Genomic DNA, 57,671 nt, shown 5'->3' on the forward strand with positions numbered 1-57,671 from the left:
GCTTTATTCCGATTTGAGCGAAATACGCGCAAACGCCTTCTTGCCCGCCTGACAAACATGGGTCGCGCCCAGCACATATATAAAGGTGCGATCGACAACCTCGCCATCTATACGCACGCCGCCGGAATTCAGAAGATCGCGCGCCACCGCCGAGTTCTTCACCAAACCTGCCTTATTAAGAACAGCAGCAATCGGCATGTCTTCAGTAGCGGTCAGCTCGATTTCCGGCAAATCGTCCGGCAACTCACCCTCTTTCATGCGATTGCCCGCCGCACGATGCGCATTGGCCGCAGCCTCTTCACCGTGAAAGCGCGCAACGATCTCTTCAGCCAGCTTGATCTTGATGTCACGCGGATTGGCCCCCGCCTCGACATCAGCACGGAACGCATTGATCTCGTCCATGGAGCGGAAGCTGAGCAATTCGAAGTAACGCCACATCAGCGCGTCCGGAATGGAAACCAATTTGCTGTACATCACACCTGGCGCTTCCTGGATACCGACGTAGTTGCCCAAGGATTTGGACATCTTCTTAACGCCGTCCAGACCTTCAAGCAGCGGCATTGTCAGAATGCACTGCGGCTCCTGCCCATAACCACGCTGCAGTTCGCGCCCCATCAGCAGGTTGAATTTCTGATCGGTGCCTCCCAACTCCACATCCGCACGCAAAGCGACCGAGTCGTAACCCTGAACCAGCGGATAAAGGAACTCGTGAATGGCAATTGGCTGATTGGTGGTATAGCGCTTGTCGAAGTCGTCGCGCTCGAGCATACGAGCAACGGTGTACTGCGACGTGAGGCGAATGAAATCGGCTGGCCCCATCTGATCCATCCAGGTGGAGTTGAACGCTACTTCGGTCTTCGCCGGATCGAGAATTTTGAACACTTGCGTCTTATAGGTCTCGGCGTTCTCGAGAACCTGCTCGCGGGTCAGTGGCGGTCGTGTTGCACTTTTGCCACTCGGATCACCGATCATCCCGGTGAAGTCACCTATAAGGAAAATTACCTGATGCCCCAGCTCCTGGAACTGCCGCAGCTTATTAATAAGCACGGTATGACCAAGGTGCAAATCCGGCGCGGTCGGATCGAAGCCTGCCTTAATACGCAGCGGCTGGCCACGCTTGAGCTTTTCGATCAGCTCGGACTCGACCAACAGTTCTTCCGCACCACGTTTGATCAGCGCTAGCTGCTCTTCAACCGACTTCATAACAGACCCGCAAGGCTCGAATTCAAAGGGGACCAACCATACAAGATCACGCGTCAAATACAAAGTTTGGCCGGCGCGATGACGCCAATCCACTGGCAGAGTGACCACGGACTTGCTTCAGAGATGATTTGGTTATATTTTATACAGTTATTTCATCTTCATCATGTCATTCATCTTTTCCAATTCATCTTTTTCAAAGTCAAAATTACCTATGACCAAAGAATCGTCTAAAGCGCCGCCGCTTTACCCGAAGACCCACCTGCTTGCAGCAAGTGGCATCGCCGCCCTTCTGAGCCTGGCGCTTCTGGTATTCCCTTCCAGTGATGTAGAGGCCAAAAAGACTACCCTGAGTCTCGAACTGGAAAGCCCTGCTGAACAACTGACACAAGATCAAGACGCCGCCGATGCCGTCCAAGCCACAAACGAGCCAGTAACCTCCCCTTTTGCGCAGATAGAAAACAGCGCCGAAGAGCCGCAGGAAACTGCCCAGGCCGCACCCGCACCGGTCGCCGAAGAAAAGAAGGCGCCCAATCACAGGGAAGTGATCGTTGCCAAAGGCGACACGCTCTCCACCCTGTTCGAGAAAGTCGGCCTTCCCGCGGCGTCTGTGCATGAAGTGTTGGCCAGCGACAAGCAAGCCAAGCAATTCAGCCAGCTCAAGCATGGCCAAAAACTCGAATTCGAGCTAAACCCTGAAGGGCAGCTGACTAACCTGCATAGCAAGGTCAGCGACCTCGAAAGCATCACCCTGACCAAGAAAGACAAGGGTTACGTATTCAATCGCATCACTGCCCAGCCTACGGTGCGTTCCGCCTACGTTCACGGCGTGATCAACAATTCATTGTCGCAATCCGCCGCCCGTGCCGGTCTGTCCCATAGCTTGACCATGGACATGGCCAGCGTGTTCGGCTACGACGTCGACTTCGCCCAGGATATTCGCCAGGGCGACGAGTTCGACGTGATCTACGAACAGAAAGTCGTCAATGGCAAAGCCGTCGGCAACGGCCCGATCCTGTCGGCGCGCTTCACCAACCGCGGCAAGACTTACACCGCCGTGCGCTACACCAACAAACAAGGCAATAGCAGCTATTACACCGCTGATGGCAACAGCATGCGCAAGGCATTTATCCGTACTCCAGTAGACTTCGCGCGCATCAGCTCCAAGTTTTCCATGGGTCGCAAGCATCCGATCCTGAACAAGATCCGCGCCCATAAAGGCGTGGATTACGCAGCCCCACGCGGCACGCCAATCAAGGCGGCAGGTGACGGCAAAGTGCTGCTGGCCGGCCGTCGTGGTGGTTACGGCAACACCGTGATCATTCAGCACGGCAACACCTACCGCACGCTCTATGGCCACATGCAAGGCTTCGCCAAAGGCGTACAGACTGGCGGCACGGTCAAGCAAGGCCAGGTCATCGGCTACATCGGTACTACCGGCCTTTCCACCGGCCCGCACTTGCATTATGAGTTCCAGGTCAACGGCGTTCACGTAGACCCCCTGGGGCAAAAACTGCCGATGGCCGATCCGATCGCCAAAGCCGAGCGCGCGCGATTCCTTGCCCAAAGTCAACCGCTGATGGCGCGCATGGATCAGGAAAAAGCGACCATGCTGGCTTCGAGCAAGCGCTAAACCATGCCCCTCTATATAGGCGTGATGTCCGGGACCAGCCTTGATGGCCTGGATATCGCGCTGGTCGAGCTGACACCGGCGATCAAGCTGATCGCCACGCACTACATTCCCATGCCTGACTCCATGCGCACCGAGCTGCTCGGCTTGTGCGCCAGCGGCCCCGACGAAATTGCCCGCTCAGCGATTGCCCAGCAAAACTGGGTGAAGCTGGCGGCGCAGGGTATTCATACCCTTCTAGATCAACAACACCTTAAACCCGAAGACATTCGCGCGATTGGCAGCCACGGCCAGACCATTCGCCACGAACCAGCACGCGGCTTCACTGTTCAGATCGGCAACCCCGCCCTGCTGACCGAACTGACCGGGATCACGGTGGTCAGCGATTTCCGCAGCCGTGACGTAGCCGCCGGCGGCCAAGGCGCGCCACTGGTTCCCGCCTTTCACGAAGCCTTGTTTGACCAACAAAGTGGTAACCGCGCCGTACTGAACGTCGGCGGATTCAGCAATCTCAGTCTGATCGAGCCTGGGAAACCGGTAGCCGGTTTCGACTGCGGTCCTGGGAATGTGTTGCTGGATGCCTGGATTCATCAGCAACGCGGCGAAAACTTTGACCGCGATGGCCAATGGGCTGCCAGCGGCAAGGTGGAACCTGTTCTGTTGAAAACGCTGCTCGGTGACCCGTTCTTCGTGACCAAAGGCCCGAAAAGCACGGGTCGCGAAGTGTTCAACCTGCCATGGCTGACACAACACCTCGCACAACTGCCCACGTTTGCCGCCGCAGACGTGCAGGCAACGCTGCTGGAACTGACCGCGCTGACCATCATCGACTCACTGCAAAGCGCTCAAACGGATACCCGGGAGCTGCTGGTCTGCGGCGGTGGCGCTCATAACGCCACACTTATGCAACGCCTCGCCAGCCTCCTGCCCAACGCAAAAGTCAGCAGTACCGCCACCCACGGTGTTGACCCGGACTGGGTCGAAGCCATGGCCTTCGCCTGGCTAGCCCATTGCTGCCTGGAGGGCATTGCGGCCAATCGCCCGAGCGTCACCGGCGCCCGTGGCCTGCGCATACTCGGCGCCATTTACCCCGCTTGAATCCCGGACAGCAAAACGCCGCATAACCCTGAGGTCATGCGGCGCTGGGTAATGCTTGACGCCCGATCAGATCGAGAACGACGAGCCGCAGCCACACGTGGTGGTGGCGTTCGGGTTCTTGATGACAAAACGCGAACCTTCCAGACCTTCCTGATAATCCACCTCGGCACCTGCCAGGTACTGGAAGCTCATCGGATCAACGACCAGACTCACGCCTTCGCGCTCGACGATGGTGTCGTCATCGGCCACTTCCTCATCGAAGGTGAAGCCGTACTGAAAACCTGAACAACCACCGCCCGTAACGAATACGCGCAGCTTCAAGCGATCATTCCCCTCTTCATCGACCAGGCTCTTCACCTTGTGCGCGGCACCGTGGGTGAATTGCAAAGCCGTGGGGGTGAAGGATTCGACGCTCATGCTAACTATCTCCCGGCGTTACGCCGCCATAATGCGTGATGACGCGCATTATCCGCTTCTCCTAGAAAATCGGTCAACTATTGTTACGGTATATCAATAAACCCGATTGCCGGCTGGAAATGCAAAAAGGCCCTTCTATGGGCCTTTTTGCTGAGCGGGGCAAACCTTATGGCAGCATGCCGGCGTGGGACAGGCCCAGACGCTCATCCAGCCCACACAGGATATTCAGGTTCTGAACCGCCTGACCCGACGCACCTTTGACCAGGTTATCGATCACCGACAACACCACCACCAGATCACCATCCTGTGGACGATGCACAGCGATACGGCAGACGTTGGCGCCACGCACGCTACGGGTTTCCGGATGACTGCCCGCAGGCATCACGTCGACGAACGGTTCATTGGCGTAGCGCTTTTCAAACAGCGCCTGCAGATCCACCGAGCGATCCACCACGGTCGCGTACAGCGTCGAGTGAATGCCACGAATCATCGGGGTCAAGTGCGGTACGAAGGTCAGACCGACGTCCTTGCCTGCCGCACGACGCAACCCCTGGCGGATTTCCGGCAGGTGACGGTGACCTTTGACGGCGTACGCTTTCATGCTTTCCGACGTTTCGGAGTACAGCGAACCTACGGAAGCGCCACGGCCGGCACCGCTGACGCCGGATTTGCAGTCCGCAATCAGGCGCGTGGTATCGGCCAGACCTGCTTCAAGCAATGGCAGGAAACCCAATTGCGTGGCCGTTGGATAGCAGCCCGGCACAGCAATCAGGCGAGCCTGCTTGATCTGTTCACGATTGACTTCCGGCAAGCCATAAACGGCCTCTTCGAGCAACTGCGGTGCACCGTGCGGCTGACCGTACCACTTGGCCCACTCATCAGCGTCTTGCAGTCGGAAGTCCGCGGACAAGTCGATGACTTTGGTCCCGGCCGCCAGCAGCTCACCGGCCAGCGCATGGGCAACACCGTGAGGCGTGGCGAAAAACACCACATCGCAAGCGCCCAGAGTTTTGACGTCCGGAACGGTGAACGCGAGACCATCGTAGTGACCGCGCAGGTTCGGGTACAGATCAGCCACGGCCAGACCGGCCTCGGATCGGGAGGTGATGACAACCACCTCAGCCTGCGGATGCTGTGCCAACAGACGCAGCAGTTCGACACCGGTGTAACCCGTGCCGCCGACAATACCGACCTTGACCATAAACCTGCCCTCAACGAACCCACTGGAAAGCCGTCGATAATAGGGCCCGTATCGTCCTGCGACAACCGGCAAGGTGACGTGCGGAGCCTCAAGCCTCTACTATCCGGGCTACCGTGAACCTGGGAATAACTAAAAATGCTCTATCTGTGGCTTAAAGCTTTTCATATCGTCAGCATGGTCTGCTGGTTTGCCGGCCTGTTCTACCTGCCGCGCCTGTTCGTCTACCACGCGCAAAGCGAAGACACCGTCAGCAAGGAACGCTTCAGCGTCATGGAGCGCAAGCTGTATCGCGGCATCATGGGCCCGGCGATGATCGCCACCCTGATATTCGGCATCGCACTGATTTACCTCAACCCCAGCATCTTCAGCCAAGGCGGGTGGATTCACGCCAAGCTGACCCTGGTCGTCCTGCTGATTGGCTACCACCACATGTGTGGCGCGCAGGTGAAACGTTTTGCCCGTGGCGAGAACACCCGCAGCCATGTCTTTTATCGCTGGTTCAACGAAGTGCCGGTTCTGATATTGCTGGCTATCGTAATTCTGGTCGTCGTTCGGCCGTTCTAACCTCAATCAGCATCCATTATCGGGGTACCTCCTATGTCGCTGCCCGCTTTGCTCGAACAACGCCTGCGCTTGCCCGTCGTGGCGGCGCCGATGTTCCTGATTTCCAATCCACAACTGGTGCTCGCCTGCTGCCGCAATGGCGTGGTGGGCAGCTTTCCTGCGCTGAATCAGCGTGAAAGCAGCGGGTTCAAGGCCTGGCTGGAAGAAATCGAAGCAGGCCTGGCGACACTGCAGAACCCCGCGCCGTATGCGGTGAATCTGATAGTCCACAACAGCAACCCGCGGCTGCAAGCAGACCTGGAAATCTGCGTCGAGCACAAAGTGCCGATCGTGATCACCAGCCTTGGCGCCGTGAAGGAACTGGTTGATGCGGTTCACAGCTATGGCGGCCTGGTTTTCCATGATGTGACGACACGTCGACATGCCGAGAAAGCCGCCGAAGCCGGCGTCGATGGCTTGATCGCGGTGGCGGCGGGCGCCGGCGGACATGCCGGCACCTGGAGCCCGTTCTCGCTGATTGCCGAAATCCGCCAATTCTTCGACAAGACGTTACTGCTGGCCGGTTGCTTGAACCACGGCCACGAGATTCTCGCGGCCCAATTGCTGGGGGCGGATTTGGCCTACTTTGGTACGCGTTTTATCGGCACCACAGAAAGTCACGCGCCCGACGCTTACAAAGAAATGCTGCTGACGTCCCGAGCGGCGGACATCATCCATACTCCCGCCGTCTCGGGCGTTCCGGCGAGCTTCATGCGACAAAGCCTGGAAGCGGCCGGTTTCGACATGGCGGCTTTGCAGAACAAGGGCGAGGTCAACTTCGGCTCCAAGCTCAAGCCCTTGAGCGATGAGGCCAAGGCCTGGAAAACCGTGTGGTCTGCCGGCCAGGGCGTCGGTGAGATCGATGACTTGCCGAGCGTGGATCAATTGGTCGCGCGATTGGACGCTGAATACCGCAAGGCGCTGGAACTGGCGGAACAGCTGCCGAAGCGCTGGCCACGCTGACAGGAAAACTTGGCCAGTCATCCCCGACTGGCCTTACACTCGGCAACACTTTAACTATTCAAACCTCGCGACAAGGATGCCTCGCAATGAGCGACAACCGTTTCAGGATCGTATTCGACGGCGCTCTGCTGCCGGGTGTCGATATCACCACCGCCAAACTCAATCTGGCGGCGCTGTACAAAAGCGAGGTGACGGCTGTGGAGCGGCTGTTCACCGGGCAAAAAGTTACGCTCAAGCAAGGTCTGTCGCAGGCCGAGGCGCAAACCTACCTCGAGGCGCTGACGAAAACCGGCATCGAAGCCCGTATCGAAGCGGAACCCTCGATTGAATTGAGCCTGGCCGACGCTCACCACGCCCCTGCCAGAAGCGAACCGGTCTTTGCAGACCCCGAATCGCCCTATGCCCCACCCCGCGCGACCGTTGGTGAAAACCTGCCGCCGTTCGCCACGCTCAAACCTTTCGGCGTCGAAGGCCGTATCGGCCGCTTGCGTTACCTGGCTTGGACCATGGTACTGACGCTGGTGATGCTGGGCATCGGCTCGGTCGTCGCCTTGCTCGCGCTCGCCCTGATCAGCAGCGATTCAACCGCAGGCCTGATTGTCGGAGGCATTGTGGCCTTCTTCCTGTGCATCGCTATCGCCGTCGTGAGCATCCAGATCAGCGTTCAGCGCCTGCATGACATCGGCTGGTCGGGCTGGCTCTGGTTACTGAATCTCGTGCCGTTCGTGGGCAGTTTCTTCCCGTTCGTGATCATGTGCGTACCTGGCACCAACGTCGCCAATCGCTACGGCCCGCCTCCGCCGCCGAACAACACCGCCGTCAGGGTCCTGTCTTCGTTGTGGCTCGTGATGATTGTCGTCGTCATTATTGGCGCGATGGCTGGCGGCTACAGCGCGATCCAGCAGGAGTACGAAAACGCTGCCGAAACCAGCTATGACAGCGGCTCGGAGACCACCGACGAGGTGGAAGTCGAGCCGGCTGAAGCCGAGCAAGTGCCTGATTCCACAGAGGATGAAGCCGAAGAAGCCCCCGGCCCTGTAGACTCTGCAAAAGAATGAACAGCGCTCCCCGCCCGTGACACCTGCGTCGCCGGCGCGGAGCTGTTGCGATGGAGAACTGCATGACCCGTTACGCTCTGATCACTGGCGCTTCCAGCGGCATCGGCCTGGCGATGGCTGAAGCGCTGGTGCGCCGCGGCCGCAGCCTGATTCTGGTGGCCCGACAGCGTGATCAGCTGGAAAGTATTGCGATTGAACTAACCCAACGGTTTGGCGTGGAAGTGTTGTTCCGCGCCTGCGACCTCGGCGAGCCGTTGCGGCTGTCCGGGTTTCTGCTGGAGCTGGAAGAAGGCGACCGGCACATCGATTTGCTGGTGAACTGCGCCGGCATCGGCACCTGCGGTCCCTTCCTGGCGCAGGACTGGATGACCGAACAAGACCTGATCGAAGTGAACATCCTGGCCCTGACTCGCCTGTGTCATGCCATCGGTAACAGCATGGCGCTGCAAGGGGGCGGGCAGATTCTGAATGTCGCGTCGGTCGCGGCCTTTCACCCCGGCCCCTGGATGAGCACTTACTACGCCAGCAAGGCGTATGTGCTGCACTTTTCCGAAGGGTTGCGCGTCGAATTGAAGAAATGCGCGGTCAAGGTGTCGGTGCTCTGCCCCGGCCCGACCCGCACGGCGTTTTTCCGCACGGCACAACTGGACACCGGCAAACTGACCAACAGCAAAATGCTGATGAGCCCCGAGGAAGTCGCGCTCTACACCGTGCGGGCGCTGGAAAAAAATCGCGCCATTATCATTCCCGGGCGCCTGAATCGCTGGTTTGCCTTTCTGCCAAGGCTTGGCTCGCGCTGGCTGACCCGGACAATCGTCGGCATGGTCAACAAGGCCTATTGCCCGCGCTGATCGCCCTCAAGGCAAAAGGCTGGGCTCGGGCATGCCCCATGGGTACACTCGGGCCAGCCCAAACAACGGAGAAAACAGCTGTGGATACTCTGTTCACCAAGATCATCAACCGGGAAATCCCGGCGAAGATCATCTACGAGGATGACCAGGTACTGGCCTTCCACGACATCGCCCCACAGGCACCGGTGCATTTTTTGGTGATCCCGAAAAAACCGGTGCGCACCCTGAACGACCTCACCGAGGACGACAAGGCACTGGCCGGGCATATCCTGTTCACCGCCCAGCGTCTGGCACTGGAACTCGGCTGTGAAAAAGGCTTTCGTGTCGTCATGAACTGCAATGAAGAAGGCGGGCAGACCGTTTATCACATTCATATGCACGTTCTTGGTCAGCGCCAGATGCATTGGCCACCGGGCTGATTCGCACGCCCCCCCTGTAGGAGCGAGCCTGCTCGCGATGAACTCAAGAACACCGCCTCCAGCGTTACCGTTCACGACCATCGCCAGCAGGCTGGCTCCGACAGACAAGATGACCCAGCGCAAACCTTCCCCGGCCGATTGGGTTAAACTGGCCGCCGAGATTCTTCCCGGAGGTCAGCATGACTACCCAACGTCACTACTCGCCGATTGACCGTCTTCTGCTGCAAGCCGATGCCGCCATGCGTACCCTGTTGCCTTTCAGTGGCCAGCCGTACCGTCCGTCGCCAGCCATCGTCCAGCCGGAAGTGCAAATGAGCGACGAAGACACCCGGCACGTTGCCGGTCTGATGCGCATCAACCATACCGGCGAGGTCTGCGCCCAGGCGCTGTATCAGGGTCAGGCCCTGACCGCCAAGCTGCCGCAAGTACGCGCGGCCATGGAACATGCCGCCGAAGAAGAAATCGACCATCTGGTCTGGTGCGAACAGCGCATCAAGCAGTTGGGCAGCCATACCAGCATTCTCAATCCGCTGTTTTACGGTATGTCCTTCGGAATTGGCGCTGTGGCCGGGTTGATCAGCGATAAAGTCAGCCTGGGTTTTGTGGCAGCGACCGAGCATCAGGTCTGCAAGCATTTGAATGAGCACCTCGAGCAATTGCCGGCGGAGGACGAAAAGTCCCGGGCGATCCTTGAGCAGATGCGTACTGATGAAGAACACCACGCGGAGAGCGCACTGGATGCGGGCGGCTTTCGTTTTCCGGCGCCGGTGAAGTTCGGGATGAGTCTGATGGCCAAGGTCATGACCAAGAGTACTTATCGGATCTGACCCGTGAAGCGGGCTTGCCCGCTTTCACACCGTGCTGTATTCCAGACATGAAAAAGGCGACTGCCGTGAGGGAGTCGCCTTTTTTTGTGCTCGGAAACCTTAGGTCGGCATGTTGCGCGCGTAGAAGATTTCGAGCATTTCGTGTTTCACACGGTCGGTCACTTGAGCGCGCTGCTCAGGGGACAGGTTGCTGGTCGCGTCGCCGAACAGGTAGTTATCCAGTTCGAAGTTCTTCAACAGCATTTTGGTGTGGAACAGGTTCTCCTGGTACACGTTCACGTCGGTCATCTGGTACGCGTCGCGGGTGTCTTCGGAGAGGTAGTTCTGGATCGAGTTGATCTCGTGGTCGATGAAGTGCTTCTTGCCTTCGACATCACGGGTGAACCCGCGCACGCGGTAATCCACGGTCACGATGTCCGAATCGAACTGGTGAATCAGGAAATTTAGCGCTTTCAGCGGTGAAATGACGCCACAGGTCGACACATCGATATCCACACGGAAGGTCGCAATCCCGTCCACCGGATGGATTTCCGGATAGGTATGCACCGTAATGTGGCTCTTGTCGAGGTGGGCCAGGATGATCTCGGGCAACGGGCCCGGGGATTCTTCGATCTGGCTTTCAGTCGGGGTCACCGGCTCTTCCGAGATCAGAATCGTGACGCTGGCGCCCTGTGGGTCGTAGTCCTGACTGGCAATGTTCAGGATGTTGGCACCAATGATATCGACAACTTCTGTAAGAATCTGCGTCAGGCGTTTCGCGTTGTACTCTTCATTGATGTACTCGACGTAGGCCTGCTGATCTTGCGGGGTTTCCGCGTAGCAGATGTCATAGATGTTGAAGCTCAAGGTCTTTGTCAGGTTATTGAACCCGTGGAGCTTGAGTTTGCTTTTCACCGTTAAAAACTCTCTATGTATTGCGGCCCGGGCCGCGTGATCAAGCATGCCCGTCAGATGCGAACGACGCACCTGCGTAGGACGGTTAACACCTCTTCGCGATGGCGATTTTGGTTGTCTGTTCGGGCGAGCGGCCTGTCGGCTGACGGACCACTACCCTGAAAAAAGTGGCGCATTATGCAGACGTCAGCTAGGGATCGCCAGAGTCTGCACTGCTTTTATGATAGTTGAATGTCGATTCAACCGAGTTCGATGATCTCGTAGTCGTGGGTAATCGCAACACCCGCCGCGCCGAGCATGATCGACGCCGAGCAATATTTCTCGGCAGACAGCTCGATGGCGCGTTTGACCTGGGCTTCTTTCAACCCACGGCCCTTGACCACGAAGTGCATGTGGATCTTGGTGAAGACTTTCGGGTCCTCGGTCGCGCGTTCGGCCTCAAGGAAGGCTTCGCAACTTTCGACGGCCTGGCGGGATTTCTTGAGGATGCTGACCACATCGAAATTGCTGCAACCGCCAACGCCCAGCAGGAGCATTTCCATCGGCCGGACACCCAGGTTACGACCACCGGCATCGGGCGGACCGTCCATCACCACGACATGACCGCTGCCGGATTCACCGAGGAACATGGCTTCGCCAGCCCATTGGATGCGTGCCTTCATCGCCAAGACTCCACTGTATAAAAAAGGGTCGCCAGCTTAGCACAGGGCCCTTGATTGACAGCGCTCGCCTTCCTAGGACATAACCGTTTGCCTTGTAGGTAAAATCTCGGATGTTGCAGGAAGTGTCTGTTAAGCTGACGCCAATTCGATGGCGCATAGCCAGCCTCGCAACAACCTCACCACTTATTAGAAACCACAACACACCGTGCAGTCTTTTCGGGATACAACCATGGTTGCTATTGCCCCTACACCCAAAATCAAGAACCTCGACAAGCTGCTGATGCATTGCCAGCGTCGTCGCTATGCGGCCAAAAGCAATATCATTTGCGCGGGCGACCGCTCGGAAACGCTGTTCTTCATCATCAAGGGTTCGGTCACCATCCTGATCGAGGATGACGATGGTCGCGAAATGATCATCTCCTACCTGAACGCCGGGGACTTTTTTGGAGAGCTGGGCCTGTTTGAACAGGCCGGTCTGGAGCAGGAGCGCAGCGCCTGGGTGCGCGCCAAGATCGAATGTGAAGTTGCGGAAATCAGCTACGCGAAGTTCCGCGAATTGTCCCAGCAAGATCCAGACATTCTTTACGTACTTAGCGGACAAATCGCACAACGCCTGCGCAACACCACCCGCAAGGTCGGCGACCTGGCGTTCTTCGACGTCACCGGCCGTGTGGCCCGTTGCCTGCTGGAACTGTGCAAGCAGCCGGATGCCATGACCCACCCCGATGGCATGCAGATCAAGGTGACCCGTCAGGAAATCGGGCGGATTGTCGGGTGTTCGCGGGAAATGGTCGGTCGGGTGCTCAAGGATCTGGAAGAGCGCAACCTGGTGGACGTCAAAGGCAAGACGATGGTGGTCTTCGGTACGCGCTAAGCATTGAACATGTCTGCCAGCAACTGGCGATAAAGTGCATCGAGCCGCTCCAACGCATCCGGCGCGGCGAACTTCTCATGCAAGGCAATATGGCTCTCGGCACGAACCCGCTGCTCCAGACCGCACGCTTCATTGAAGCGATTGACCGCTGCAACCATCGAGTCGCGGTCGTCATCCAGCAACATGGCACCGTGCACCAGTCCGACAGGCCGTGAGCCACCCTTGCTCTGGCGCCAGCGCTGAGCGGTGCCGACCATCTTGCGGCCGTCAAGGTTGACGTTGAAGCGGCCATCGCAAAATGCACCGTCCACTTCGCCCAAAGACGAAACGCCGCCCAATTCATCCAGCAACTGACAGATCGGATCACAGAGCCGACGATAAGCAGTCTCGATACGATTCTGGTCGCCCTCGCTGCGCGGCGGCGCATAGACCAGCGCGATGTTGAGGGTCGTTGCCGACTGCGGCACCGGTTCACCGCCGGTTTCGCGCAGCAGTACCGGCCAACCTGCCGAAGCCGATACCTTGCAGGCGGCCTCGAAACCAGGGAGGCGGTTCAAGCGTCGAGGCATGACCAGCGCTTGATCGCGGGGTTGCCAGAACAGCAGGCCAAATTCGGAATCGCCAGTGCAGATGGCGGCCAGCAAATCCTGTTCGGCTTGCAGGCCTGCCTCGATGAGCAATGAAGTGGGGGTCATAAGGTATTCCATAGGACATAAAGTCTGTGGTGTTTCTTATGCCGCTTTCGCGAGCAGGAGGCTCGCCCCCACGTTTAGTTCACATTCAAACGTGGGAGCGAGCCTGCTTGCGAAGCCTTTCAGTCAAGGGTCGAGCCGCTGACCGCAACGCCGCGCTCAGGAAAGAACAGACGCTGCAACTCGGTGCCAGGGCTTTCGGCGCGCATGAACGCTTCGCCAACCAGGAACGCATACACATCGCTGATTTCCATCAGCTCGACATCCGCCCGATTGAGAATGCCGCTTTCGGTGATCACCAAACGATCGCGCGGAATCCGCGGCAACAGATCGAGCGTGGTTTCCAGGCTGACATCGAAGGTGTGCAGGTTGCGGTTATTCACGCCCACCAGCGGTGTGTCGAGGGTTTTCAAGGCGCGCTCCAGCTCGTCGCCATCGTGGACTTCCACCAGCACATCAAGGCCGACGCTCTTGGCCACCGCCGCCAGCTCGGCCATTTTCACGTCATCCAGCGCGGAGACGATCAACAGCACGCAGTCCGCGCCCAATGCCCGCGCTTCGACGATCTGGTACGGATCGATCATGAAGTCCTTGCGGATCACCGGCAGGTTGCACGCCGCCCGCGCCTGTTGCAGGTAGGCATCGGCACCCTGGAAGTAATCGATGTCGGTCAGCACCGACAGGCAGGTCGCGCCGCCCTTCTCGTAGCTCTTGGCAATATCGGCGGGAACGAAATGCTCGCGAATAACGCCCTTGCTCGGCGAGGCCTTCTTGATTTCCGCAATGACCGCCGGCTGTTTCAACTTGGCCTGAGCAATCAGGGCCTTGGCAAAACCACGGGGTGCATCGGCCGCCTTGGCCAGACTTTCCAGCTCGGCCAGACTCACACGAGCGCTACGCTCGGCGACTTCCTGGACTTTGCGCGCCAGAATGTTTTCCAGAACCGTCGGTACACTCATCCCTCATTCTCCACTCTGAATACCGCGGTAAATGCACCCAGCTCCTCGAGTTTCTCCCGAGCGAGGCCTGTGTGCAGCGCATCGTGCGCCAGGGCAACGCCCTCTTTCAAACTGGTCGCCAGGTCGGCAGCGTATAGCGCAGCACCGGCATTGAGCACGATCATCTCGGCGGCTTTCTGACCGTTTTCGGTCTTGCGCTTTCCGAGGGCGTCGCGAATCAGCTCAAGGGAGGCCGCCGGGCTTTCCACCGACAGCCCGTGCAGGCTCTGGCTCTTCATGCCCAGATCTTCCGGCTCGACCCAATATTCACTGACCTGGTCATTCTTCAATTCTGCAACGAAAGTCGGTGCCGCCAGGCTGAACTCGTCGAGGCCATCCTTCGAATGCACCACCAGCACATGCTTACTACCCAGACGCTGCAAGACTTCGGCCAACGGCCGGCACAACGCCTGACTGAACACGCCCACCACCTGATGCTTCACGCCGGCCGGATTCGTAAGCGGGCCGAGCATGTTGAACAAGGTGCGCAGGCCCAAATCACGGCGCGGACCGGCGGCGTGCTTCATGGCGCTGTGATGCGTCTGGGCGAACATGAAACCGATACCGACGTTATCGATGCATCGTGCCACCTGCACCGGAGTCAGGTTGAGGTAGATACCCGCCGCCTCCAGCAGATCGGCGCTGCCACTTTTACCCGACACCGCACGGTTACCGTGCTTGGCCACGGTGCATCCGGCCGCCGCCACTACGAAGGAGGAAGCGGTCGAGACGTTGAAAATGTTCGCCCCGTCACCACCGGTGCCGACTACGTCGACCACGCCATCGAGGGTCTTGAGCTCGACCTTGTCCGCCAGCTCGCGCATGACCGACACGGCGCCAACGATCTCGTCGATGCTTTCGCTTTTCATGCGCATGGCCATCATGAACGCGCCGACTTGGGCGTCAGTGCATTGTCCGGTCATGATTTCGCGCATCACATCGCGCATTTCTTCGGTGCTGAGGTCGAGGTGATCGACGATACGGCTCAGGGCTGTCTTGATGTTCATAAAAAGTCCCTAGCGCGTGCCGCCGGTTTGTTTGAGGAAATTGGCAAACAGCTCGTGGCCCTGTTCGGTCAGGATCGACTCCGGGTGGAACTGCACACCTTCGATATTCAGCGTCTTGTGGCGCAAGCCCATGATCTCGTCGACCGATCCGTCTTCAAGCTGGGTCCAGGCGGTCAGCTCCAGGCAGTCGGGCAGAGTTTCGCGCTTGACGATCAAGGAGTGGTAGCGAGTAACTGTCAACGGATGATTCAGGCCTTCGAAAACGCCTTTGTCCTCGTGGAACACCGGGCTGGTCTTGCCATGCATGACCTGGCGGGCACGGACCACATCGCCGCCAAACGCCTGGCCGATGGACTGATGTCCCAGGCACACACCCAGAATCGGCAGCTTGCCGGCGAAATGCTTGATCGCTTCGATTGAAATACCGGCTTCGGTCGGCGTGCAAGGGCCAGGAGAAACCACGATCCGCTCAGGGTTGAGGGCTTCAATTTCGGCGATGGTGAGTTCATCGTTGCGCACAACTTTGACCTGGGAGCCGAGCTCACCAAGGTATTGCACAACGTTGTAAGTAAAAGAGTCGTAGTTATCGATCATCAGCAACATGGCTTGGAACCTCTTGAATTCACTGACTTTAAAGACTGCCTTCGAATGAGCGACCCGCAGCGTCCAGCGCTTTGTCAGGCAAAGCGACATGGCATACGGGCCGGGCTCACCGGTCAGCTTTCCGGGGTTTGTTCAGCCAGGGCTACTGCGCGGAACATGGCGCGACGCTTGTTCAGGGTTTCTTCCCATTCCAGCGCCGGCACCGAGTCGGCCACAATGCCACCCCCGGCTTGCACGTGCAGTTCACCGTTCTTGATCACCGCGGTGCGAATGGCAATCGCGGTGTCCATGTTGCCGTTCCAGGCGAAATAACCGACCGCGCCGCCGTAGACGCCGCGCTTGACCGGTTCCAGTTCGTCGATGATTTCCATCGCGCGAATCTTCGGTGCTCCGGACAAGGTGCCCGCCGGCAGGATCGCCCGCAATGCATCCATCGCCGTCAGCCCCGCCTTCAGTTGCCCGGTGACGTTGGAAACAATGTGCATCACGTTGGAATAACGCTCGATGACCATTTTCTCGGTGAGCTTCACCGAACCGATTTCCGAGACGCGACCGGTGTCGTTACGACCGAGGTCGATCAGCATCAGGTGTTCGGCGATTTCCTTGTCGTCGGACAGCAGGTCTTTTTCCAGCGCCAGGTCCGCTTCTTCGTTCGCGCCGCGAGGACGAGTCCCGGCGATCGGGCGCACGGTGATCAGGTTGTCTTCGACCCGCACCAGCACTTCTGGCGAACTGCCGACGACGTGGAAGTCGCCGAAGTTGAAGAAGTACATGTAAGGCGTCGGGTTGAAGCAACGCAGCGCCCGATACAGATCGATCGGTGCTGCCCTGAAGTCGATCGACATGCGCTGGGACGGCACGACCTGCATGCAATCACCGGCCAGGATGTACTCCTTGATGGTGTCGACGGCTTTTTCGTAGTCGTCCTGGGTAAAACTGGAGCGAAACACCGGATCGGCCGATTGTTGCTTGCTGAAATCCAGGCCACGGCGCGGGGTGATCGGCTGGCGGAGTTTTTCCAGCAGCTCTTCCAGGCGGGCGCGACCCTGCTCGAAGGCGTCTTCCTGCGCCGGGTCGGCCAGGACGATCGCATGCATCTTGCCGGCAAGGTTATCGAACACCACCACGGCGTCGGAGACCATCAGCAGAATGTCCGGCACGCCCAGTGGGTCCGGGTTCGGGCACTTGCCCAGACGCTTCTCCACATAACGCACGCAGTCGTAGCCGAAATAACCCACCAGTCCGCCGTTGAAACGCGGCAGCCCTGGAATGATCGGCACGTTGTAACGCGCCTTGAAGGCTTCGACGAACGCCAGCGGATCTTCCACATCGTGGCTTTCGATCTCGACGCCGTCATGGGTCACGCTGACGTGATGATCATGAACCCGCAGCACAGTGCGGCACGGCAGGCCGATGATCGAGTAGCGACCCCACTTCTCCCCGCCCTGCACGGATTCGAGCAGGTAGGAATTGGGCTCATCGGCCAGTTTCAGGTAGATCGACAGCGGCGTGTCGAAGTCGGCCAGGGTTTCGCAGGCAAGCGGGATGCGGTTATAGCCGGCAGCGGCCAAACGCAGGAATTCTTCGCGGATCATGGTGTAGCCTCGTGGCTTGAGGTGCTAACAGTCAGGTATGCAAACGCGCCGGCAAGACCGGCCAGGAACAAGTCAGGCGCGCCAACGCCAGCGGGCCAGGGCCTTGATGACTTTCATCCAGAGTTTGCGAGTGACCACCACGATGGCGTTTCCAGAAGGGGGTTGAACAGCGTCGGCCAACGTTATCCCAGCAGCCGGATCCAGGCAACCGGGAATTAGCTGGCGCAGGTCGTCGATGACCAGCGCTGGCGACTCTTCGGCAATTGGCCGGCCATGGTTGTAGCCGTAGCTGAGGGCGACGCATTTGACCCCCGCCGCTTTCGCCGCCAGCACATCGCTGCGCGAATCGCCGACAAACAGTGACTGCGACGCCGGGATGTTGGCCATTTTCATCACGAAAAACAGCGCCGCCGGATCGGGTTTCTTCTGCGGCAGGGTGTCGCCACCGATGATCCACTTGAAGTAGCGGCCGATTTTCATCTGATCCAGCAGCGGCGCGACGAAGCGCTCCGGCTTGTTGGTGATCAGGGCCATTTCCACGCCCTGTTTATTCAGCCACTTGAGCGTGTCGCGCACACCGGGGTAAACCACCGTCAGGTCGTGACCGTCCTCATAAAAGCCGTTGAACAGTTCCAGGGCGTGCTCGGCTTCGACCTCGTCGACCCCTTCGGCGTCGATGTGGTTGGCCAGGGCCCGGCGCACCAGCATGTGCACGCCGTTGCCCACCCAGTCCCGCACCGATTCGATGCCGACCGGTTTGCGCCCGAGTTTGAGCAGCATGTTATCCACCGCCGCCGCGAGGTCGGGGACCGAATCGACCAGCGTGCCATCCAGATCGAACATCACCAGACGCGGAAGACGGCCGGGGAACAGTTGCTCAAAACCGCTCATGGACGGGCCAGGGCCAATTCGGCGCGCATCTTCTCGATCACTTCCTGATAGTTCGGTGCATTGAAGATCGCCGAGCCGGCCACGAAGGTGTCGGCGCCAGCGGCGGCGATTTCACGAATGTTGTTCACGTTCACGCCGCCGTCGATTTCCAGGCGGATGTCGCGGCCCGACGCATCGATCAACGCGCGCGCTTCACGCAGCTTGTCGAGGGTGCCGGGGATGAACTTCTGCCCGCCGAAGCCTGGGTTGACGCTCATCAGCAGGATCATGTCGACCTTGTCCATCACGTACTTGAGCACGTCCAGCGGGGTCGCCGGGTTGAACACCAGGCCCGACTTGCAGCCGCCCTCGCGGATCAATTGCAGGGAACGGTCGACGTGTTGCGTCGCTTCCGGGTGGAAGGTGATGTAGGTCGCGCCGGCTTCGATGAAGTCACCGACGATGCGGTCCACCGGGCTGACCATCAAATGTGCGTCGATCGGCGCGGTGACGCCGTACTTGCGCAGCGCGGCGCAGACCATCGGGCCGATGGTCAGGTTCGGCACGTAGTGGTTGTCCATGACATCGAAGTGCACGAAGTCGGCGCCAGCGGCCAGAACGTTGTCCACTTCCTCGCCCAGGCGGGCGAAGTCGGCGGAGAGAATCGACGGAGCAATTACGAAGGGCTGCATGACGCACCTTTTCTGAGCAGAATCACGATGGCGCGCATTGTATACCTCATGCTTTGACGCGCGCGACGTGGCCGCGATGATCAGTAGGCCGCGCGGTAGATCTTCTCGATATCGATCGCGCTCAATTTGCGCGGATTGTTGCGCATCAGACGCTCGATGCCGGCGGCTTCCACGGCCATGGCGGGGATGGCGTCCTCGGGGACGCCGAAACTGCGCAGGCCTGACGGGATTTCCACCGCCGCGCACAGTTCAGTCATCGCCTCGACGGCTTTATCGGCTGCTTCGTTGGCGCTCAGATGAGCGGTTTTCACCCCCATGGCTTCGGCAATATCCTGCATGCGCTCGACACAGGCCATTTTGTTCCAGGTCATCACATATGGCAGCAGCAAGGCGTTACTGACGCCATGGGCAATGTTGAAGCGACCGCCCAGCGGATACGCCAACGCATGCACCGCGCCGACGCCGGCGTTACCGAACGCCATGCCGGCCATCAGGCTGGCGGTGGCCATGTCTTCGCGGGCCTGCAGATTGGACGGGTTGGCATAGGCCTTGGGCAGGGCCTTGGCAATCAGCTTGATCGCGCCGATGGCCAGGGCGTCGGTAATCGCCGAGGCGTTGACCGACAGATAGGACTCGATGGCGTGCACCAGCGCGTCGACGCCACTGGCCGCGGTGACGCTGCGCGGACAGGTCAGGGTCATTTGCGGACTGACCAGCGCCACGTCCGGCAATAGATAGTCGCTGACGATGCCCTTCTTAAGCTGCGCCACCTTGTCGGAGAGGATGGCGACGTTGGTCACTTCCGAGCCGGTGCCGGCGGTGGTCGGGATGGCGATCAGCGGTGGCCCCTTGCGCGGTACCTGGTCGACACCGAAGAGGTCTTCCAGCTCGCCGTGATAGCCGGCATACGCGGCAACGCTTTTGGCGATGTCGATTGCACTGCCGCCGCCCAGCCCGATCAGCCCGTCGTGCCCGCCTTCGCGGTAAACGCGCATGCAGTCTTCGACGATGGCGATTTCCGGGTCCGGCAGCACGCGGTCAAAAATCTCGTAAGTGCGACCACCGAGCTGCGCCAGTGCCAGCTCGACCGTACCGGACTTGACCAGCGCGGCGTCGGTGACAATCAACGGGTTATCGATGTCCAGGCGTGTGAGCTCGGCGGCCAGTTGCTCTATGGCCCCTGCGCCGGTGATCAGTTTGTGAGCGATTTTGAAAGAGGAAAGACTCATCGTGCGCAGCCTCTTATAGGTAGGGGAGCTGGGCACAATAGTAGCTGGGGATTGAGGGTTGTCTGCTATTCAGGTCGTGAATGACCGGAGATCCCGAAAACGCCCGAAACACTGTAGGAGCGAGCATGCTCGCGATGGGCTTGTAAACGCCGCTGGGTGTCAGGCTTCCAGCGTTATCGTTGACGACCATCGCGAGCAGGCTCGCTCCTACAGGTGATCGTGCGTGGCTTCAGACCTGGGCGGTACGCAGTTTTTCGCTGCGCCCGCGCAGCCATTCGAGGGTCAGCAGCAGGATCACCGAGAAGGCGATCAGCAGCGTCGCCGCGGCGGCAATGGTCGGGCTGAGGTTTTCGCGAATGCCGCTGAACATCTGCCGGGGCAAGGTTGCCTGCTCCGGACCGGCGAGAAACAGCGTCACTACCACTTCATCGAACGAGGTGGCAAAGGCGAACAGCGCCCCCGAAATCACGCCCGGCGCGATCAGCGGCAAGGTGACCCGACGGAACGCCGTCAGCGGCGAAGCCCCAAGGCTGGCGGCTGCGCGCACCAGATTGTGGTTGAACCCCTGCAGCGTCGCCGACACGGTAATGATCACGAACGGCACACCCAACACGGCGTGCACCACGATCAACGAGAAGAAGCTGTTGCCCAGGCCCAGCGGCGCGAAGAACAGGTAACTCGCCACCCCGATGATCACCACCGGCACCACCATCGGCGAAATGACCAATGCCATCACCAGTGATTTTCCGGGGAAGTCACCGCGCGTCAGGCCAATCGCCGCCAGCGTGCCGAAGATCATTGCCAGCACCGTCGCCGCCGGGGCGACGATGATGCTGTTCTTCAAGGCGCGCATCCATTCCGCCGAGGCGAAGAAGTCCTGGTACCAATGCAGCGAGAAGCCTTGCAGCGGATACACCAGGAAGCTGCCGGAGTTGAACGACAACGGAATGATCACCAGCACCGGCAGAATCAGGAACAGCAGAATCAGGCCGCAGAGAATCCGCAAACTGTAGAACCACACCCGCTCGACGGGCGACATATAAGGACTCAGCATTTCGATTCTCCCTTAGCTCAGGCGCAGGCGACTGGCGCCCACCAGCCAGCTGTAAATCAGATAAAGCACCACGGTCGCCAACAGCAGCAGCCCGCCGAGTGCGGTCGCCATGCCCCAGTTGATGCTGGTGTTGGTGTAGAAGGCGACGAAGTAACTGACCATCTGATCGTTCGGGCTGCCCAGCAGCGCCGGGGTGATGTAGTAGCCGATGGCGAGGATGAACACGAGCAGGCAACCGGCGCCGACACCGGCGTAGGTCTGCGGGAAATACACCCGCCAGAAACTGGCGAACGGGTGGCAGCCAAGGGAAATCGCGGCACGCATGTATGTCGGCGAGATGCCTTTCATCACGCTGTAGATCGGCAGGATCATGAACGGCAGCAGGATGTGCACCATCGAGATGTAGACCCCGGTGCGGTTGAACACCAGTTCCAGCGGTTTATCGATGATGCCCATGGCCATCAGGCCGCTGTTGATCAAGCCGCCCGATTGCAGCAACACGATCCAGGCGGCCACCCGGACCAGGATCGAGGTCCAGAACGGCAGCAGCACCAGGATCATCAGCAGGTTACTTTGGCGCGATGGCAGGTTCGCCAGCAGGTAGGCCAGCGGATAGGCCAACACCAGGCAGATGGCGGTGATGATCAGGCCCATCCAGAAGGTGCGGGCGAAAATATCGAGGTAGATCGCCTGGTCGGGCGTGGCCGGAGCCAGTTCGCCGAGGTCGTCGATGCGATGATCGACCGCCGCCAGCAAGTAATAAGGCGTGATGCTGCTGGCGTTGCGGCGCACGGCTTGCCAATAGGCCGGATCACCCCAGCGTTCGTCGAGGCCTTCCAGCGCTTCTTTATAAGAGGCCGGTTCGGTGGCGAAGGGCAAGGCGCGGGCGGTTTTGGTCAGCAGGCTGCGGTAGCCGGCCAGTTCCATGTTCAAGCGCTTGGACAGGTCGCCCAGGGTCTGATTCTTGCGGGCCTCGGCGAGGTCTTCGCTGGCCGCTTTGTACACCGGTTCAGCGGGCAGACCGCGGCCGTCCCAACTGGCGATGGCCGACACGGTGCGGGGCATGCCGCCGACCACCTCCGGGTTGCCGACGCTTTTGTAGAGCAGCGCCACGATCGGCACCAGGAACACCAGCAACAGAAACAGCACCAGCGGCGCGATCAAGGCCTGGGCCTTCCAGCGATTGATCCGCTCAGCGTGCTTGAGCCGCTGCTTCAAGGTGGGGTCAGTGCCCGCGTTCAGGGGAACGGCGATAGCCATGGCGTACTCCGGAAATCTTTGATCGTTGCAGAGAGGGGAATGCCCAAATGTAGGGGCGGGCTTGCTCGCGAAAGCGGTATGTCAGTCAACATCAATGCTGGATGAATAGACGCCTTCGCGAGCAAGCCCGCTCCCACAGGGGGAGCAAGCCCACCCACTTACGAGGTCGTGGTTACTTCGCAGCCCAGGAATTGAAGCGCTGTTCCAGTTGCTCGCCGTTATCAGCCCAGAAGCTGACGTCGATCTGCACCTGGTTGGCGATGTTTTCCGGGGTGGTCGGCATGTCTTTCAGGACATCCTTGGCCAGCAAAGGCACAGCCTTCACGTTGGCCGGACCGTAGGCGATGTTTTCCGAATAGGTCTTCTGCTGCTGCGGCTGTACCGAGAACGCGATGAATTTCTTCGCCGCGTCAGCACGCGCCTTGTCCAGGCCTTTTGGAATTGCCCACGCGTCGAAGTCGTAGATACCGCCGTTCCACACGACCTTCAGGTTGCTTTCTTTCTGCACCGCAGCGATCCGGCCGTTGTAGGCCGAGCTCATGACCACGTCTCCGGAAGCGAGATATTGCGGCGGTTGTGCGCCGGCTTCCCACCACTGAATGCTTGGCTTGAGTTCATCGAGCTTCTTGAATGCGCGGTCCTGACCGTCTTTACCGGCCAGCACTTTATAGACGTCTTTCGGCGCAACGCCGTCGGCCATCAGTGCGAACTCCAGGGTGTACTTGGCGCCTTTACGCAGGCCACGCTTGCCCGGGAATTTCTTGGTGTCCCAGAAATCCGCCCAGCTGGTCGGCGCGGTTTTCAGTTTGTCGGCGTTGTAGGCCAGCACGGTCGACCACACGAAGAAGCCTACGCCGCAAGGCTGAATGGCGCCTTTGACGTAGTCTTCGCCTTTGCCGAACAGCGCCGGGTCAAGTTGCTCGAACATGTCTTCGTCGCAACCACGGGACAGTTCCGGCGATTCAACTTCCACCAGGTCCCACGACACGCTTTTGGTGTCGACCATGGCCTTGACCTTGGCCATCTCACCGTTGTATTCGCCCGCTACGATCTTGCCATTACCCGCCGTTTCCCACGGCGCGTAGAAGGCTTTGACCTGCGCGGCCTTGTTCGCCCCGCCAAAGGACACCACGGTCAGGTCCGGGCCCGCCGCCATCGCGTGTGCCGCACCGATCATGCCCATGACCAGGGCTGTGAATTTCAGGGATCTCAACATTTATTGTTCTCTCCACGTGCAGGGTTGGTTGAAGCAGGGGGCGATTAATGCGCCTCTAGAAGTGGGTCGAGCGCGCGAACGTGTTCGACCTGCCAGCCAAGCGGTACCACGTCGCCGACGGCGAGCGCAGGATCGAGCTCGGCAATCGGTTGCTTCACGAAGAAGTCGGTCTTGCCACAGACTTCCAGGCGAACCCGGACGTGGTCGCCCAGATAGATGAATTCCGCCACCCTCCCTGAGAAGCGGTTGACGCAGGACTCGCTCGAACCGTTGAGGCTCACGCGTTCCGGACGAATCGACAGCGTGACGGGTTCGCCGGTCTTGCCGACGTTGACCGCCAGGGCTTCAACCTTTTCGCCACGACTCAGCTCGACCACGCAGCGGTCGCCGGTGTGGCTGTGCAAACGGCCATTGAGACGATTGTTCTCGCCGATGAAGTTGGCGACGAAGGTGTTTTTCGGTTCTTCGTAGAGGCTGCGCGGTGGGGCGATCTGCTGGATTTCGCCCTGATGAAACACCGCCACGCGGTCGGACATGGTCAGGGCTTCGCCCTGGTCGTGGGTCACGTAGACCACGGTCACGCCAAGGCGCTGGTGCAGGTGTTTGATTTCCATCTGCATGTGTTCGCGCAGTTGCTTGTCGAGTGCGCCCAGCGGTTCGTCCATCAGCACCAGTTGCGGTTCGAACACCAACGCGCGGGCCAACGCCACACGCTGCTGCTGGCCCCCGGACAGTTGCGCCGGGTAGCGTTGGGCGAAGGTATCGAGCTGGACCATGCTCAGGACTTTTTTGACCCTGTCGCTGACATCGCTTTTGTTCAGACCGCGTACGGTCAACGGGAACGCCAGGTTTTCGGCCACCGTCATGTGCGGGAACAGCGCGTAGTTCTGGAACACCATGCCGATGTCGCGCTTGTGCGGCGGCACGTTATTGATCGAGCGTCCGGCCAGGAGAATTTCACCCGCGGTCGGGGTTTCGAAACCGGCGAGCATCATCAGGCTGGTGGTCTTGCCCGAGCCGGATGGCCCGAGCAAGGTCAGGAACTCGCCTTTGCGAATGTCCAGGTTGAGGTCTTTGACGATCAGGTTCTCGCCGTCGTAGCTTTTCTGCACTCCACGAAAGCTGACCAGAATGTCACTGGCCCCTGCGCTTGAATCGACCTGGCTCATACCCACACCTTTGTTGTTGATGACTGCTGTGGACTAAGCCTAGTGGACGCTGGGGAGCACGCAAATCGGGGCGCAGGAGAGAATCGCCTCAGACGGATGGAAGGTTGCGGGTAGGGATTGCCCTACAAGGGTGGCGGGGATGGGTATGTCTGCAGGGGATAGCGGCGCGCAGTGCTGCTACGCGCCGCTGGAAGTGGCAAAAACCGTGGCGGGGGCATGTCGCGCATTGATATGCAATCGAAACCCTGTGGGAGCGAGCCTCTCGCGATAACGGCTGCACATTCGACATTCCTGCGACTGACCCACCGCAATCGCGAGCAGGCTCGCTCCCACAGTGAATTGCAGTGAACCAGCCCTTTCGATGCGTCAGAGGAGCTTGTGCTCCATCGCGTACTTCACCAGTTCGGCCAGGGACGTGATGTTGAGCTTCTGCATCAGCCGCGCCTTGTGGGTGCTGATGGTTTTGTTGCTAAGCGCCAACTGCTGGGCGATGTCGTTGACGTTGGCGCCCTGAGCCAGGCGCTCGAACACCGAAAACTCGCGTTCCGAAAGCAGCGAATGCAGCGGTCGAGCATCGGTCAGCCCGACTTCGAAGACCATGCGGTCAGCCAGCTCCGGGTCGATGTAGCGCCCGCCCGCTGCGACTTTGCGGATGGCCGTCAGCAGCAGCGCCGGGTCACTGTCCTTGGTCGCGTACCCCGCTGCACCGACCTTCAACGCGCGGGCGGCCATTTGCGCTTCGTCGTGCATCGACAACACCAGGATGGCCGGCGGATTGTTCAACGCGCGGATCCGCGGAATCGCTTCGAGGCCGTTGACCCCGGGCATGGAGATATCCAGCAACACCACTTCGCAGGGGACGTGGCGCAACGTCTCGAGCAACTGCTCGCCATTGCTCGCCTCTCCCACCACCAGCAGGTCCTTGGCCAGGCCGATCAATTGCTTGATGCCTTCACGAACGATGGTGTGGTCTTCGGCTACCAGTACACGGATCACAGACTTCTCCAGATTCAAGATCATTCGCGGGCAAGCCCGCTCCCGCAGCTGATACGAGCGCCCCGTGGGAGCGGGCTTGCCCGCGAAGGCGTCAGTTCAAGCAACAACATTCATCAGCCCCCCTCCAACGGCACCCGCACACTCAACGTCGTGCCCTCCCCCGGCTCGCTGTCCAGTGCCAATTGCCCGCCCATGATCAACACCCGCTCACGCATCCCTACAATCCCAAAAGACGTCGGCCGGCCGGCATTGGCGACGAATCCTACGCCATCATCGCTGACCGTCAGACACAACTCGTCGCCTTCAAGGGCCAATGTCAGTTCGACAGTATGCGCCTGGGCATGCCGCATGACATTGGTCAGCGCCTCCTGAAGAATGCGGAACAGGCCGATCGCCTTGGCATCACTGAGCACCGGCAGGTTGTCCGGCACCTGCACCAGACACGGAATCTGCGTGCGCGCCTCGAAACGCCGGGCCTGCCATTCAATGGCTGAGGCGATCCCGGCATCGAGAATCGGTGGCCGCAGCGCCGTGGCCACATCACGCACCAACTGAAACAGCTGAGCAATCAAACGCTTCATGCTGTTCAAGCGTTCGTTCAGACCGGGGTCGAGCTGGGCGTAGGCCAGTTCGCACATGGACGTTTCGAGCTTCAACACGGTCAACATCTGACCCAACTCGTCGTGAACTTCCCGGGCGATACGGGCCTTTTCCTCTTCCCGAACGCTCTCCAAGTGCGCTGACAACTCACGCAATTGCTCGCGGGAGCTGGCCAGTTCCAGTTCGATGCGCTTGCTTTCACTGATGTCCCAGACAATGCCGTCCCACACATAGGCGCCGTCCTCGAGTCGGCGGGTGATGGCCTTGATCTCGGCCCAGCGCTGCTCGCCCTGACGGGTGAGAATCCGTCCCTGCCAGGACCAGTCGCTGTCGGTGTCCAGCGCATGATCCTGGGTCAGGTGGTAGCTGGCCTTGTCCTCCGGATGCACCAGGCTGCGCAGGCCTTTGTCGCGATGGGCAAGCGTCGAAGGCGAATAACCCACCAGGCTCTCGCTGCCCTCACTGATGTAGGCAAAGTCGATCTGTCCCGTCACCGGCGCCCGCTCCAGGCGAAAGACCAATCCCGGCACGTTGGCGGCAATCCCCTGCAGGCGCGCCTCGCTTTCCTGCAAGGCCGCCGATGCGCGACGGCGCTCGGTGACGTCGTTGAGGTAGACCACCAGGTATTCGCCGTCACGGAAACGCAGAAAGCTCAGCGACACATCCGCCGGCAAAACACTGCCATCGGCCCGCAGGCAATTGGCTTCAAAGCTGAGCGGCCCTTCTTCACTGGCTCGGGCACGCTTCCACAGGGTCAGCCAACGGTCCATGTGCAGGCCGGGTTCGAAATCGATCAGCGGCCGGTCGATGATGCCGCCGGCGGGATAGCCGAGCATGGTCTCGGCGGCGCGGTTGGCGTAGCGCACGTGGCTGTCCCAGTTGACCCAGAGAATGCCGACGGTGCTCTGGTCGATGGAAAACTGGGTGAGACGCAGCGCTTCTTCACTGGCGGCGCGCAGGGCAATGTCTTCCCGCGCTGCCAACAGACGATGTTCCAGATTGTGTTGCTGCCGACGTTGCCAGAACACGATCGCCATGCTGCTCGCCATCAGTATCGCCAACAGCAGGCTGAGGTTCTGCCAGAAACCTGGGGATTCCGTCAGTCGCGGGTACTTGGGTTGCAGCCATTGATTGTGCAGTTGCTCCAGATCCTTGGCCGGGATCGCTCGCAACGCGCTTTCGACAATGCCGGCGAGTTCCGGCCAGTCCCGACGTGTGGCCACCCGCAACAGTTGCGGCAGACCAATGTCGCCGACCACCACCAGTCCAGCGAACTCCGGCTCGACAGGCAGGCGGCCTAGCTGCGCTTCGTCGACCACCGCGTAACTGGCCTGCTGACTCAACAGCAGTTGCAACGCCTGGCGCTCGACCGGCACGCCCTGAAGGTTCAAATGCGGGTAATTGCTGCGCAGGTAATCGGCAGTGGCGCTGGGCATGCGCACGGCAACGCGGGTCTGGCTATCGAGCTTTTCCAGTTCCACGACGCTGGCGGTTTTCTGGTCACTGACCACCAGTTGCGGCACCCGCATGTACGGATCGGAAAACTGCCACAGGCGAAGGCCGCCGGGGGTTTGCGTCAGGCCCGGCGCGAGGTCGATTTCACCTTCGCGGGCGGCGGCCTCCAGTTGCGCGAGGTCGGGAAAGTTGCGCCAGCTCAGCTCGACCTTGAGCGCCTTGGCCAGCCACTTCATCAGCTCGACATTGACCCCGGACAACCGCTGCAAGCGGCGATCGTATTGCGCGTAGGGCACTTGCAACACCAGCCCCACGCGCAGTTCATTGTGCTGCGCCAGCCACTGTTGCTGGCTTGCGGACAATTGCGCCACATGTGCCGGTGGCGCAGACGCCGCCCAGCCCATCAAGGGAAACCACAAACAGCCGATAACCCACAGGCAGCGAAAACGCTTCATCGAAGTCTCACACACTGACAAATACTGACCAACCCATTAGGCTGCCGGAATAACTTCTGGCCTGGAATATCCGATGCCCCCTGTCAACCGCCTGGCACTGCCAGCATTGTGCCTGCCGCTGATCCTGTCTTGCGCCTTTTCCGTCGAGGCCGCTGAACCGGCATCCGCTGCTGCGGAAAAATCCGTAAGCGAAAAACCGGCCGAACGTCAGCCGCTGCTTGAGCGTAGTCAGGAAGAAGCGACAGCACTTGAGCGAAAAATCCCCGCTCAGGAACAGCAACAACTGCAAGCGGGCAGCGATACATTCCTGGCCTTGTGGAAACCGGCCAACACAGCCGAGCCCAAAGGTGCGGTGATTATCATCCCGGGCGCCGGTGAAACCGTTGACTGGCCGCAAGCAATTGGTCCGTTGCGACGCAAACTGCCGGACGCCAAGTGGAGCAGCCTGAGTATCACCTTGCCCGACCTGCAAAGCGATGTCATCGCCCCCCGCGTCACCGAAGTGCCGCCGACGCTCAAATCCCCCGAGGTCGGCAGCAAGGATTCGACCACTGCCGCGCCCATCGAACAGGCAGCGGGTGGCGAAGCCGATGTCGCCGACAAGGCGGTCGTGGAAACCGGCGACGAACAGGCCAAAGCCGATGCCGAGCGAATTTTCGCACGCATCGATGCCGCCATTGCCTACGCCGAACAGCAAAGCGCACGCAGCATTGTGCTACTCGGTCATGGCACCGGCGCCTACTGGGCCGCGCGCTACCTGAGCGAGAAGCAGCCCTCGCAAGTGGAGAAGTTCGCAATGGTGGCGGCCCAGACGCCTGTCGCCGTGAAACCTGAACTGGTCGAACTGACGCCGACCCTCAAATTGCCGACGGCCGACATCTTCTATATGGACAAGCCGCTGGACCGCAACGCGGCGCTGGAACGCTTGCAGGCCAGCAAGCGCTTGAAGGCGTCGGCATTCAGTCAGGTGTCGCTCAAGGCAGTGCCGGGTGATACCAAGGCTGAGCAGGAGCAGTTGGTGCGCCGGGTGCGGGGCTGGTTGAATCCTCAAGCCGTGGCGGACTGATAGACCGCCACGACTTTTTCCCTGCTAACGAAAATCCCGTCGCTGACGAATAAGCGTGTACGCGCTTTGCAATTCGCGGGTCTTGTCCGTCGCCTCACGAACCTGCAAAGCCGTGGCGCCGCTGCCGGCAATCTTGTCCGGGTGATGGCGACTGAGCAGGCGCCGATAGGCGCGTTTGATCTGCGCCGGCTCGGTGGTGGCGGTCACCCCCAACAGCATCAACGCTTCCTGATAATGGACCGCCGCGCTGACCATCGATCGCTTCGGTGGTTCGTAGTCTGCCGCCAACGCCTGCACCTGATACGACGTCCAGCCGAGCCATCTGCCCCATTGGGCAATCAGCGTGCGCTCGGCCTTGCTGGCACGACCATCGGCCCAGATCATTCGCCAGCAGGCGCGCAACACGCCTTCCGCCGCATGCGGTTGAACACTGAGGCGCCGCAGATAACCCTGTAGTTGGTCACGGCCCTCCTTGCCGCGGTTGAATGCCGCGATCGCGCGCAGTCTCGCCGGCTCGTCCATGCCCAGCGCCTGCATTTCCTGGCGCGCCTGGTTGATGTGGCCATCAGCCACTCTGCCGTTGCTCTTGGCCAATCGGCCCAGCAACACGAATAACAGCTCATCATTGCGCAGCACCGCGCGACCGCCGAGCGCTTCTCGCAAATGCCCCCACGTCTGCAGCCGCAAGCGCCGATCCAGCGCCTGCCCTAGCAAGGCGCCGAGCATGGCCCCCGGAATGCTGGCGATGGCAAAGCCCGCCCCGGCTCCAATCAGAGTCCCTGGCCACAGCATGTCAGCGACTCGCTTCAAGCAAAGTGTCGACTTCAGCCAGACGCTCGTAAGTGCCAACATCCACCCAACGACCGTGCAGCCGCTCACCCGTCACCTGCCCGTCAGCCATGGCTTTGCGCAACAGCGGCGCAAGCTTGAAAGCCCCGGCCGAGCAACCGTCGAAGAGCTGGGGATGCAGCACCGCGATGCCGCTGTAAGTCAGGGTTGGCTGATCAGATTGACCATCGCGCACTTGACCGTCTACCAGCGTGAAATCACCCGTCGGGTGGTGCCGCGGGTTCTCCGCCAGCACCAGATGCGCCAGACCGCTGACAGGCTGGTGCAGCACGCTGAAGTCGTAATCGGTCCAGATATCGCCGTTGACCACTACGAATGCCTCATCACCCAGCAACGACAACGCGCGGAAAATCCCGCCACCGGTTTCCAGAGGCTCACCTTCCGGCGAATACTGAATGCTCACGCCAAATCGCGAACCGTCGCCCAGGTAATCTTCGATCTGCTGACCCAGCCACGCATGGTTGATCACGATCTCGGTGAATCCGGCGGCGGCCAGCGCACGCAGGTGATACTCGATCAACGGCACACCGCCAGCGCGAACCAGCGGTTTGGGGGTCGTCAGGGTCAGGGGGCGCATGCGCTCGCCCTTGCCCGCCGCCAGAATCATTGCCTTCATGCATTCGCTCCGGCACGCAGACTAAGGAGCAACACGTCCAGCTCGGCCAGTTCAGGACGGCGAGAGATTACCGCTTCTATATAAGCAAAGAAACGCGGCACATCGGCCAAATAGCGCGGTTTGCCGTCGCGATGGCAGATGCGCGCGAAAATCCCGATGACTTTCAGGTGACGCTGCACGCCCATCAGGTCACTGGCACGCAGGAAATCGTCGAAGTCGGACTGGACCGGAATGCCCAGGGCGCCGGCCTGCTGCCAGTAATCTTCCAGCCAGCCGTGCACGCGTTCCTCGGGCCAGCTCAGGAAAGCGTCCTTGAACAGGCATGTGACGTCGTAGGTCACCGGGCCGTAGACCGCGTCCTGGAAATCCAGCACACCGGGATTCGGTTCGCTGAGCATCAGGTTGCGCGGCATGTAGTCGCGATGCACCAGCACTTTCGGCTGCGCCAGGGCACTGTCTATGAGCAGTTCCGTCACGTTTTGCCAGAGCGTTCGTTGCGCCGCATCGAATTCGATACCCAACTCGTGCTTCACGTACCACTCAGGGAACAGTTCCAGCTCGCGGCGCAGCAGTGCCACGTCATAACTCGGCAGCGGCGCGACCATCGGCAACTGCTGGAAAGCGAGCAGCGCTTGCAGGGCATCCTTGAACAATTCGTCGGCATTTTCGCTGTCAATGACGTCCAGGTAGGTCTGGTTGCCGAGGTCGTTGAGCAAAAGAAATCCTCGTTCGAGGTCCTCGGCATAAATTTTCGGCACATTTATTCCGGATTTCTCCAGCAAAAAAGCGATATCCACGAAGGGTTTGCAGTTTTCCTGGGGCGGTGGCGCGTCCATGACGATGAAACTTCTGCCTGCGCCTTCCCAGCGGAAATAACGTCGAAAACTCGCGTCACTACTGGCCGCGGTCAACGTGGCCGGGGGTACGGCGCCCCAACCTTGCGCTGCAAAGAGGACTGCCAACTGCTCATCGAGCCAAACTTTCAGGTGTTGCAAACGTACATCTTGGTCAGGCATTGCAAGGGTCTCCGACGGCGCTAGCCGTCAAGCGGGTCATGCTTTATTATCCAGCATCTTTTTCAGACCATCGAGAGGCGTGCGGCCCACACCGCGGGCAGATGGCACGCAGGAAGCCCGGACTAATAAGATGGCATTGAAATCCCCCGCGTTTCGTAAAAAATTTCCGTTGTTGGTCACTGGCAGTCTGCTGGCCCTGCAACCTCTAGCCACTTCGTTCGTGGTCGCCGCGGAACAGTATGACTGCTCAGTCTCTGCTTCGGGTGCCTGGGACTGTGCGCCCAAGACGCCGGCGGCTGCATTGCCACCGCGTCCCGTCCATGACGGCAGCGCAGTCACCGCGAATGGCGAGGCCCCGGCGCAATCCGGTTCCAGCGAAGACGCTGGCGCCAAGCCTGCGCTGGTTACCGAAGCCAAAGGCCGCGGCCTCAAGTCTCGTAGCGAAGACTACAGTCACCTCGACTGGGTTCCACGCGACAAGCTCACGGCAGCGCAATTGGCTGAAGCCGGTCCTTACTGCTCTGGTTCCTATATCGAACCGATTCGTCCTGGCATGAATGACAAGACGAATAAAAGTGACGCTCCGACCTTCGTTGGCGCCAAGGCCTCCCGCTACAAGCAGGAGGAGCAGATTGCCACGCTGGCGGGTGACGTGGTCCTGCGTCAGGGCAGCATGCAGGCCGAGGCAGACGAGGCGAACCTTTATCAGGCCGAGAGCCGTGGCGAACTGGACGGCAACGTGCGGATTCGCGATAACGGCGCGCTGATCGTCGGCGACCACGCCGAAGTGCAGCTCGACACCGGTGAAGCCAAGGTCGACAACGCCGAATACGTCATGCACAAATCGCGTATCCGCGGTAATGCGCTGTACGCCAAACGTGCCGAGAACGCGATCATCCGCCTCAAGGACGGTACGTACACCACGTGCGAGCCGAACAGCAACGCCTGGCAACTCAAGGGCAACAACATCACCTTGAACCCAGCCACCGGTTTCGGTACCGCGACCAACGTGACACTGCGGGTCAAGGACATTCCGGTCCTGTACACGCCATACATCTACTTCCCGATCGACGACCGTCGCCAGTCCGGCTTCCTGCCGCCGACCATCGGCAGCGGCAGCGATACAGGCTTCCTGCTGGTCACCCCGTACTACTTCAACCTGGCGCCGAATTACGATGCCACGTTGTACCCGCGCTACATGAGCAAGCGCGGCCTGTTGATGGAAGGCGAGTTCCGCTACCTGACCAAGTCCAGCGAAGGTCAGTTCGGTGCCGCGTACCTCAACGACGAAAATACCGATCGCAGTCAGCAGACCGACTACCAAAAAACCCGCTACATGTATAACTGGCAGCACAAGGGTGGTCTCGACTCGCGCATTCTGACCCAGGTCGATTACACCAAGATCAGCGATCCGTATTACTTCCAGGATCTCGAGAGCGATCAGATTGGTATAAAAAGCGGCGATTACGTCAATCAGCAGGGTTCCGTCACCTACCGTGGCGACAGCTATACCGCTCGATTGAATGCCCAGGCTTACCAGCTCGCGACCGTGTCCAACATCACGCCGTACAATCGTTTGCCGCAGATCACCTTCAATGGTCAGCTGCCAACGCATCCTAATGGTCTGAATTTCGACTATGAAACGGAAATTGTGCGCTTTGATCGTGACCTGGAAAAAGGTCAGTTCTCCGATGAAGACGGCAACCTGTCACCTCGCCTAGACACCAACGTATTCGGTCTTGCGCGTGCCAACGGTGACCGTCTGAATGTCAAACCGGGGGTCAGCCTGCCGCTGGACTGGACCTATGGTTTCATCAAGCCATCGCTGAAATATCAATACACCCAGTATCAACTGGATCTCGACGGCGAAGGTAAAGCTGATATCGCTACTCAAGGTGCCGAAGGCGACCGCCTCAACGGTACATTCAGCAGCAACCAGAGCCGCGGCGTTCCGATCGCCAGCATCGACAGCGGGTTGTATTTCGACCGCAACACCACCTGGTTCGGTAAAAACTATCGCCAGACCCTGGAGCCTCGCCTGTTCTATCTCTATGTACCCGAGAAAGATCAAAGCGACATCCCGGTGTTCGACACCGGCGAATACACCTTCAACTACGCGTCGCTGTTCCGCGAAAATCGCTTTTCAGGTTCCGACCGCGTTGGCGACGAGAACAAGCTGTCGCTGGGCGTGACCAACCGCTGGATCGAAGAAAACGGTTTCGAGCGTCAACGCATCAGCGTCGGTCAAGCCTTGTACTTCAAGGACCGCAAAGTCCAACTGCCGGGCATTGATGCTAGAACCCGTAAAGACTCCCAGTCCGACGTTTCGCCGTACGCGCTGGAATACGAATACCGCTGGAACCGTGACTGGCGCACGACTGCCGATTACAACTGGGACCCGGACAGCCGCAGCCCTCGCTCGGGCAGCGCGATGTTCCACTACCAGCCTGAAGACAACCCGAACAAGGTCATCAACGCCGGCTATCGCTATCGTAATGACCAGGTCCGTTACGACCAGAACACCGGTCAATGGTCGGTGGGCGGCGGTGACTACGGCACCCCGGGCCAGCCTGGCTATGTGAAGGACTACTACAAGATCCAACAGCACGACTTCTCGGTGATCTGGCCGATCGTGCCGCAATGGAACGCCATCAGCCGCTGGCAGTACGACTACAACCGCAACCGTACCCTGGAAGCCTTCGGTGGTTTCGAGTACGACAGCTGCTGCTGGAAACTGCGCCTGATCAACCGTTACTGGGTTTCCTACGACGAATTCAGTCAGGAAGCGCCACAAAACGAAAAAGGCGACCACGGCGTCTTCCTACAAATCGTTCTGAAAGGTCTCGGCGGCCTCACCGGCGCCAAAGTAGAGAGCTTCCTCGACAAAGGCATCCAAGGTTATCGTGAACGTGAAGACCAAGCTTTCTGATTGTCTGCGCCCGCTCGTGCTGGGCGCGCTGTTCCTGGGTACTGCGGCGAATGCCGCGGTACAGTCCATCGATAAAGTGGTGGCCATTGTCGATAACGATGTGGTCATGCAGAGCCAACTGGACCAGCGTGTTCGTGAAGTTCAGCAAACGATCGCCAAGCGTGGCTCTGCCGCGCCACCGGCCAGCGTGCTGGATCAGCAGGTGCTTGAGCGCCTGATCGTCGAAAACCTGCAATTGCAGATCGGCGAACGCTCCGGCATCCGCATCACCGATGAAGAACTGAACCAGGCGGTCGGCACCATTGCCCAGCGCAATAACATGTCGGTCGAGCAATTCCGCGCCGCGCTGGCTCACGATGGCCTGTCTTACGACGACGCCCGTGAACAGATCCGTCGCGAAATGATCATCAGCCGTGTGCGTCAACGCCGTGTGGCCGAGCGCATCCAGGTGTCCGAGCAGGAAGTGAAAAACTTCCTCGCCTCCGACCTGGGCAAAATGCAGCTGTCCGAAGAATTCCGTCTGGCCAATATCCTGATTCCTACGCCGGAAAGCGCCAACTCCGACGCGATTCAGAGTGCAGCGAAACAGGCAGACGAGGTTTACCAGCAGCTCAAGCAAGGCGCTGACTTCGGTCAACTGGCCATCGCCAAATCCGCCAGCGAAACCGCACTGGAAGGCGGCGACATGGGCTGGCGTAAAGCCGCTCAATTGCCACCTCCGTTCGATCGCATGCTGAGCACCATGACGGTAGGCGACATTACCCAACCGATGCGCACTCCGGGCGGCTTCATCATTCTGAAGATCCTCGAGAAGCGCGGCGGTGACACCCAGACACGTGACGAAGTGCACGTGCGTCATATCCTGGTCAAACCTAGCCCGATCCGTGACGAAGCCAAAACCAAGGCCCTGGCCGAGTCGCTCTATAGCCGGATCGAAGCAGGCGAAGATTTCGGCGAACTGGCGAAAAGCTTCTCGGAAGACCCGGGTTCCGCCCTCAACGGTGGCGACCTGAACTGGATCGACCCGAATGCACTGGTGCCTGAATTCCGCGAAGTGATGGCCAAGACCCCGCAAGGTCAGCTGTCCAAGCCATTCCAGACCCAGTACGGCTGGCACGTTCTGGAAGTCCTTGGCCGTCGCGCCACGGACAGCACCAACCAAGCCCGTGAGCAGCAAGCGATGACCGTACTGCGTAACCGCAAATACGACGAAGAGCTGCAAACCTGGTTGCGTCAGATCCGTGACGAAGCGTACGTAGAGATCAAACTCCCTGGTGCAGACCAGGCAGCGCAGTGAAACCCAAACGTTTCGCGCTGACACCCGGTGAACCGGCCGGCATAGGTCCTGACCTGTGCCTGCTGCTCGCCTCGCAAGCCCAGCCACATCCCCTGATTGCCATTACCAGCCGCGACCTGCTCTCTCAGCGGGCCGCGCAACTGGGCGTGGTTGTCGATTTGCTGCCGGTCACGCCGGGCAACTGGCCGGATGAACCTGCGCCGGCCGACAGCCTGTATGTCTGGGATACGCCACTGAGCGCACCAGTGACGCCCGGTCAACTCGACAAAGCCAATGCGGCTTTCGTTTTGGAAACCCTGACCCGCGCCGGCCAGGGCTGCCTGGACGGGCATTTCGCCGGAATGATCACAGCCCCTGTGCACAAGGGCGTGATCAACGAGTCGGGCATCGCCTTTTCCGGTCACACGGAGTTCCTCGCTGACCTGACGCATACCGCTCAGGTAGTGATGATGCTGGCGACGCGCGGTTTGCGCGTGGCGCTGGTCACCACTCACCTGCCCCTTCGCGAGATTGCCGATGCCATCACGCCGGAGCGGCTGGAACGCGTCACGCGGATTCTGCACAGCGACTTGCAACAAAAATTCGGCATCGCCCAGCCACGCATCCTGGTTTGCGGACTCAATCCGCATGCTGGTGAAGGCGGTCACCTGGGCCATGAAGAAATCGACATCATAGAACCCGCATTGGAGCGCCTGCGCGGTGAAGGCATGGACCTTCGTGGCCCCTTGCCCGCCGACACTCTGTTTACCCCCAAATATCTGGAGCACTGCGACGCGGTGCTGGCGATGTACCACGACCAGGGCCTGCCGGTGCTGAAATACAAAGGCTTCGGCGCGGCAGTCAACGTGACCCTCGGCTTGCCGATCATCCGCACCTCGGTCGACCACGGCACCGCCCTGGATCTGGCCGGCAGCGGCAAAATCGATACCGGCAGCCTGCAAGTCGCCCTGGAAACCGCCTACCAGATGGCCGAGACCCGTTTATGACCGAGCATTACCAACACAAAGCGCGCAAACGCTTTGGCCAGAATTTCTTGCATGATGCCGGCGTTATCGACCGCATCCTGCGCTCCATCCATGCCAAACCCGAAGACCGCCTGCTGGAAATCGGCCCGGGCCAGGGCGCGCTGACCCAAGGCCTGCTGAACAGCGGTGCCCAGCTCGACGTGGTGGAACTGGACAAAGACCTGATCCCGATCCTCAATCAGCAGTTCGCCGGCAAGAGCAACTTCAACCTGCATCAGGGCGACGCGCTGAAGTTTGACTTCAACAGCCTGAACGCGGCGCCGAACAGCCTGCGAGTGGTCGGCAACCTGCCGTACAACATCTCTACGCCGCTGATTTTTCACCTGCTGAACAACGCCAGCATCATTCGTGACATGCACTTCATGCTGCAAAAGGAAGTGGTCGAACGTCTGGCGGCAGGCCCTGGCGGTGGCGACTGGGGTCGTCTGTCGATCATGGTTCAGTACCACTGCCGCGTAGAACATCTGTTCAACGTTGGCCCGGGAGCGTTCAACCCGCCGCCGAAAGTCGATTCAGCCATCGTTCGCCTGGTGCCGCACGCCGTGCTGCCGCACCCGGCCAAGGATCATCGCTTGCTGGAGCGCGTTGTGCGCGAAGCCTTCAACCAGCGCCGCAAGACCCTGCGCAACACCCTCAAGTTACTGCTGAGCAACGACGAAATCACGGCCGCCGGTGTCGACGGCAGCCTGCGCCCGGAGCAGCTCGATCTGGCCGCCTTCGTACGTCTGGCCGACAAACTCAGCGAACAAGTCCTACAGAATCCCGCCGCCGACTGACAGGCAACAAGCGTTATCGGGTAGGACACCAGCCGCCATGTCTGGTTTACTACCCGGTACTTGGCCTAGACTGAGTTCCATCAGCTACGCCCCGCGTCCCGCTTCGTTTTTAAGGCCTCTTGCATGTCCGATCCTCGCTATCAGGTCGACGTCAGCGTCGTCACCCGCTATCTGGCAGAACAATCGCAACCCGAGCAAAACCGCTTCGCTTTCGCCTACACCATCACCGTGCACAACAATGGCGAACTACCGGCCAAGTTGCTGTCACGGCACTGGGTCATCACCGATGGCGACGGGCATGTCGAAGAAGTGCGCGGCGCCGGCGTCGTGGGTCTCCAGCCGCTGATCCAGGCCGGCGACAACCACACCTACAGCAGCGGCACAGTGATGACGACCAAGGTCGGCACCATGCAAGGCACGTATCAAATGATTGCCGACGACGGTAAACATTTTGACGCCATCATCGCCCCGTTCCGCCTGGCAGTGCCCGGAGCCCTGCACTGATGGCGACGTATGCCGTCGGCGACCTGCAAGGTTGCCTGGAACCGCTGAAATGCCTGCTCAAGCAAGTCGCCTTCGACCCTGCCCGGGACACATTGTGGCTGGTGGGAGATCTGGTCAACCGCGGCCCGCAGTCACTGGAAACCTTGCGTTTCCTCTATGGCTTGCGCGACTCACTGGTGTGCGTGCTCGGCAACCACGACCTGCACTTGTTGGCCGCCGGGCACAACATTGAACGCTTGAAGAAAACCGATACCCTGAGCGAGATCCTCGCAGCGCCGGATCGCGCGGAACTGCTGGAATGGGTGCGCCAGCAAAAGCTCATGCACTACGACGAACAGCGCAACATCGCTCTGGTCCATGCCGGCATACCGCCCCAATGGTCACTGCGCAAGGCGATGAAGTGCGCCGCTGAAGTCGAAGAAGCCCTGCGCGACGACAACCGTTTCGCTCCCTATCTCGACGGCATGTACGGCAACGCACCCTTGAAATGGGACAGTGACCTCAAAGGCGTGACCCGCTTGCGAGTGATCACCAACTACTTCACCCGCATGCGTTTCTGCACCCGCGAAGGCAAGCTGGACCTCAAGGGCAAGGAAGGCGCCGACACGGCGCCGCCGGGCTATGCGCCTTGGTTCAGCTATAAAGAGCGCAAAACCAAGGGCGTGAAGGTCATCTTCGGTCATTGGGCAGCGCTGGAGGGTCAATGTAACGAGCCGGGGATTTTCGCCCTCGACACCGGTTGCGTATGGGGCGGATCGATGACCCTGATGAACGTCGACACCCTTGAACGCCTTCAATGCAAATGCGACGAGCATGGCCACACCCTGCCGCCAGTCGCCCTCTCCCATTCCGAACAAACGTCAGCCAGCGCCCGGCGCTAGACTGCGCTTTCAGCCGAGCCAAAGGAGCCCGCCATGAGCGAATTCAAACGCATCCCCCCAGAACAGGCGCAAACCCTGCGCGAACACGGCGCCGTGGTGGTCGATGTCCGAGACCCGGCAACCTTCGCCGCCCTGCACATCAGCGGCTCGAAGCATCTGGATAACCATTCACTGCACGCGTTCATCCAGGGCGCTGACCTGGATGCACCGACGGTGGTGGTCTGCTATCACGGCAATTCCAGTCAGGGTGCAGCAGCCTACCTGGTCAGCCAGGGCTTCTCCGACGTGTACAGCATGGATGGCGGTTTTGAGTTGTGGCGTACGACTTATCCTTCGGAAACCGCGCAAGGCACCTCCGAATAATTTTTTTGCAACGCGCAAGCCCCGGCTCCCGCGGGCTAGCGCGGTGGCAGACGAACGGTCGGCCACAACTAATTACGTATCTCGCCTTTACCTCCCGAATAAGCAACTATCCTTAAGCGCAGGCCATCCAAAACAGGGGAGAGCCGGTACACCGGCGCGCGGATCATCGGGAGTAGCTTTCGAAGCCGTCGGCTTCGAAAGAGTTCTGGGGGGTAAACAGCGACTGCCTGTTCGGTTGCTGCCAGCATCGACTGAATGATCCGGCGTCGGCTCCACGTATCGAGCGAGGTGACGTCATGAGTATCTTTAGCCACTTCCAACAACGCTTCGAGTCCACACGCCAGGAAGAACTCTCGCTACAAGAGTACCTGGAGCTGTGCAAAAAGGACCGCAGTGCCTACGTTTCCGCCGCCGAGCGTCTCTTGCTGGCCATCGGAGAACCGGAGCTGCTCGACACCTCGACCAATTCGAGGCTTTCGCGAATCTTTTCCAACAAGGTGATCCGCCGCTATCCGGCCTTTGAAGACTTCCACGGGATGGAAGAATGCATCGACCAGATCGTGTCGTATTTCCGCCATGCCGCTCAGGGCCTGGAAGAGAAGAAACAGATCCTCTATCTGCTCGGCCCCGTCGGGGGCGGTAAATCGTCCCTGGCCGAGAAGCTGAAACAACTGATCGAGAAGGTGCCGTTCTACGCCATCAAGGGTTCACCGGTTTTCGAATCGCCTTTGGGTCTGTTCAACGCCACCGAAGATGGCGCGATCCTCGAAGAAGACTTCGGCATTCCGCGGCGCTACCTCAATACCATCATGTCGCCATGGGCCACCAAACGCCTGGCCGAATTCGGCGGTGACATCAGCCAGTTCCGCGTGGTGAAACTGTATCCGTCGATCCTTAACCAGATCGCCGTGGCTAAAACCGAGCCGGGAGATGAAAACAACCAGGACATCTCGGCACTGGTGGGCAAGGTCGATATCCGCAAACTGGAGGAGTTTCCGCAAAACGACGCAGACGCCTACAGTTACTCGGGCGCTCTGTGCCGGGCCAACCAGGGCCTGATGGAATTCGTCGAAATGTTCAAGGCGCCGATCAAGGTGCTGCACCCATTGCTGACGGCGACCCAGGAAGGCAACTACAACAGCACCGAGGGACTGGGGGCGATTCCGTTTACCGGGATCCTGCTCGCTCACTCCAACGAATCTGAATGGCACACCTTCCGTAACAACAAGAACAACGAAGCCTTCATCGACCGGATTTACATCGTCAAAGTCCCGTACTGCCTGCGCGTCAGCGACGAAGTGAAAATCTACGACAAGCTGCTGTTCAACAGCTCGCTGGCCAAGGCGCATTGCGCACCCGACACCTTGAAGATGCTTGCCCAGTTCACCGTACTCTCGCGCCTCAAGGAGCCGGAGAACTCGAACATCTACTCGAAAATGCGCGTGTACGACGGGGAAAACCTCAAGGACACCGATCCGAAGGCCAAGTCGATCCAGGAATACCGCGACAACGCCGGTGTCGACGAGGGCATGAACGGTCTGTCGACCCGCTTCGCGTTCAAGATCCTGTCAAAAGTCTTCAACTTCGATCCGCATGAAATCGCTGCCAACCCGGTGCACTTGCTTTACGTGCTGGAGCAGCAGATCGAGCAGGAGCAATTCCAGGCCGAAACCCGTGAACGCTATCTGCGCTTCCTGAAGGAGTATCTGGCACCGCGTTATATCGAGTTCATCGGCAAGGAGATCCAGACCGCCTACCTCGAGTCTTACAGCGAGTACGGCCAGAACATCTTCGATCGCTACGTGCTGTACGCCGATTTCTGGATCCAGGACCAGGAATACCGTGACCCGGAAACCGGCGAAATCCTCAACCGCGTCGCGTTGAACGAAGAACTGGAGAAAATCGAAAAACCCGCCGGCATCAGCAATCCGAAGGATTTCCGCAACGAGATCGTCAACTTCGTGCTGCGCGCCCGCGCCAACAACAACGGCAAGAATCCGACCTGGCTCAGCTACGAAAAACTGCGGGTGGTCATCGAGAAGAAAATGTTCTCGAACACCGAGGACCTGCTGCCAGTCATCAGCTTCAATGCCAAGGCCAGCAAAGAGGACCAGCAGAAGCACAACGACTTCGTCACACGGATGGTCGAGCGGGGCTACACCGACAAACAGGTACGACTGCTGTCCGAGTGGTACCTGCGGGTCAGAAAATCACAATAACCCGCTGCCGGTCAGACCGGTTGTCGTCAGCCAGAGACCTGTGTCAGCGTTTTCTGTTACACAGGCCTCTGGAAGGTGTTCGAAAGTCGGTAGCGAGTTCAGGCAGCATCAACAAGCGCTTGGGGGAGCGTTGAGTATCCCTTGGCTCCCGGTCCGATGCTGCATCACCGCTCGCCCCTTTCAGGACAGCTTCTAAGGAGCAGTCATGAGCTATGTGATCGACCGACGTCTCAATGGCAAGAACAAGAGCACGGTGAACCGCCAGCGATTTCTGCGGCGTTACCGTGATCACATCAAAAAGGCTGTCGAAGAGGCGGTCAGCCGGCGTTCCATTACCGATATGGAGCACGGCGAACAGATCAGTATTCCCGGCCGCGACATCGACGAGCCGGTGCTTCACCATGGTCGTGGCGGCAAACAGACCGTCGTGCACCCAGGCAACAAGGAATTCACCAGCGGCGAGCACATTGCCCGTCCGCCTGGCGGTGGTGGTGGCAGAGGGCCAGGCAAGGCCGGCAACTCCGGCGAAGGCATGGACGAATTCGTCTTCCAGATCACCCAGGAAGAGTTCCTCGAGTTCATGTTCGAGGATCTTGAGCTGCCGAACCTGGTCAAGCGCAACCTGACCGGCACCGACACTTTCAAGACCGTCCGCGCCGGGATCAGTAACGAGGGCAACCCGTCACGGATCAACATTATCCGCACCTTGCGCTCGGCCCACGCCCGCCGCATCGCCCTGTCCGGCAGCAGTCGGGCAAAATTGCGCGAAGCCAAGGAAGAATTGCTGCGACTAAAGCGCGATGAACCCGACAACTTTGGCGATATTCAGGAAATCGAAGCGGAAATCGAAAAACTCAGCGCGCGCATCCATCGCGTCCCGTTTCTTGACACGTTCGACCTCAAGTACAACCTGCTGATCAAGCAACCCAACCCCAGCTCCAAGGCCGTGATGTTTTGCCTGATGGACGTCTCTGGCTCGATGACGCAGGCGACCAAGGACATCGCCAAACGCTTTTTCATCCTGCTGTACCTGTTCCTCAAGCGTAACTACGACAAGATCGATGTGGTGTTCATCCGCCACCACACCAGCGCCCGCGAAGTGGACGAGGAAGAGTTTTTCTACTCCCGCGAAACAGGCGGCACTATCGTTTCCAGCGCATTGAAACTGATGCAGGAGATCATGGCCGAGCGCTATCCAAGCAACGAGTGGAACATCTACGCCGCCCAGGCCTCCGACGGCGATAACTGGAACGACGACTCGCCAATCTGCCGCGACATTTTGATCAATCAGATCATGCCGTTTGTGCAGTACTACACTTACGTCGAGATCACTCCACGCGAGCACCAGGCGCTGTGGTTCGAATACGAGCGCATTGCCGAAGCCTTTTCTGACACTTTTGCCCAGCAACAACTGGTCTCGGCCGGGGATATCTATCCGGTCTTCCGTGAACTCTTCCAGCGCAGGTTAGTGACATGACCGCCAAAGAGCAGAAGCGCCAACCCATTTCCACCGGCTCCGAATGGACGTTCGAGCTGATCCAGGCCTACGACCGCGAAATCAGTCGTATCGCGGCCCGTTACGCACTCGATACCTACCCAAACCAGATCGAAGTGATCACCGCGGAACAGATGATGGACGCTTACGCCTCCGTCGGCATGCCCCTGGGCTATCACCACTGGTCCTATGGCAAACACTTCCTCAGTACCGAAAAATCCTACTCTCGCGGCCAGATGGGGCTTGCCTACGAGATCGTGATCAACTCGGACCCCTGCATCGCTTACCTGATGGAAGAAAACACCATCTGCATGCAGGCCCTGGTCGTGGCCCACGCCTGTTACGGGCACAACAGCTTCTTCAAGGGTAATTACCTGTTCCGCACCTGGACCGACGCTAGTTCGATCATCGATTACCTGGTGTTTGCCAAGCAGTACATCATGCAGTGCGAAGAGCGCCACGGCATCGATGCGGTCGAGGACCTGCTGGACTCCTGCCATGCGCTGATGAACTACGGGGTCGACCGTTACAAACGCCCTTACCCGATTTCCGCCGAGGAAGAACGTCGTCGGCAAAAGGATCGTGAAGAGCACATGCAGAAACAGATCAACGATCTGTGGCGCACCATTCCCAAAGGCGCGGACAAATACAGTGACAAGGACAACGCGCGATTCCCCGCCGAACCTCAGGAAAACATCCTGTACTTCATCGAAAAACACGCGCCGCTGCTGGAACCCTGGCAGCGGGAAATCGTGCGTATCGTGCGCAAGATCGCTCAATATTTCTATCCACAACGCCAGACCCAGGTAATGAACGAAGGCTGGGCCACGTTCTGGCACTACACCCTGATGAACGACCTCTACGACGAGGGCCTGGTCACCGACGGCTTCATGATGGAGTTCCTGACGTCACACACCAGCGTGGTTTATCAACCGGGCTTCGACAGCCCCTACTACAACGGCATCAACCCCTACACCCTGGGCTTTGCCATGTACCGCGACATCCGGCGCATGTGTGAATCGCCGACCGAAGAGGATTACCGCTGGTTCCCGGAAATTGCCGGCACCGACTGGCTGTCGACCATCAAGTTCGCCATGAGCAGCTTCAAGGATGAGAGTTTCATCCTGCAATACCTCTCCCCGCAGGTCATCCGCGACCTGAAACTGTTCAGCATTCTCGATGACGACCAGAAGGACGACTTGCTGGTCCCGGCCATTCACGACGAAGACGGCTACCGCACCATCCGCGAAACCCTGGCAGCGCAGTACAACCTGGGCAATCGCGAGCCCAACGTGCAGATCTACAGCATCGACCGCCGCGGCGATCGCTCCCTCACCCTTCGTCATCAGCAGCACGACCGCAAACCGCTGGGCGAGTCCACCGAGGAAGTCCTCAAACACCTGCACCGCCTCTGGGGCTTCGACATTCACCTGGAAACCCTGCAAGGCGACCAGGTGATGAAAACCCACCATGTCCCACCCAGAAGTGAACACAGCGAAGGCGATTATGGCCGTTTGGACCTGGCCGTCATTCATCTTTGAGCCTGTTTCTGCCTCCGGAAGTTCGACGTAACGGTTATTCTGTCGAGCTAACGGAGGTTTTTTATGCGGATTTATAAAGTCGGTGGGGCGGTTCGTGATCGCCTGCTGGGCAAACCTGTCACGGATATCGACTGGGTCGTGGTCGGCGCCACCACGGAAGAAATGCTCGCCAAGGGCTTTCGCCCGGTGGGCGCGGATTTCCCGGTGTTTCTTCACCCCAAAAGCGGTGAGGAATATGCCCTCGCCCGGACCGAGCGCAAAAGCGGGCGCGGTTATGGTGGTTTCACCTTTCACGCCAGCCCCGAAGTGACCCTTGAAGAGGACTTGATCCGCCGCGATCTGACGATCAACGCCATGGCCGAAGATGATCAGCAGAATCTGACCGATCCCTATCACGGCCAACGTGATCTCGACGCTCGCCTGCTTCGCCACGTTTCCCCCGCGTTCGCCGAAGATCCGCTCCGTGTACTGCGCGTTGCCCGCTTCGCCGCACGTTATGCAGAGTTGGGTTTCACCGTCGCACCTGAAACACTGGAACTGATGCGCGAACTCACTGAGTCAGGGGAGCTCGAGGCGCTGACCGCTGAACGCAGCTGGAAGGAAATTTCCCGCGCATTGATGGAAGATCAACCACAGGTGTTCATCCAGGTGCTGCGCGATTGCGATGCGCTCAAGGTGTTGATGCCGGAAGTCGACGCGCTGTTCGGCATTCCGCAACCGGAAGCTCACCACCCGGAAATCGACACGGGCGTACACACGTTGAGCGTGCTAGAACAGGCCGCGCGGCACCAGCAACCGCTGACCGTGCGCTGGGCCTGCTTGCTGCATGATTTGGGTAAAGGACTGACGCCGGAAGAGGAATGGCCGCGGCACATTGCTCATGAGCACAGGGGCTTAAAGCTGATCAAAGCAGTCAACGAGCGCTTCAAGGCACCGAAGGATTGCCAGGAATTGGCATTGCTGGTGGGCCAGTATCACACCCACGGCCATCGGGCACTGGAGTTGAAACCGTCGACGCTGCTGGAACTACTGCAAAGTTTTGACGTTTACCGTCGACCGCAGCGGTTCGAGGAGTTTATTGCGGCATGCGAAATGGACGCGCGAGGCCGTAAAGGGCTGGAGCAGAGAAGTTACCCACAGGCGGACTATTTGCGCGGGGCGGCCAATGCGGCGCGGAGCGTAGCGGTTCAGCCGTTGCTGGAGAAGGGATTCAAAGGGCCGGCGTTGGGAGAGGCGATCAAGCGTGAGCGGCTCAAGGCGTTGAAAGCCTACAAAGGGGCGGCGTCCGCCTGAAAACTTCGCGGGTAAGCCTCGCTCTACAGAGCGACGCTTACCCGCGAAGGCGCCAACGCAATTACAGCAAACACGAAGGGGTTAACGGCTCCCCACGCCATTCAAACGCGACCGGCGCCAATACCTGATCGATCTGCGACTCTTTCCACAACGTCGCAAAGCTTTTGCCGACACCGGGATGCACGCGATCCGGCGCAATCAGCGACAGCGGCCACAAGACGAAGGCATTTTTGAGAATCTCGGCCCGCGGCAGGATCAAACCGTCGAAGTTGCCCACCAGATCACCAAACAACAGCACGTCGATGTCCAGCGGCAAACCCCTGCGGTCCGGCGCATAGCGACCGTTATCCGCCTCGATGAACTTGAGCCGGCGGTCCAGTTCCATCAGTGGCAAATCGGTATAAGCCGAGACCACGAAATTGAAAAACGGACCACTCTTGATCCCTACCGGTTGGCTTTCGAACACCGCCGAGCAACGGATGTCCACCAGAAAACCCGCCAGAGCTTCGAGGCCGGCCCGCAAATGGGTTTCGCGCTCGATATTGCTACCGAGCCCGAGATACACCTGAGTCAGCGACATCCGCGCTCGATCTCCACGCCCACACCACCGGTGGCCGCCGGGACGGCGCCTGGCTTGGTCAGCTTGAGGCGCATCCAGGTGATGCCGAATTCGCTCATAAGCACCGCAACCAGACGCTCGGCAAAGGTCTCGACCAGCTGGAATTGCGCTTGCTCGGCAAAAGCCTGGATACGCGAAGAAACGCTCGCGTAATCGAGCGCCAGGGTCAGGTCATCGCCGGCAGCGGCCGGGCGATTATCCCAGGCGAAGCTCAGATCAAGACGCAGGCACTGTCGGATGCCTCGCTCCCAGTCGTAGGCACCGATTACGGTGTCGACTTCCAGGCCCTCGATAAACACTCTGTCCAAGCACTCTTCTCCGCTGCACGACAAGGGCGCAATGCGCCGTTAGAATCAGGGCGTCCTCGCCCGGAATAGTTAGCATGTTTTGGTTACTGGCGACCTTCGCCTACCTGCTTGGCTCTCTGTCCTTCGCCATTTTGCTCAGCCGCCTGACGGGCAATCCCGATCCGCGAATGAGTGGCTCGGGCAATGCCGGCGCCACCAACATGTTGCGCCTGGCCGGCAAGAAACTGGCGGTCCTGACCTTGCTCGGCGACCTTTGCAAAGGACTACTGCCTGTGCTGATCGCAGGCGGTGCTGGCCTTTCGCTGCAAGAACAGGCCTGGATCGGCGTTTGCGCCGTGATCGGTCACCTGTTCCCTCTGTATTTTCGCTTTCGCGGCGGCAAGGGTGTCGCCACCGCTGCCGGGATGTTGCTGGGCCTTTACCCGCCTGCAGCCCTGCTGGCGGTGTGCGCGTGGCTACTGACGTTCTACCTGACCCGCACCAGCTCACTCGCCGCTTTGATCGCCACGCCGTTGACCCTGCCGCTGCTGGCCTGGCAAGAACCGGCGGCCTTGTTGCCCATGAGCGCGCTCACGGGGCTGATCGTCTGGCGTCATCGCGGCAATCTACGCGACCTGTTTGCCGGGCGCGAACGGCATTTTTGAATGCCGCACGCGAGCCCGCTCATCACAGCCCGGAAAGTTGCTCCATCGGCCAGCGTGCTTGCACGCTGATCGCCAGGCTCTCGTGCTGACCGGCCTGCAAACGCTGGCAACCGGCAAACGCAATCATCGCGCCGTTGTCGGTGCAGAACTCGGGACGCGCGTAGAACACATCGCCCTTCAGGTCGCCGAGCATTTTCTCCAACGAAGAACGTAACGCCTTGTTCGCGCTGACGCCGCCGGCAATCACCAGGCGCTTCATCCCCGCCTGTTTCAGGGCGCGCTTGCACTTGATGGTCAAAGTCTCCACCACGGCCTGCTGGAACGCCAGCGCGATGTCGCAACGGGCTTGCTCACTGTCGTCCCCGGCGCTGACGCTTTGCTGCCAGGTATTCAGGGCGAAGGTTTTCAGGCCGCTGAAGCTGAACGCCAGGCCGGGACGGTCGCACATCGGACGCGGGAAGGTGAAACGTCCTGCGACGCCCTGCTCCGCCAGACGAGCGATCTCCGGACCGCCCGGATAATTCAGGCCCATCATCTTGGCCGTCTTGTCGAAAGCTTCACCGGCCGCATCGTCGAGGGTTTCGCCCAACAGCGTGTATTGACCGATTCCGTCGACCTGCACCAGCTGCGTATGGCCGCCCGACACCAACAAAGCGACGAACGGAAATTGCGGCGGTTTCGGCTCCAGCATCGGCGCCAGCAAGTGGCCTTCCATGTGATGCACGCCAAGCGCTGGAATGCCCCACGCAAAGGCCAGCGCCTGGGCGCACGAGGCACCGACCAGCAGCGCGCCGACCAGGCCGGGGCCCGCGGTATAGGCGATCGCGTCGATCTCGGTCGGCACGCAGCCGGCCTCGGCCAACACCTGACGAATCAAGGGCAGCATGCGTTTGACGTGATCGCGCGAAGCCAGCTCCGGCACCACGCCACCATAGGCACGGTGCAGATCGATTTGGCTGAACAGCGCGTCGGCCAGCAGGCCGCGCTCACTGTCGTACAGAGCGACACCGGTTTCGTCGCAGGAGGTTTCTAATCCCAGTACTAGCATGGGTTTGCGCCTTGTTTAGGCTGAATTCGAAGGCGCGCATAATAGTCGCCATGCGATGCCCCGACTAGCGGTTTTCGATCAGAGGCTTTGCATTCCGAGCGATGAGGGGTTAACATCCGCAACCCTTAAAAACCGACGTCTTCAAGTGCTCTTTTGCCGCGAGGATGTTGACCCCGGTAATGAATGAAGGTAGCTCTGGATGCCAGCCGTCAAAGTAAAAGAGAACGAACCCTTCGACGTAGCTCTGCGTCGTTTCAAGCGCTCCTGCGAAAAAGCCGGTGTACTGGCTGAAGTTCGTAGCCGCGAATTTTACGAGAAGCCAACTTCTGAGCGTAAGCGCAAAGCAGCAGCCGCTGTTAAGCGTCACGCCAAGAAAGTTCAGCGCGAACAGCGCCGCGCCGTTCGCCTGTACTAATACACAGACGATCGTAGCAAGCTTCTGCCAAGCCCGGCCCTCAGCCGGGCTAATGGCATTTGCGGACAACGCTTGATGCTTCACCGTCAACGCCGCACACGCGACCGAGACACACCTGCTTTACAGCGTCAGACCTGGCTTTTTGCCAGCGGTGCACGTCTTTTCTGACGAGCCTTCCAAGGCTACTGACGAGCACACCTACTGATTCCTCTCACGACGATCAGCCCAAGGCACCTTCTTGCGTGCCCGCTTATGAGCTATCCGAGGCCATCGACCGGCCGCAGCGGATTCAGCGAAACACTTTCAAATAGTCGATTACTGATTGGTATTAACGTCAGTGGATTTTCGGCAGATACACTTCCCGACAGCGATTACGCAGACGACACTGGTCGAGCCGCACATTTTGCGCGCCTCAAACATCGACCCGCGATCGGCCGCACTTCGCTTCGGGTCCATTTCAGCGCAGATGACGAGAACGCCATGGCCGGGCTAATTCCCCAGAGCTTCATTGACGACCTTCTGAACCGCACCGACATCGTCGACGTGGTCAGCTCGCGCCTGCAACTGAAAAAAGCCGGCAAGAACTACACCGCCTGCTGCCCGTTTCACAAAGAGAAAACTCCCTCCTTCAGCGTCAGCCCCGACAAGCAGTTCTATTACTGCTTCGGTTGCGGTGCTGGCGGTAACGCCCTCGGCTTCATGATGGACCACGACAACCTGGACTTCATCCAGGCTGTCGAAGAACTGGCCAAAGCCGCCGGCATGGAAATCCCCCGCGAAGAAAGCGGGCGGCCGCACAAACCGCGCCAGCCTACCGATTCGCCGCTGTACCCGCTCCTCACTGCCGCCGCCGACTTTTATCGGCAGGCACTGAAAAGCCATCCATCGCGCAAGGCCGCCGTGGACTACTTGAAGGGCCGCGGTTTGACCGGCGAAATCGCCCGGGACTTTGGCCTCGGGTTCGCCCCACCGGGCTGGGACAATCTGTTCAAGCACTTGAGCAGCGACACCCTGCAACAGAAAGCCATGGTCGATGCCGGCCTGCTGATCGAAAACGCCGAAACCGGCAAACGCTATGACCGCTTTCGCGATCGTGTGATGTTCCCGATCCGCGACAGCCGTGGGCGCATCATCGCGTTCGGCGGTCGTGTGCTGGGCGACGACAAGCCGAAATACCTGAACTCGCCGGAAACCCCGGTATTCCATAAGGGCCAGGAACTCTACGGCCTGTATGAAGCACGCAAGAACAACCGCAACCTCGATGAAATCATCGTCGTCGAAGGCTACATGGACGTCATCGCCCTCGCCCAGCAGGGCCTGCGCAATGCCGTCGCGACATTGGGCACCGCCACCAGCGAAGAACATCTGAAACGACTGTTTCGGGTCGTACCCAACGTGCTGTTCTGCTTCGACGGCGACCAGGCAGGTCGCAACGCCGCGTGGCGGGCGCTGGAAGCTACCCTGCCCTGCCTGCAGGACGGGCGGCGGGCGCGCTTCCTGTTTCTACCCGAGGGCGAAGACCCGGATACGCTGGTCCGCTCCGAAGGCACCGACGCCTTCCGCGCGCGCATCAATCAGCACGCCCAACCGCTGGCGGACTACTTTTTTCAGCAACTGACCGAGGAATCGGACCCACGCTCGCTCGAAGGGAAGGCTCACATGGCCACCCTCGCCGCGCCACTGATCGACAAGGTCCCAGGCGCGAACCTGCGTATCCTGATGCGCCAGCGCCTGACGGAAATTACCGGTTTGAGTGGCGAAGCCGTGAGCCAGTTGGTGCAAAGCACACCCCAGAACGCCCCACCCGCCTACGATCCGGGCATCGATTACGACGCCATGCCGGACTACAGCGACTACCATCAGCCGCAGGCACAGGAGATGTACGTGCCGCAGCAGGAATGGACGCCGAAGAAACCCGGCGCCAGCGGCAAGAAATGGGACAAGAAACCCTGGGACAAGAACGGCAAGCGTGGCGGTGATCGGGATCAACCCAGCGCTCCCCGTACCCCGATTGCCGTAGAGGCGCCGACGCTGATCGCACTGCGCACACTCATCCATCACCCGGAACTGGCCGGCAAGGTGGAAACCGCCGATCACTTCGCCAACGAGAGCAATACCTACGCGCAACTGCTCGTGGCCCTGGTCGAGGCCGTGCAAAAAAATCCTAAGCTAAACTCAATCCAGTTGATGGCCCGCTGGCACGGCACCGAGCAGGGACGATTGCTCAAGGCACTGGCGGAAAAGGAATGGCTGATTGACGGCGACAACCTTGAACAACAGTTTTTAGACACCATTACTAGGCTATCAGCCGGTCAGCAGACGGATAGCCTGGAAGCACTCATCAGGAAAGCAAGGCAGCCTGGATTGACCGCAGAGGAAGCAAATCAGATCGCAAATCAGATGCGCGACCTACTAAATCGCAATAAGGCTGTACCAAACCCGACCTCAACTGGCGCGTGAGGTCATAGCTCAGGTATAATCCTCGGCTTGTTTTTTGCCCGCCAAGACCTTCAGTGGATAGGGTGTTATGTCCGGAAAAGCGCAACAGCAGTCTCGTATCAAAGAGTTGATCACACTTGGTCGTGAGCAGGGCTACCTGACTTACGCGGAGGTCAACGACCACCTGCCGGAGGATATTTCAGATCCGGAACAGGTGGAAGACATCATCCGCATGATTAACGACATGGGGATCAACGTATTCGAGGTTGCGCCAGATAAGGATTCCCTTATGCTGGCCGACGCCGATACCGACGAAGCCGCGGCCGAAGAGGCAGCAGCAGCGTTGGCAGCGGTCGAGACCGACATTGGTCGCACCACCGACCCGGTGCGCATGTACATGCGTGAAATGGGTACGGTAGAGCTCCTCACACGTGAAGGCGAAATCGAAATCGCCAAACGTATTGAAGAGGGCATCCGCGAAGTGATGGGCGCGATCGCGCACTTCCCTGGCACGGTTGACCATATTCTCTCCGAGTACACTCGCGTCACCACCGAAGGTGGCCGCCTGTCCGACGTTCTGAGCGGTTACATCGACCCGGACGACGGCATTGCGCCGCCTGCTGCAGAAGTGCCACCGCCTGTCGACCCGAAAGCCGTGAAAGCGGACGACGACACGGACGACGATGACGCCGAAGCGACGGATGACGAAGAAGAAGCCGAAAGCGGTCCGGATCCGGTCATCGCGGCGCAGCGTTTTGGCGCTGTTTCCGACCAGATGGAAATCACCCGCAAGGCCCTGAAAAAGCATGGTCGTGGCAACAAGCTGGCCGTCGCCGAGCTGTTGGCCCTGGCTGAGCTGTTCATGCCGATCAAACTGGTGCCGAAGCAATTCGAAGGCCTGGTCGAGCGTGTCCGCAGTGCCCTGGATCGTCTGCGTCAGCAAGAGCGCGCGATCATGCAATTGTGCGTGCGTGATGCCCGCATGCCGCGTGCCGATTTCCTGCGCCAGTTCCCGGGCAATGAAGTCGACGAAAGCTGGACCGACGCGCTGGCCAAAGGCAAAAGCAAATACGCTGAAGCCATTGGTCGCCTGCAGCCGGACATCATTCGTTGCCAGCAGAAGCTGGTCGCGCTGGAAACCGAAACCGGTTTGACGATCGCCGAGATCAAGGACATCAACCGTCGCATGTCGATCGGTGAGGCCAAGGCCCGCCGCGCGAAGAAAGAAATGGTTGAAGCGAACTTGCGTCTGGTGATCTCCATCGCCAAGAAGTACACCAACCGTGGCCTGCAATTCCTCGATCTGATCCAGGAAGGCAACATCGGTCTGATGAAAGCGGTAGACAAGTTCGAATACCGCCGCGGCTACAAATTCTCGACTTATGCCACCTGGTGGATCCGTCAGGCGATCACTCGCTCGATCGCCGACCAGGCCCGCACCATCCGTATTCCGGTGCACATGATCGAGACGATCAACAAGCTCAACCGTATTTCCCGGCAGATGTTGCAGGAAATGGGTCGCGAACCGACCCCGGAAGAGTTGGGCGAACGCATGGAAATGCCTGAGGACAAGATCCGCAAGGTATTGAAGATCGCTAAAGAGCCGATCTCCATGGAAACCCCGATCGGTGATGACGAAGACTCCCATCTGGGTGACTTCATCGAAGACTCGACCATGCAGTCGCCAATCGATGTGGCCACCGTTGAGAGCCTTAAAGAAGCAACTCGCGAAGTGCTGTCCGGCCTCACTGCCCGTGAAGCCAAAGTACTGCGCATGCGCTTCGGTATCGACATGAATACCGACCACACCCTCGAAGAGGTTGGTAAGCAGTTCGACGTGACCCGTGAACGGATTCGTCAGATCGAAGCCAAGGCGTTGCGCAAGCTGCGCCACCCGACGAGAAGCGAGCATCTGCGCTCCTTCCTCGACGAGTGATCACAGAACCCCCGGCCCATGCCGGGGGTTTTGCTTTATGCAGATAAAATTCCCCGTACCTCCCCCCCGCCGGATTGCCCGTCTACACTCGAAACATTCCCCCGAGCCATAACGAGACCGTTATGCCCAGACTGCCGACCGTGCTTTTTTTGCTGTCGCTGATCACCTGGACCGCAACGGCTGGCGCGCTGACTCTGACCGACGAAGAACGTAGCTGGCTGACCGCCCACCCGAATCTGCGCCTGGGTGTCGATGCGTCATGGCCACCCTTTGAGTTCCGTGATGAACAGGGCCTCTACCAAGGCCTTGCGGCGGACTACATCGACCTGATTCGCCAGCGGCTGGCCATCAAGCTCACGCCAATCGAGCCCGCAAGCTGGACCGCCGTCCTGGAGCAAGCCAGACAGGCCAAACTCGACCTGTTGCCCGGCATCATGTCGACCCCGGAGCGCCAGTCATACCTGTCATTCACGCGTCCCTACCTGGATTTTCCGATTGTCATCCTTGCCCATGTCGGCGGCGCTCAGCCGCGCAAGCTCGAAGACCTGTACGGCCTGAAAATCGCCGTGGTGGAGAACTATGCACCCCATGAACTGTTGCGCACCCACCACCCCGACCTGAACCTTGTGGGCATGCCCAACGTCAGCTCAGCGTTGCAGGCACTGGCGACCGATGAAGTCGACGCGGTGGTGGGCGACCTCGCCTCCAGCGTCTGGAGCCTGCGCCAGCTCAAGCTCGACGGGCTCTATGTCAGCGGCGAAACGCCCTATCGCTACCAACTGGCCATGGGCGCCCCCAAGGACAACAAGATCCTGGTCGGCATCCTGGACAAAGTCCTGGCGGACATGACCCCGGAAGAAATCAGCGCCATCCAGGAGCATTGGATTGGCACCGTTCTCGATCATCGAACATTCTGGTCCGACCTGTTGGTGTACGGTCTGCCAGGCCTCCTGCTGCTGATCACCGTGCTGGCGGTGGTCATCCGGATCAACCGCCGCCTGAGTTCGGAAATCGCCCGCCGCGTCGACCTCGAACAGGAGCTGCGCAGCAGCGAATACCATTACCGCGGCTTGGTGGAGAGCCTGTCAGCCATTGCCTGGGAAGCGCGGATCACCGATTTCACCTACAGCTACGTGTCGCCCCACGCCGAAGAGTTGCTCGGTTATCCACTGGCTCATTGGCTGATCCCCGGCTTTTGGCGCAACATTATTCACCCTGCCGACCTGACCCGCGCTCAGACCTTCTGCGATCACGAAGTACTGGCCGGGCGTGATCACAGCCTCGATTACCGCGTCATCACCGCCGACGGTCGCTGCATTTGGGTGCGTGACATCGTCAGCCTTATCGTGCACGGGCATGAACCGGTGATGCGCGGGCTGATGATCGACATTACCGAAGCCAAACGCACCGAAGAGGCTCTGCGCCTGTCGGAACAGAAGTTCGCCTCGGTGTTCCAGCAGTGCCCGGACATCCTGGTCATCGCCCGGCTCTCCGACGGCTGTCTGCTGGAGGTCAACGAAGCGTTCGAAGAACAGATTGGTCTCAGCGCTGATGAGGTCATTGGTCAAACGGCCACTGATCTGAACATCTGGGGCATTCCCGGCGTCGGGCCGGGCCTGCTGCAGCGCTTGCAGGCGGGCAGCATTCGTAACCTGGAGATGCCCTTTCGCCGCAACAATGGCCAGGTGTTTACCGGCCTGATCTCTGCCGAACCGTTCGACCTCGACACCACTCCGGCGCTGGTGGTGGTCGTGCGGGATATCAGTCAGCTCAAGGAAACCCAACAACAGCTGCAAACCTCCGAAGAAAAATTCGCCAAAGCCTTCCATGCCTCGCCCGACGGCTTGCTGCTGTCGCGGCAAAGCGATGGCTTGCTGCTGGAGGTCAACGAAGGTTTCAGCCGCATCACCGGCTTCAACAGCGCGATGTCGGTAGACCGCTCCGCGCTGGAGCTAGGCATCTGGGTCAATCTCAACGAACGCAAACAGATGCTCGACCTGTTGCACCGCGACGGTTTTGTCCGCGACTTCAGTTGCCATATCCGCCGTAGCGACGGGCAGATCCGCCTCTGCGAAGTGTCGAGCCGACCCCTGCCGATCGGCGATGAAGACTGCATGCTGACCATCGCCCGGGACATCACCGAGCGGCACCTGATGCAGGAAAAACTGCAACAGGCGGCAACCGTGTTCGAGAGCACCGCCGAAGGCGTGTTGATCACCGACACCCAGCAGCACATCAGCGCGGTCAATCGTGCCTTCACTGAAATCACCGGTTACAGCGAAAGTGAAGCACTCGGCCATACCCCGCGCCTGCTCGCCTCGGGTCTGCACGACAGCGCGTTCTACGCGGCCATGTGGCACCAACTCACCGCCGAAGGACACTGGCAGGGCGAGATTTCCAACCGGCGCAAGAATGGCGAGCTGTACCCGAGTTGGCTGACCATCAGCGCCGTGCGCAACCGTGACAAGTTCATCACCCACTTTGTTGCAGTGTTCGCCGATATCTCCAGCCTCAAACACGCGCAGGCCAAACTCGATTACCAGGCCCACCACGACCCACTGACCGGCCTGCCCAACCGCACTTTGTTCGAAAACCGACTGCTGACCGCACTCGACAACCAGCGAGAAAACGGTGGTCAAGGCGCGGTGTTGTTCCTCGACCTGGACCGCTTCAAACACATCAACGACAGCCTTGGCCACCCGGTGGGCGACCTGCTGCTCAAGGGCATCGCCGTGCGCCTCAAGGAGCAGTTGCGCGACATCGACACCGTGGCGCGCCTGGGCGGCGACGAATTCATCATCCTGCTGCCCGGCCTGCAACAGCCCAGCGACGCCGACCACATTGCCACCAAGCTGCTCAACTGCTTCTGCGCGCCGTTCCAGGCCGGTGAGCACGAGTTCTTCATCAGCGCCAGCATCGGCACCAGCCTGTATCCCAAGGACGGCTGTGACGTCGCCACCCTGGTCAAGAATGCCGACGCGGCGATGTACCGCTCCAAGGCCAAAGGCCGCAACCGCGTGGAAAGCTACACCCGCGACCTGACCGCCCAGGCCAGCGAACGCGTCGCCCTGGAACACGAACTGCGCCGCGCCATTGAGCGCAATGAGCTGTTGCTGCACTACCAGCCGAAAATCAGCCTGGAAGACAATCGCCTGGTCGGTGCTGAAGCCCTCATCCGCTGGCGTCACCCAACCTTCGGCGACGTACCACCGGAGCACTTCATTCCGCTGGCCGAAGAAAACGGCATGATTCTGCAAGTCGGCGACTGGGTCCTCGAAACCGCGTGCCGGCAGATGTCCGAATGGAACCTGGCGTATGAATGCCTCGGCCCCCTGTCGGTCAACCTCGCGGGCGCGCAATTACGTCAACCCAACCTCCTCGGCCGGATCGAACAACTGCTCAAGGAGAACGGCCTTCAGCCTGGATTGTTGCAACTGGAAATTACCGAAAATTTCATCATGAGTCAGGCCGAGGAAGCACTGGCGGTGCTGCATCAACTCAAACACCTGGGCGTGCAACTGGCCATCGATGATTTCGGCACCGGTTACTCGTCCCTGAGCTACCTGAAACGCCTGCCGCTGGACATCCTCAAGATCGACCAGTCGTTCGTCCGCGGCCTGCCGGATGATCCCCATGACGCCGCCATCGTTCGCGCTATCATCGCGCTGGGGCGCAGCATGCAATTCACCGTGATTGCCGAGGGTGTCGAGACCCCGGCACAGCAGCAATTTCTCACGGACGAAGGCTGCGAACAGATCCAGGGCTACATCGTCAGCCTGCCCCTTCCCGCTGACGAATTCGCTG

51 protein-coding genes (1 of these 51 running past the window's edge) are annotated in these 57,671 nt (G+C 59.7%); 26 read left to right on the forward strand and 25 right to left on the reverse strand.

The genetic code is table 11. The features are described from left to right. Window positions 1-3: 3 nt before the first annotated feature. The gene (tyrS, locus tag NTD84_RS18495; RefSeq protein WP_262168272.1) at window positions 4-1,203 is read right to left on the reverse strand and encodes a tyrosine--tRNA ligase; all 1,200 of its coding nucleotides are present in this window, start codon (window positions 1,201-1,203) and stop codon (window positions 4-6) included. A gap of 211 nt (window positions 1,204-1,414) precedes the next feature. On the opposite strand from tyrS, the gene NTD84_RS18500 reads away from it, so the two are divergent. Both NTD84_RS18500 and NTD84_RS18505 read left to right on the forward strand, forming a co-directional pair. Then, entirely contained in the window at window positions 1,415-2,833 is a 1,419-nt protein-coding gene (locus tag NTD84_RS18500; RefSeq protein WP_262168273.1) for a peptidoglycan DD-metalloendopeptidase family protein, read from the forward strand. Window positions 2,834-2,836: 3 nt separating this feature from the next. Further along, window positions 2,837-3,928 carry an anhydro-N-acetylmuramic acid kinase gene (locus NTD84_RS18505; protein ID WP_262168275.1) on the forward strand — a complete coding sequence of 364 codons (1,092 nt, stop codon included), beginning with the start codon at window positions 2,837-2,839 and terminating at the stop codon, window positions 3,926-3,928. Window positions 3,929-3,994: 66 nt separating this feature from the next. Here NTD84_RS18505 and erpA read toward each other — a convergent pair whose 3' ends face one another. Then, a complete protein-coding gene (gene erpA / locus NTD84_RS18510) occupies window positions 3,995-4,345 on the reverse strand; it encodes an iron-sulfur cluster insertion protein ErpA (protein ID WP_007906865.1) in 351 nt (116 codons plus the stop codon). 166 nt (window positions 4,346-4,511) lie between these two features. After that, on the reverse strand, window positions 4,512-5,546 hold the full coding sequence (argC, locus tag NTD84_RS18515; protein ID WP_262168277.1) for an N-acetyl-gamma-glutamyl-phosphate reductase: 1,035 nt from the start codon (window positions 5,544-5,546) through the stop codon (window positions 4,512-4,514). A gap of 135 nt (window positions 5,547-5,681) precedes the next feature. Here argC and hemJ point away from each other — a divergent pair, with 135 nt between their 5' ends. The 6 genes from hemJ (at window position 5,682) to coq7 (ending at window position 10,267) form a co-directional block, all read left to right on the forward strand. Next, a complete protein-coding gene (hemJ, locus tag NTD84_RS18520; RefSeq protein ID WP_262168280.1) occupies window positions 5,682-6,110 on the forward strand; it encodes a protoporphyrinogen oxidase HemJ in 429 nt (142 codons plus the stop codon). Window positions 6,111-6,143: 33 nt separating this feature from the next. Next, the gene (locus NTD84_RS18525) at window positions 6,144-7,112 is read left to right on the forward strand and encodes an NAD(P)H-dependent flavin oxidoreductase (RefSeq protein ID WP_262168282.1); all 969 of its coding nucleotides are present in this window, start codon (window positions 6,144-6,146) and stop codon (window positions 7,110-7,112) included. 86 nt (window positions 7,113-7,198) lie between these two features. Further along, complete coding sequence (locus tag NTD84_RS18530) at window positions 7,199-8,170, forward strand: DUF805 domain-containing protein (protein ID WP_262168285.1); 972 nt, start codon at window positions 7,199-7,201, stop codon at window positions 8,168-8,170. Window positions 8,171-8,232: 62 nt separating this feature from the next. Continuing rightward, complete coding sequence (locus NTD84_RS18535) at window positions 8,233-9,021, forward strand: SDR family NAD(P)-dependent oxidoreductase (protein WP_262168287.1); 789 nt, start codon at window positions 8,233-8,235, stop codon at window positions 9,019-9,021. 80 nt (window positions 9,022-9,101) lie between these two features. Continuing rightward, window positions 9,102-9,440, forward strand: coding sequence for a histidine triad nucleotide-binding protein (locus NTD84_RS18540; RefSeq protein WP_008027110.1), 339 nt, complete (start codon window positions 9,102-9,104; stop codon window positions 9,438-9,440). 179 nt (window positions 9,441-9,619) lie between these two features. Further along, a complete protein-coding gene (gene coq7, locus NTD84_RS18545; protein ID WP_262168293.1) occupies window positions 9,620-10,267 on the forward strand; it encodes a 2-polyprenyl-3-methyl-6-methoxy-1,4-benzoquinone monooxygenase in 648 nt (215 codons plus the stop codon). Window positions 10,268-10,366: 99 nt separating this feature from the next. On the opposite strand, the gene speD is transcribed toward coq7, so the two are convergent. Then, window positions 10,367-11,161 carry an adenosylmethionine decarboxylase gene (speD, locus tag NTD84_RS18550; RefSeq protein ID WP_262168296.1) on the reverse strand — a complete coding sequence of 265 codons (795 nt, stop codon included), beginning with the start codon at window positions 11,159-11,161 and terminating at the stop codon, window positions 10,367-10,369. A gap of 239 nt (window positions 11,162-11,400) precedes the next feature. Next, on the reverse strand, window positions 11,401-11,823 hold the full coding sequence (locus NTD84_RS18555) for an OsmC family protein (protein ID WP_007941657.1): 423 nt from the start codon (window positions 11,821-11,823) through the stop codon (window positions 11,401-11,403). A gap of 229 nt (window positions 11,824-12,052) precedes the next feature. On the opposite strand from NTD84_RS18555, the gene crp reads away from it, so the two are divergent. Continuing rightward, window positions 12,053-12,697 carry a cAMP-activated global transcriptional regulator CRP gene (gene crp, locus NTD84_RS18560; protein WP_262168300.1) on the forward strand — a complete coding sequence of 215 codons (645 nt, stop codon included), beginning with the start codon at window positions 12,053-12,055 and terminating at the stop codon, window positions 12,695-12,697. On the opposite strand, the gene NTD84_RS18565 is transcribed toward crp, so the two are convergent. From NTD84_RS18565 to NTD84_RS18630, 14 genes are all read right to left on the reverse strand, one after another. Next, window positions 12,694-13,392: a biotin/lipoate A/B protein ligase family protein gene (locus NTD84_RS18565; RefSeq protein ID WP_262168303.1), complete on the reverse strand. Its 699-nt coding sequence runs from the start codon at window positions 13,390-13,392 to the stop codon at window positions 12,694-12,696. The genes crp and NTD84_RS18565 overlap by 4 nt on opposite strands. Window positions 13,393-13,511: 119 nt before the next feature. Then, a complete protein-coding gene (gene trpC, locus NTD84_RS18570; protein ID WP_262168305.1) occupies window positions 13,512-14,348 on the reverse strand; it encodes an indole-3-glycerol phosphate synthase TrpC in 837 nt (278 codons plus the stop codon). Then, entirely contained in the window at window positions 14,345-15,394 is a 1,050-nt protein-coding gene (gene trpD, locus NTD84_RS18575) for an anthranilate phosphoribosyltransferase (RefSeq protein WP_262168308.1), read from the reverse strand. Before trpD ends, trpC begins: the two co-directional genes overlap by 4 nt. 9 nt (window positions 15,395-15,403) lie before the next feature. Further along, complete coding sequence (locus NTD84_RS18580) at window positions 15,404-15,997, reverse strand: aminodeoxychorismate/anthranilate synthase component II (RefSeq protein ID WP_157713839.1); 594 nt, start codon at window positions 15,995-15,997, stop codon at window positions 15,404-15,406. Between the two features lie 113 nt (window positions 15,998-16,110). Then, window positions 16,111-17,592 (reverse strand): anthranilate synthase component I, encoded by a 1,482-nt coding sequence (gene trpE / locus NTD84_RS18585; RefSeq protein ID WP_262168311.1) that lies wholly within the window; start codon window positions 17,590-17,592, stop codon window positions 16,111-16,113. Between the two features lie 72 nt (window positions 17,593-17,664). Next, a complete protein-coding gene (locus NTD84_RS18590) occupies window positions 17,665-18,483 on the reverse strand; it encodes a phosphoglycolate phosphatase (RefSeq protein ID WP_262168314.1) in 819 nt (272 codons plus the stop codon). Next, window positions 18,480-19,154 carry a ribulose-phosphate 3-epimerase gene (gene rpe, locus NTD84_RS18595; RefSeq protein WP_059407370.1) on the reverse strand — a complete coding sequence of 225 codons (675 nt, stop codon included), beginning with the start codon at window positions 19,152-19,154 and terminating at the stop codon, window positions 18,480-18,482. Before rpe ends, NTD84_RS18590 begins: the two co-directional genes overlap by 4 nt. A gap of 80 nt (window positions 19,155-19,234) precedes the next feature. After that, a complete protein-coding gene (locus NTD84_RS18600; RefSeq protein ID WP_262168321.1) occupies window positions 19,235-20,383 on the reverse strand; it encodes an iron-containing alcohol dehydrogenase in 1,149 nt (382 codons plus the stop codon). Window positions 20,384-20,612: 229 nt separating this feature from the next. Further along, a complete protein-coding gene (locus NTD84_RS18605; protein WP_262168323.1) occupies window positions 20,613-21,437 on the reverse strand; it encodes an ABC transporter permease in 825 nt (274 codons plus the stop codon). A gap of 12 nt (window positions 21,438-21,449) precedes the next feature. Further along, window positions 21,450-22,697 (reverse strand): ABC transporter permease, encoded by a 1,248-nt coding sequence (locus NTD84_RS18610; RefSeq protein WP_262168326.1) that lies wholly within the window; start codon window positions 22,695-22,697, stop codon window positions 21,450-21,452. 172 nt (window positions 22,698-22,869) lie between these two features. Continuing rightward, complete coding sequence (locus NTD84_RS18615; RefSeq protein ID WP_262168328.1) at window positions 22,870-23,913, reverse strand: ABC transporter substrate-binding protein; 1,044 nt, start codon at window positions 23,911-23,913, stop codon at window positions 22,870-22,872. A gap of 44 nt (window positions 23,914-23,957) precedes the next feature. Next, window positions 23,958-25,082 (reverse strand): ABC transporter ATP-binding protein, encoded by a 1,125-nt coding sequence (locus NTD84_RS18620; RefSeq protein WP_262168330.1) that lies wholly within the window; start codon window positions 25,080-25,082, stop codon window positions 23,958-23,960. 366 nt (window positions 25,083-25,448) lie between these two features. Continuing rightward, the gene (locus NTD84_RS18625; RefSeq protein WP_262168332.1) at window positions 25,449-26,102 is read right to left on the reverse strand and encodes a response regulator transcription factor; all 654 of its coding nucleotides are present in this window, start codon (window positions 26,100-26,102) and stop codon (window positions 25,449-25,451) included. 89 nt (window positions 26,103-26,191) lie between these two features. Then, window positions 26,192-28,588 (reverse strand): PAS domain S-box protein, encoded by a 2,397-nt coding sequence (locus tag NTD84_RS18630; RefSeq protein WP_262168335.1) that lies wholly within the window; start codon window positions 28,586-28,588, stop codon window positions 26,192-26,194. A 73-nt stretch (window positions 28,589-28,661) separates the two neighbouring features. On the opposite strand from NTD84_RS18630, the gene NTD84_RS18635 reads away from it, so the two are divergent. Continuing rightward, on the forward strand, window positions 28,662-29,654 hold the full coding sequence (locus tag NTD84_RS18635; protein ID WP_262168338.1) for an alpha/beta hydrolase family protein: 993 nt from the start codon (window positions 28,662-28,664) through the stop codon (window positions 29,652-29,654). A 24-nt stretch (window positions 29,655-29,678) separates the two neighbouring features. Here the strand turns inward: NTD84_RS18635 and NTD84_RS18640 are convergent, their stop codons facing one another. Genes NTD84_RS18640 through NTD84_RS18650 form a run of 3 tightly spaced genes read right to left on the reverse strand, consistent with a single transcriptional unit; the run spans window position 29,679 to window position 32,135 of the window. Beyond that, window positions 29,679-30,446: a DnaJ domain-containing protein gene (locus NTD84_RS18640; RefSeq protein ID WP_262168340.1), complete on the reverse strand. Its 768-nt coding sequence runs from the start codon at window positions 30,444-30,446 to the stop codon at window positions 29,679-29,681. 1 nt (window position 30,447) lies between these two features. Then, the gene (gene murU, locus NTD84_RS18645; RefSeq protein ID WP_262168343.1) at window positions 30,448-31,119 is read right to left on the reverse strand and encodes an N-acetylmuramate alpha-1-phosphate uridylyltransferase MurU; all 672 of its coding nucleotides are present in this window, start codon (window positions 31,117-31,119) and stop codon (window positions 30,448-30,450) included. Then, window positions 31,116-32,135 carry an aminoglycoside phosphotransferase family protein gene (locus NTD84_RS18650; RefSeq protein ID WP_262168345.1) on the reverse strand — a complete coding sequence of 340 codons (1,020 nt, stop codon included), beginning with the start codon at window positions 32,133-32,135 and terminating at the stop codon, window positions 31,116-31,118. Before NTD84_RS18650 ends, murU begins: the two co-directional genes overlap by 4 nt. Window positions 32,136-32,265: 130 nt before the next feature. Here NTD84_RS18650 and NTD84_RS18655 point away from each other — a divergent pair, with 130 nt between their 5' ends. The 11 genes from NTD84_RS18655 to NTD84_RS18705 all read left to right on the forward strand — a co-directional run bounded on the left by NTD84_RS18655 (window position 32,266) and on the right by NTD84_RS18705 (window position 46,458). Then, the gene (locus NTD84_RS18655; protein ID WP_262168348.1) at window positions 32,266-35,064 is read left to right on the forward strand and encodes an LPS-assembly protein LptD; all 2,799 of its coding nucleotides are present in this window, start codon (window positions 32,266-32,268) and stop codon (window positions 35,062-35,064) included. After that, on the forward strand, window positions 35,045-36,361 hold the full coding sequence (gene surA, locus NTD84_RS18660) for a peptidylprolyl isomerase SurA (protein ID WP_262168350.1): 1,317 nt from the start codon (window positions 35,045-35,047) through the stop codon (window positions 36,359-36,361). The genes NTD84_RS18655 and surA overlap by 20 nt, the downstream gene beginning before the upstream one ends. After that, window positions 36,358-37,347: a 4-hydroxythreonine-4-phosphate dehydrogenase PdxA gene (pdxA, locus tag NTD84_RS18665; protein WP_262168353.1), complete on the forward strand. Its 990-nt coding sequence runs from the start codon at window positions 36,358-36,360 to the stop codon at window positions 37,345-37,347. Before surA ends, pdxA begins: the two co-directional genes overlap by 4 nt. Beyond that, on the forward strand, window positions 37,344-38,162 hold the full coding sequence (gene rsmA / locus NTD84_RS18670) for a 16S rRNA (adenine(1518)-N(6)/adenine(1519)-N(6))-dimethyltransferase RsmA (protein WP_262168356.1): 819 nt from the start codon (window positions 37,344-37,346) through the stop codon (window positions 38,160-38,162). The genes pdxA and rsmA overlap by 4 nt, the downstream gene beginning before the upstream one ends. Before the next feature lie 123 nt (window positions 38,163-38,285). Beyond that, the gene (apaG, locus tag NTD84_RS18675; RefSeq protein WP_262168358.1) at window positions 38,286-38,666 is read left to right on the forward strand and encodes a Co2+/Mg2+ efflux protein ApaG; all 381 of its coding nucleotides are present in this window, start codon (window positions 38,286-38,288) and stop codon (window positions 38,664-38,666) included. Next, window positions 38,666-39,547 carry a symmetrical bis(5'-nucleosyl)-tetraphosphatase gene (locus NTD84_RS18680; RefSeq protein ID WP_262168360.1) on the forward strand — a complete coding sequence of 294 codons (882 nt, stop codon included), beginning with the start codon at window positions 38,666-38,668 and terminating at the stop codon, window positions 39,545-39,547. The genes apaG and NTD84_RS18680 overlap by 1 nt, the downstream gene beginning before the upstream one ends. A 33-nt stretch (window positions 39,548-39,580) precedes the next feature. Continuing rightward, window positions 39,581-39,910 carry a thiosulfate sulfurtransferase GlpE gene (gene glpE / locus NTD84_RS18685; RefSeq protein WP_150703836.1) on the forward strand — a complete coding sequence of 110 codons (330 nt, stop codon included), beginning with the start codon at window positions 39,581-39,583 and terminating at the stop codon, window positions 39,908-39,910. Between the two features lie 296 nt (window positions 39,911-40,206). Further along, window positions 40,207-42,129: a PrkA family serine protein kinase gene (locus tag NTD84_RS18690; RefSeq protein ID WP_008027052.1), complete on the forward strand. Its 1,923-nt coding sequence runs from the start codon at window positions 40,207-40,209 to the stop codon at window positions 42,127-42,129. A 205-nt stretch (window positions 42,130-42,334) separates the two neighbouring features. Further along, window positions 42,335-43,606: a YeaH/YhbH family protein gene (locus NTD84_RS18695; RefSeq protein WP_010467159.1), complete on the forward strand. Its 1,272-nt coding sequence runs from the start codon at window positions 42,335-42,337 to the stop codon at window positions 43,604-43,606. After that, complete coding sequence (locus NTD84_RS18700; RefSeq protein WP_262168368.1) at window positions 43,603-45,165, forward strand: SpoVR family protein; 1,563 nt, start codon at window positions 43,603-43,605, stop codon at window positions 45,163-45,165. The genes NTD84_RS18695 and NTD84_RS18700 overlap by 4 nt, the downstream gene beginning before the upstream one ends. 63 nt (window positions 45,166-45,228) lie before the next feature. Then, on the forward strand, window positions 45,229-46,458 hold the full coding sequence (locus tag NTD84_RS18705; protein WP_262168371.1) for a multifunctional CCA addition/repair protein: 1,230 nt from the start codon (window positions 45,229-45,231) through the stop codon (window positions 46,456-46,458). 61 nt (window positions 46,459-46,519) lie between these two features. Here the strand turns inward: NTD84_RS18705 and folK are convergent, their stop codons facing one another. Then, on the reverse strand, window positions 46,520-47,038 hold the full coding sequence (gene folK / locus NTD84_RS18710) for a 2-amino-4-hydroxy-6-hydroxymethyldihydropteridine diphosphokinase (protein WP_262168372.1): 519 nt from the start codon (window positions 47,036-47,038) through the stop codon (window positions 46,520-46,522). After that, window positions 47,029-47,385 carry a dihydroneopterin aldolase gene (gene folB, locus NTD84_RS18715; RefSeq protein WP_262168374.1) on the reverse strand — a complete coding sequence of 119 codons (357 nt, stop codon included), beginning with the start codon at window positions 47,383-47,385 and terminating at the stop codon, window positions 47,029-47,031. The genes folK and folB overlap by 10 nt, the downstream gene beginning before the upstream one ends. Window positions 47,386-47,459: 74 nt before the next feature. Between folB and plsY the strand changes: the two genes are divergently transcribed. Continuing rightward, on the forward strand, window positions 47,460-48,029 hold the full coding sequence (plsY, locus tag NTD84_RS18720) for a glycerol-3-phosphate 1-O-acyltransferase PlsY (RefSeq protein ID WP_262168377.1): 570 nt from the start codon (window positions 47,460-47,462) through the stop codon (window positions 48,027-48,029). A 22-nt stretch (window positions 48,030-48,051) separates the two neighbouring features. Here plsY and tsaD read toward each other — a convergent pair whose 3' ends face one another. Further along, a complete protein-coding gene (gene tsaD, locus NTD84_RS18725) occupies window positions 48,052-49,077 on the reverse strand; it encodes a tRNA (adenosine(37)-N6)-threonylcarbamoyltransferase complex transferase subunit TsaD (RefSeq protein ID WP_262168379.1) in 1,026 nt (341 codons plus the stop codon). A gap of 199 nt (window positions 49,078-49,276) precedes the next feature. Here tsaD and rpsU point away from each other — a divergent pair, with 199 nt between their 5' ends. The 4 genes from rpsU to NTD84_RS18745 all read left to right on the forward strand — a co-directional run. Further along, window positions 49,277-49,492 carry a 30S ribosomal protein S21 gene (gene rpsU, locus NTD84_RS18730; protein ID WP_002551877.1) on the forward strand — a complete coding sequence of 72 codons (216 nt, stop codon included), beginning with the start codon at window positions 49,277-49,279 and terminating at the stop codon, window positions 49,490-49,492. 480 nt (window positions 49,493-49,972) lie between these two features. After that, entirely contained in the window at window positions 49,973-51,952 is a 1,980-nt protein-coding gene (gene dnaG, locus NTD84_RS18735) for a DNA primase (protein WP_262168382.1), read from the forward strand. A 67-nt stretch (window positions 51,953-52,019) separates the two neighbouring features. Continuing rightward, a complete protein-coding gene (gene rpoD / locus NTD84_RS18740; RefSeq protein ID WP_262168384.1) occupies window positions 52,020-53,867 on the forward strand; it encodes an RNA polymerase sigma factor RpoD in 1,848 nt (615 codons plus the stop codon). A gap of 122 nt (window positions 53,868-53,989) precedes the next feature. Further along, window positions 53,990-57,671, forward strand: the 5' portion of a protein-coding gene (locus tag NTD84_RS18745) for a bifunctional diguanylate cyclase/phosphodiesterase (protein ID WP_262168387.1). The gene runs 65 nt beyond the window's last position; the window shows 3,682 of its 3,747 coding nt (coding positions 1-3,682); it begins with the start codon at window positions 53,990-53,992; the stop codon falls past the right edge of the window.

This window comes from Pseudomonas sp. 14P_8.1_Bac3, assembly GCF_025466085.1.
Lineage (GTDB): Bacteria > Pseudomonadota > Gammaproteobacteria > Pseudomonadales > Pseudomonadaceae > Aquipseudomonas.

Bases quoted from the DNA above. Each gene is read 5' to 3' on its own strand.
- tyrS (WP_262168272.1), bottom strand. From the start codon at position 1,203: ATGAAGTCGGTTGAAGAGCAGCTAGCGCTGATCAAACGTGGTGCGGAA.
- NTD84_RS18500 (WP_262168273.1), top strand. From the start codon at position 1,415: ATGACCAAAGAATCGTCTAAAGCGCCGCCGCTTTACCCGAAGACCCAC.
- NTD84_RS18505 (WP_262168275.1), top strand. From the start codon at position 2,837: ATGCCCCTCTATATAGGCGTGATGTCCGGGACCAGCCTTGATGGCCTG.
- erpA (WP_007906865.1), bottom strand. From the start codon at position 4,345: ATGAGCGTCGAATCCTTCACCCCCACGGCTTTGCAATTCACCCACGGT.
- argC (WP_262168277.1), bottom strand. From the start codon at position 5,546: ATGGTCAAGGTCGGTATTGTCGGCGGCACGGGTTACACCGGTGTCGAA.
- hemJ (WP_262168280.1), top strand. From the start codon at position 5,682: ATGCTCTATCTGTGGCTTAAAGCTTTTCATATCGTCAGCATGGTCTGC.
- NTD84_RS18525 (WP_262168282.1), top strand. From the start codon at position 6,144: ATGTCGCTGCCCGCTTTGCTCGAACAACGCCTGCGCTTGCCCGTCGTG.
- NTD84_RS18530 (WP_262168285.1), top strand. From the start codon at position 7,199: ATGAGCGACAACCGTTTCAGGATCGTATTCGACGGCGCTCTGCTGCCG.
- NTD84_RS18535 (WP_262168287.1), top strand. From the start codon at position 8,233: ATGACCCGTTACGCTCTGATCACTGGCGCTTCCAGCGGCATCGGCCTG.
- coq7 (WP_262168293.1), top strand. From the start codon at position 9,620: ATGACTACCCAACGTCACTACTCGCCGATTGACCGTCTTCTGCTGCAA.
- NTD84_RS18555 (WP_007941657.1), bottom strand. From the start codon at position 11,823: ATGAAGGCACGCATCCAATGGGCTGGCGAAGCCATGTTCCTCGGTGAA.
- crp (WP_262168300.1), top strand. From the start codon at position 12,053: ATGGTTGCTATTGCCCCTACACCCAAAATCAAGAACCTCGACAAGCTG.
- NTD84_RS18565 (WP_262168303.1), bottom strand. From the start codon at position 13,392: ATGACCCCCACTTCATTGCTCATCGAGGCAGGCCTGCAAGCCGAACAG.
- trpC (WP_262168305.1), bottom strand. From the start codon at position 14,348: ATGAGTGTACCGACGGTTCTGGAAAACATTCTGGCGCGCAAAGTCCAG.
- trpD (WP_262168308.1), bottom strand. From the start codon at position 15,394: ATGAACATCAAGACAGCCCTGAGCCGTATCGTCGATCACCTCGACCTC.
- NTD84_RS18580 (WP_157713839.1), bottom strand. From the start codon at position 15,997: ATGTTGCTGATGATCGATAACTACGACTCTTTTACTTACAACGTTGTG.
- trpE (WP_262168311.1), bottom strand. From the start codon at position 17,592: ATGATCCGCGAAGAATTCCTGCGTTTGGCCGCTGCCGGCTATAACCGC.
- NTD84_RS18590 (WP_262168314.1), bottom strand. From the start codon at position 18,483: ATGAGCGGTTTTGAGCAACTGTTCCCCGGCCGTCTTCCGCGTCTGGTG.
- rpe (WP_059407370.1), bottom strand. From the start codon at position 19,154: ATGCAGCCCTTCGTAATTGCTCCGTCGATTCTCTCCGCCGACTTCGCC.
- NTD84_RS18600 (WP_262168321.1), bottom strand. From the start codon at position 20,383: ATGAGTCTTTCCTCTTTCAAAATCGCTCACAAACTGATCACCGGCGCA.
- NTD84_RS18605 (WP_262168323.1), bottom strand. From the start codon at position 21,437: ATGCTGAGTCCTTATATGTCGCCCGTCGAGCGGGTGTGGTTCTACAGT.
- NTD84_RS18610 (WP_262168326.1), bottom strand. From the start codon at position 22,697: ATGGCTATCGCCGTTCCCCTGAACGCGGGCACTGACCCCACCTTGAAG.
- NTD84_RS18615 (WP_262168328.1), bottom strand. From the start codon at position 23,913: ATGTTGAGATCCCTGAAATTCACAGCCCTGGTCATGGGCATGATCGGT.
- NTD84_RS18620 (WP_262168330.1), bottom strand. From the start codon at position 25,082: ATGAGCCAGGTCGATTCAAGCGCAGGGGCCAGTGACATTCTGGTCAGC.
- NTD84_RS18625 (WP_262168332.1), bottom strand. From the start codon at position 26,102: ATGATCTTGAATCTGGAGAAGTCTGTGATCCGTGTACTGGTAGCCGAA.
- NTD84_RS18630 (WP_262168335.1), bottom strand. From the start codon at position 28,588: ATGAAGCGTTTTCGCTGCCTGTGGGTTATCGGCTGTTTGTGGTTTCCC.
- NTD84_RS18635 (WP_262168338.1), top strand. From the start codon at position 28,662: ATGCCCCCTGTCAACCGCCTGGCACTGCCAGCATTGTGCCTGCCGCTG.
- NTD84_RS18640 (WP_262168340.1), bottom strand. From the start codon at position 30,446: ATGCTGTGGCCAGGGACTCTGATTGGAGCCGGGGCGGGCTTTGCCATC.
- murU (WP_262168343.1), bottom strand. From the start codon at position 31,119: ATGAAGGCAATGATTCTGGCGGCGGGCAAGGGCGAGCGCATGCGCCCC.
- NTD84_RS18650 (WP_262168345.1), bottom strand. From the start codon at position 32,135: ATGCCTGACCAAGATGTACGTTTGCAACACCTGAAAGTTTGGCTCGAT.
- NTD84_RS18655 (WP_262168348.1), top strand. From the start codon at position 32,266: ATGGCATTGAAATCCCCCGCGTTTCGTAAAAAATTTCCGTTGTTGGTC.
- rsmA (WP_262168356.1), top strand. From the start codon at position 37,344: ATGACCGAGCATTACCAACACAAAGCGCGCAAACGCTTTGGCCAGAAT.
- apaG (WP_262168358.1), top strand. From the start codon at position 38,286: ATGTCCGATCCTCGCTATCAGGTCGACGTCAGCGTCGTCACCCGCTAT.
- NTD84_RS18680 (WP_262168360.1), top strand. From the start codon at position 38,666: ATGGCGACGTATGCCGTCGGCGACCTGCAAGGTTGCCTGGAACCGCTG.
- glpE (WP_150703836.1), top strand. From the start codon at position 39,581: ATGAGCGAATTCAAACGCATCCCCCCAGAACAGGCGCAAACCCTGCGC.
- NTD84_RS18690 (WP_008027052.1), top strand. From the start codon at position 40,207: ATGAGTATCTTTAGCCACTTCCAACAACGCTTCGAGTCCACACGCCAG.
- NTD84_RS18695 (WP_010467159.1), top strand. From the start codon at position 42,335: ATGAGCTATGTGATCGACCGACGTCTCAATGGCAAGAACAAGAGCACG.
- NTD84_RS18700 (WP_262168368.1), top strand. From the start codon at position 43,603: ATGACCGCCAAAGAGCAGAAGCGCCAACCCATTTCCACCGGCTCCGAA.
- NTD84_RS18705 (WP_262168371.1), top strand. From the start codon at position 45,229: ATGCGGATTTATAAAGTCGGTGGGGCGGTTCGTGATCGCCTGCTGGGC.
- folK (WP_262168372.1), bottom strand. From the start codon at position 47,038: ATGTCGCTGACTCAGGTGTATCTCGGGCTCGGTAGCAATATCGAGCGC.
- plsY (WP_262168377.1), top strand. From the start codon at position 47,460: ATGTTTTGGTTACTGGCGACCTTCGCCTACCTGCTTGGCTCTCTGTCC.
- tsaD (WP_262168379.1), bottom strand. From the start codon at position 49,077: ATGCTAGTACTGGGATTAGAAACCTCCTGCGACGAAACCGGTGTCGCT.
- rpsU (WP_002551877.1), top strand. From the start codon at position 49,277: ATGCCAGCCGTCAAAGTAAAAGAGAACGAACCCTTCGACGTAGCTCTG.
- dnaG (WP_262168382.1), top strand. From the start codon at position 49,973: ATGGCCGGGCTAATTCCCCAGAGCTTCATTGACGACCTTCTGAACCGC.
- rpoD (WP_262168384.1), top strand. From the start codon at position 52,020: ATGTCCGGAAAAGCGCAACAGCAGTCTCGTATCAAAGAGTTGATCACA.